The 57,671-nt window shown below is 40.1% G+C and carries 48 protein-coding genes, 1 tRNA gene and 1 pseudogene (1 of these 50 running past the window's edge); 25 read left to right on the plus strand and 25 right to left on the minus strand.

All coding sequences use genetic code 11. From position 1 onward, the window contains the following. Positions 1-49 precede the first annotated feature (49 nt). Positions 50-1,132, plus strand: a pseudogene (locus RMZ42_RS27990) (SagB/ThcOx family dehydrogenase); the annotation flags it as partial. Between the two features lie 18 nt (positions 1,133-1,150). Next, complete coding sequence (locus tag RMZ42_RS27995) at positions 1,151-1,525, plus strand: hypothetical protein (RefSeq protein ID WP_322674486.1); 375 nt, start codon at positions 1,151-1,153, stop codon at positions 1,523-1,525. A 33-nt stretch (positions 1,526-1,558) separates the two neighbouring features. Here RMZ42_RS27995 and RMZ42_RS28000 read toward each other — a convergent pair whose 3' ends face one another. From RMZ42_RS28000 to RMZ42_RS28010, 3 genes are all read right to left on the minus strand, one after another. Further along, positions 1,559-2,029, minus strand: coding sequence for a hydrogenase maturation protease (locus RMZ42_RS28000; protein WP_322674487.1), 471 nt, complete (start codon positions 2,027-2,029; stop codon positions 1,559-1,561). A gap of 10 nt (positions 2,030-2,039) precedes the next feature. Next, positions 2,040-2,225 carry a DUF433 domain-containing protein gene (locus RMZ42_RS28005; protein ID WP_322674488.1) on the minus strand — a complete coding sequence of 62 codons (186 nt, stop codon included), beginning with the start codon at positions 2,223-2,225 and terminating at the stop codon, positions 2,040-2,042. A gap of 241 nt (positions 2,226-2,466) precedes the next feature. After that, positions 2,467-2,889, minus strand: a complete 423-nt coding sequence (locus tag RMZ42_RS28010) for a hypothetical protein (RefSeq protein ID WP_322667916.1) — start codon at positions 2,887-2,889, stop codon at positions 2,467-2,469. A 224-nt stretch (positions 2,890-3,113) separates the two neighbouring features. Between RMZ42_RS28010 and RMZ42_RS28015 the strand changes: the two genes are divergently transcribed. Beyond that, on the plus strand, positions 3,114-3,782 hold the full coding sequence (locus tag RMZ42_RS28015; RefSeq protein WP_322674489.1) for an RNA ligase family protein: 669 nt from the start codon (positions 3,114-3,116) through the stop codon (positions 3,780-3,782). A gap of 89 nt (positions 3,783-3,871) precedes the next feature. Here RMZ42_RS28015 and RMZ42_RS28020 read toward each other — a convergent pair whose 3' ends face one another. The 3 genes from RMZ42_RS28020 to RMZ42_RS28030 form a co-directional block, all read right to left on the minus strand. Continuing rightward, a complete protein-coding gene (locus tag RMZ42_RS28020; RefSeq protein WP_322674490.1) occupies positions 3,872-5,467 on the minus strand; it encodes a nickel-dependent hydrogenase large subunit in 1,596 nt (531 codons plus the stop codon). 206 nt (positions 5,468-5,673) lie between these two features. Further along, positions 5,674-6,636, minus strand: coding sequence for a hydrogenase small subunit (locus RMZ42_RS28025; protein ID WP_322674491.1), 963 nt, complete (start codon positions 6,634-6,636; stop codon positions 5,674-5,676). 441 nt (positions 6,637-7,077) lie between these two features. Then, complete coding sequence (locus RMZ42_RS28030; RefSeq protein ID WP_322674492.1) at positions 7,078-7,881, minus strand: Rpn family recombination-promoting nuclease/putative transposase; 804 nt, start codon at positions 7,879-7,881, stop codon at positions 7,078-7,080. A gap of 441 nt (positions 7,882-8,322) precedes the next feature. Between RMZ42_RS28030 and RMZ42_RS28035 the strand changes: the two genes are divergently transcribed. The 11 genes from RMZ42_RS28035 to hypB all read left to right on the plus strand — a co-directional run bounded on the left by RMZ42_RS28035 (position 8,323) and on the right by hypB (position 18,912). Next, positions 8,323-9,291, plus strand: coding sequence for a hypothetical protein (locus tag RMZ42_RS28035; RefSeq protein ID WP_322674493.1), 969 nt, complete (start codon positions 8,323-8,325; stop codon positions 9,289-9,291). 54 nt (positions 9,292-9,345) lie between these two features. Beyond that, positions 9,346-9,612, plus strand: a complete 267-nt coding sequence (locus RMZ42_RS28040) for a hypothetical protein (RefSeq protein ID WP_322674494.1) — start codon at positions 9,346-9,348, stop codon at positions 9,610-9,612. An 8-nt stretch (positions 9,613-9,620) separates the two neighbouring features. Beyond that, a complete protein-coding gene (locus tag RMZ42_RS28045; RefSeq protein WP_100900555.1) occupies positions 9,621-9,845 on the plus strand; it encodes a hypothetical protein in 225 nt (74 codons plus the stop codon). Positions 9,846-9,901: 56 nt separating this feature from the next. After that, positions 9,902-10,747, plus strand: a complete 846-nt coding sequence (locus tag RMZ42_RS28050; protein WP_322674495.1) for a NifU family protein — start codon at positions 9,902-9,904, stop codon at positions 10,745-10,747. A 629-nt stretch (positions 10,748-11,376) separates the two neighbouring features. After that, on the plus strand, positions 11,377-12,591 hold the full coding sequence (locus RMZ42_RS28055) for a hypothetical protein (RefSeq protein ID WP_322674496.1): 1,215 nt from the start codon (positions 11,377-11,379) through the stop codon (positions 12,589-12,591). Then, positions 12,581-14,929 carry a carbamoyltransferase HypF gene (hypF, locus tag RMZ42_RS28060; protein WP_322674497.1) on the plus strand — a complete coding sequence of 783 codons (2,349 nt, stop codon included), beginning with the start codon at positions 12,581-12,583 and terminating at the stop codon, positions 14,927-14,929. The genes RMZ42_RS28055 and hypF overlap by 11 nt, the downstream gene beginning before the upstream one ends. Before the next feature lie 82 nt (positions 14,930-15,011). Beyond that, entirely contained in the window at positions 15,012-15,272 is a 261-nt protein-coding gene (locus tag RMZ42_RS28065; RefSeq protein WP_322674498.1) for a HypC/HybG/HupF family hydrogenase formation chaperone, read from the plus strand. Between the two features lie 124 nt (positions 15,273-15,396). Further along, the gene (gene hypD / locus RMZ42_RS28070; RefSeq protein WP_322674499.1) at positions 15,397-16,575 is read left to right on the plus strand and encodes a hydrogenase formation protein HypD; all 1,179 of its coding nucleotides are present in this window, start codon (positions 15,397-15,399) and stop codon (positions 16,573-16,575) included. A 59-nt stretch (positions 16,576-16,634) separates the two neighbouring features. Continuing rightward, a complete protein-coding gene (gene hypE / locus RMZ42_RS28075) occupies positions 16,635-17,720 on the plus strand; it encodes a hydrogenase expression/formation protein HypE (protein ID WP_322674500.1) in 1,086 nt (361 codons plus the stop codon). Positions 17,721-17,740: 20 nt separating this feature from the next. Further along, positions 17,741-18,082: a hydrogenase maturation nickel metallochaperone HypA gene (hypA, locus tag RMZ42_RS28080; RefSeq protein ID WP_322674501.1), complete on the plus strand. Its 342-nt coding sequence runs from the start codon at positions 17,741-17,743 to the stop codon at positions 18,080-18,082. After that, positions 18,073-18,912 (plus strand): hydrogenase nickel incorporation protein HypB, encoded by an 840-nt coding sequence (gene hypB, locus RMZ42_RS28085; RefSeq protein ID WP_322674502.1) that lies wholly within the window; start codon positions 18,073-18,075, stop codon positions 18,910-18,912. Before hypA ends, hypB begins: the two co-directional genes overlap by 10 nt. A gap of 59 nt (positions 18,913-18,971) precedes the next feature. Here the strand turns inward: hypB and RMZ42_RS28090 are convergent, their stop codons facing one another. The 7 genes from RMZ42_RS28090 to RMZ42_RS28120 all read right to left on the minus strand — a co-directional run bounded on the left by RMZ42_RS28090 (position 18,972) and on the right by RMZ42_RS28120 (position 23,881). Continuing rightward, on the minus strand, positions 18,972-20,438 hold the full coding sequence (locus RMZ42_RS28090) for a Fic family protein (protein WP_322674503.1): 1,467 nt from the start codon (positions 20,436-20,438) through the stop codon (positions 18,972-18,974). 147 nt (positions 20,439-20,585) lie between these two features. Further along, positions 20,586-20,960, minus strand: a complete 375-nt coding sequence (locus tag RMZ42_RS28095) for a hypothetical protein (protein ID WP_322674504.1) — start codon at positions 20,958-20,960, stop codon at positions 20,586-20,588. Then, a complete protein-coding gene (locus RMZ42_RS28100; RefSeq protein WP_322674531.1) occupies positions 20,950-21,957 on the minus strand; it encodes an LLM class flavin-dependent oxidoreductase in 1,008 nt (335 codons plus the stop codon). The genes RMZ42_RS28095 and RMZ42_RS28100 overlap by 11 nt, the downstream gene beginning before the upstream one ends. A gap of 149 nt (positions 21,958-22,106) precedes the next feature. Then, entirely contained in the window at positions 22,107-22,469 is a 363-nt protein-coding gene (locus RMZ42_RS28105) for a hypothetical protein (protein ID WP_069068421.1), read from the minus strand. A gap of 352 nt (positions 22,470-22,821) precedes the next feature. Then, the gene (locus RMZ42_RS28110) at positions 22,822-23,133 is read right to left on the minus strand and encodes a hypothetical protein (RefSeq protein ID WP_322674505.1); all 312 of its coding nucleotides are present in this window, start codon (positions 23,131-23,133) and stop codon (positions 22,822-22,824) included. A 2-nt stretch (positions 23,134-23,135) separates the two neighbouring features. Further along, the gene (locus RMZ42_RS28115) at positions 23,136-23,423 is read right to left on the minus strand and encodes a hypothetical protein (protein WP_322674506.1); all 288 of its coding nucleotides are present in this window, start codon (positions 23,421-23,423) and stop codon (positions 23,136-23,138) included. Positions 23,424-23,458: 35 nt separating this feature from the next. Continuing rightward, on the minus strand, positions 23,459-23,881 hold the full coding sequence (locus RMZ42_RS28120; protein WP_322674507.1) for a hypothetical protein: 423 nt from the start codon (positions 23,879-23,881) through the stop codon (positions 23,459-23,461). Between the two features lie 1,017 nt (positions 23,882-24,898). Here RMZ42_RS28120 and cysK point away from each other — a divergent pair. From cysK to RMZ42_RS28140, 4 genes are all read left to right on the plus strand, one after another. Further along, positions 24,899-25,858 (plus strand): cysteine synthase A, encoded by a 960-nt coding sequence (gene cysK, locus RMZ42_RS28125; RefSeq protein ID WP_322674508.1) that lies wholly within the window; start codon positions 24,899-24,901, stop codon positions 25,856-25,858. A 585-nt stretch (positions 25,859-26,443) separates the two neighbouring features. Next, the gene (locus tag RMZ42_RS28130; RefSeq protein WP_322674509.1) at positions 26,444-27,139 is read left to right on the plus strand and encodes an NYN domain-containing protein; all 696 of its coding nucleotides are present in this window, start codon (positions 26,444-26,446) and stop codon (positions 27,137-27,139) included. Positions 27,140-27,238: 99 nt separating this feature from the next. After that, entirely contained in the window at positions 27,239-27,949 is a 711-nt protein-coding gene (locus RMZ42_RS28135) for a response regulator transcription factor (protein ID WP_322674510.1), read from the plus strand. A gap of 5 nt (positions 27,950-27,954) precedes the next feature. Beyond that, positions 27,955-29,043, plus strand: a complete 1,089-nt coding sequence (locus RMZ42_RS28140) for a HAMP domain-containing sensor histidine kinase (protein WP_322674511.1) — start codon at positions 27,955-27,957, stop codon at positions 29,041-29,043. 316 nt (positions 29,044-29,359) lie between these two features. Here RMZ42_RS28140 and RMZ42_RS28145 read toward each other — a convergent pair whose 3' ends face one another. The 3 genes from RMZ42_RS28145 to RMZ42_RS28155 form a co-directional block, all read right to left on the minus strand. Continuing rightward, on the minus strand, positions 29,360-30,241 hold the full coding sequence (locus RMZ42_RS28145) for a CoA-binding protein (RefSeq protein WP_322674512.1): 882 nt from the start codon (positions 30,239-30,241) through the stop codon (positions 29,360-29,362). A gap of 297 nt (positions 30,242-30,538) precedes the next feature. Further along, positions 30,539-31,762 carry a succinate--CoA ligase subunit beta gene (locus RMZ42_RS28150; RefSeq protein WP_322674513.1) on the minus strand — a complete coding sequence of 408 codons (1,224 nt, stop codon included), beginning with the start codon at positions 31,760-31,762 and terminating at the stop codon, positions 30,539-30,541. Between the two features lie 443 nt (positions 31,763-32,205). Then, positions 32,206-32,358, minus strand: a complete 153-nt coding sequence (locus tag RMZ42_RS28155; RefSeq protein ID WP_322674514.1) for a hypothetical protein — start codon at positions 32,356-32,358, stop codon at positions 32,206-32,208. Between the two features lie 53 nt (positions 32,359-32,411). Here RMZ42_RS28155 and RMZ42_RS28160 point away from each other — a divergent pair, with 53 nt between their 5' ends. From RMZ42_RS28160 to RMZ42_RS28175, 4 genes are all read left to right on the plus strand, one after another. Then, entirely contained in the window at positions 32,412-34,169 is a 1,758-nt protein-coding gene (locus RMZ42_RS28160; RefSeq protein ID WP_322674515.1) for a hypothetical protein, read from the plus strand. Between the two features lie 450 nt (positions 34,170-34,619). Beyond that, a complete protein-coding gene (locus tag RMZ42_RS28165) occupies positions 34,620-36,479 on the plus strand; it encodes a Mu transposase C-terminal domain-containing protein (RefSeq protein ID WP_322674516.1) in 1,860 nt (619 codons plus the stop codon). A gap of 3 nt (positions 36,480-36,482) precedes the next feature. Then, positions 36,483-37,337, plus strand: coding sequence for an ATP-binding protein (locus RMZ42_RS28170; RefSeq protein WP_322674517.1), 855 nt, complete (start codon positions 36,483-36,485; stop codon positions 37,335-37,337). Beyond that, on the plus strand, positions 37,291-37,845 hold the full coding sequence (locus RMZ42_RS28175) for a TniQ family protein (protein ID WP_322674518.1): 555 nt from the start codon (positions 37,291-37,293) through the stop codon (positions 37,843-37,845). The genes RMZ42_RS28170 and RMZ42_RS28175 overlap by 47 nt, the downstream gene beginning before the upstream one ends. A 74-nt stretch (positions 37,846-37,919) precedes the next feature. Here the strand turns inward: RMZ42_RS28175 and RMZ42_RS28180 are convergent, their stop codons facing one another. Then, a complete protein-coding gene (locus RMZ42_RS28180; protein ID WP_099100424.1) occupies positions 37,920-38,222 on the minus strand; it encodes a hypothetical protein in 303 nt (100 codons plus the stop codon). Positions 38,223-38,443: 221 nt separating this feature from the next. On the opposite strand from RMZ42_RS28180, the gene RMZ42_RS28185 reads away from it, so the two are divergent. Next, positions 38,444-38,704, plus strand: coding sequence for a helix-turn-helix domain-containing protein (locus RMZ42_RS28185; protein ID WP_190895668.1), 261 nt, complete (start codon positions 38,444-38,446; stop codon positions 38,702-38,704). Positions 38,705-38,991: 287 nt separating this feature from the next. Here RMZ42_RS28185 and RMZ42_RS28190 read toward each other — a convergent pair whose 3' ends face one another. After that, on the minus strand, positions 38,992-39,165 hold the full coding sequence (locus RMZ42_RS28190; protein ID WP_322674519.1) for a hypothetical protein: 174 nt from the start codon (positions 39,163-39,165) through the stop codon (positions 38,992-38,994). Positions 39,166-39,291: 126 nt separating this feature from the next. Here RMZ42_RS28190 and RMZ42_RS28195 point away from each other — a divergent pair, with 126 nt between their 5' ends. Further along, complete coding sequence (locus tag RMZ42_RS28195; protein WP_322674520.1) at positions 39,292-39,807, plus strand: MerR family transcriptional regulator; 516 nt, start codon at positions 39,292-39,294, stop codon at positions 39,805-39,807. Positions 39,808-40,014: 207 nt separating this feature from the next. Here RMZ42_RS28195 and RMZ42_RS28200 read toward each other — a convergent pair whose 3' ends face one another. The 5 genes from RMZ42_RS28200 to RMZ42_RS28220 all read right to left on the minus strand — a co-directional run bounded on the left by RMZ42_RS28200 (position 40,015) and on the right by RMZ42_RS28220 (position 53,682). After that, positions 40,015-45,351, minus strand: coding sequence for a DEAD/DEAH box helicase (locus RMZ42_RS28200; RefSeq protein WP_322674521.1), 5,337 nt, complete (start codon positions 45,349-45,351; stop codon positions 40,015-40,017). Between the two features lie 99 nt (positions 45,352-45,450). Beyond that, on the minus strand, positions 45,451-46,224 hold the full coding sequence (locus RMZ42_RS28205) for an Rpn family recombination-promoting nuclease/putative transposase (protein WP_322674522.1): 774 nt from the start codon (positions 46,222-46,224) through the stop codon (positions 45,451-45,453). A gap of 16 nt (positions 46,225-46,240) precedes the next feature. Further along, complete coding sequence (locus RMZ42_RS28210; protein WP_322674523.1) at positions 46,241-50,164, minus strand: Eco57I restriction-modification methylase domain-containing protein; 3,924 nt, start codon at positions 50,162-50,164, stop codon at positions 46,241-46,243. Positions 50,165-50,221: 57 nt separating this feature from the next. Continuing rightward, positions 50,222-53,065: a helicase-related protein gene (locus tag RMZ42_RS28215; protein WP_322674524.1), complete on the minus strand. Its 2,844-nt coding sequence runs from the start codon at positions 53,063-53,065 to the stop codon at positions 50,222-50,224. Positions 53,066-53,520: 455 nt separating this feature from the next. After that, a complete protein-coding gene (locus tag RMZ42_RS28220; protein ID WP_322674525.1) occupies positions 53,521-53,682 on the minus strand; it encodes a hypothetical protein in 162 nt (53 codons plus the stop codon). A 162-nt stretch (positions 53,683-53,844) separates the two neighbouring features. Between RMZ42_RS28220 and cas12k the strand changes: the two genes are divergently transcribed. Then, positions 53,845-55,746 (plus strand): type V CRISPR-associated protein Cas12k, encoded by a 1,902-nt coding sequence (gene cas12k, locus RMZ42_RS28225; protein ID WP_322674526.1) that lies wholly within the window; start codon positions 53,845-53,847, stop codon positions 55,744-55,746. Positions 55,747-57,002: 1,256 nt separating this feature from the next. Here the strand turns inward: cas12k and RMZ42_RS28230 are convergent. After that, a tRNA-Gly gene (locus RMZ42_RS28230) sits at positions 57,003-57,074 on the minus strand. Positions 57,075-57,245: 171 nt separating this feature from the next. Next, positions 57,246-57,671, minus strand: partial view of a sporulation/spore germination protein gene (locus RMZ42_RS28235; RefSeq protein WP_322674527.1) — the 3' portion only. 210 nt of this gene lie beyond the right edge of the window; only the last 426 of its 636 coding nucleotides appear in the window; its start codon lies off the right edge, out of view; its stop codon occupies positions 57,246-57,248.

Genomic DNA, 57,671 nt, shown 5'->3' on the forward strand with positions numbered 1-57,671 from the left:
TAGAGAAATACCCGTGTTTCCATGATTCATCCCGCATTTATGCAACGCCGAAAAAGTATATAAAAATGGCCCATTAAAACTGCGAGTGAATCCATCAGCAGGCGCTCTGTATCCTACAGAAGTTTACGTACAGGTTCGCGGGATTGAGGGGATGGTAAATGGTATATACCATCTAGAAGTTGAGAATAATTGTCTAACTCTCATCTATGAATTAATTGATGATGGGTTAGAAAATTATATTATACCGGGTAAATGTATCAACGGATTCATCTTTTTAATTAGTTGTGTTTATTATAGGTCTAGCTGGAAATATCAAAACAGGAGCATAAGATATTGCTTCTTAGATAGCGGACACCATTTAGGTGCAGTTGCCGCTTCAGCTTTTCTCCACAACCGAGATATACAACTAGTTTTTGACTTTGATAAACTTGCCCTCAATTCAGATTTAGGATTTGAGAATAAAGAGTTTATCACTGCTTGTGCGGTGTCAGGAGAAGTACAAGAAAAGAAAATCAGAAGCTTAAGGCTGAAAGTTCCTTTTGTCTCTGGTACTGATTATTTTGAACCTAATCAATTTATTGAAGATGCCTATCAAGCAACTACTCTACAAAAGAGTCGCCAGCAGAAATTAGAGTATCCTCAATTTAACTTTGATAAGGATAAATTTTCTCAAACTGTTTGGAATAGACGTTCTATTAGACGTTTCCGGAAAGAGGCTATTTCTCAAGAAGATTATTTATATGTAGTGCAACAACTTCAGCAGTCAATACCGACAGAAAACTATGAGGAGATAGAAATTTACTCAGTGGTGCATCGAGTAGAGAGAATGACACCTGGGTTATATAAAGGTACGTATTTGATTAAAGCGGGTAACTTTAGTGAAAAGACAGGTTACTTATGTATTAATCAAGCTATTGCTAGAGATGGCGCTGTAACTTTATTTTTTGTGTCAGATTATTTAAATTATCAAACTGCTATGCAAATAGCTGGTTTTCTGGGACAGAGACTTTATTTAACTAGTAATTATTTGGGTATTCAATGTAGTGGGATTGGTGCTTATTATGATGACGAAACCCAAGAATTATTAGAAACAAATGAAGATGTACTTTATGGAATGGTGATTGGAATATAAGCAGGAAGCTAAAAAGATATGGCTAGAAAGATGTATTACTTTAATAGTGATGACTCGCATCCTATGCAACCGACATCTGCGGATATTATACTGCGGCAACAACTAGAGTATTCTATTAGCAGATACTTTTATGACGCTTGCGATCGCACAATTCAAAATCTTCTGTCTGATTGTCGGTGGTATGTCACAACTCATGCCAATGCTCTAACATTGGTTATTGAATGTCCCGATCGAGTCACTAATTGGCGTATTTTGCAAAAAATCGTACCAATGGGGACATTGCTACATGGAATTGTTAGTAGTGCTAAAATCCGTGTTTGTCCGCCAGAGAGTCAAGGCGTACCTTTTGAAATGAGGGTAGATGAACTTTCTGTTTATCGGGATTGGGCGTGATTCGATTTTGGATTTTAGATTTTGGATTTTGGATTAGTTAATATTCTGGCTGATAAGTGCAGCTACCTCTTCAAAAACTAAATCAGCAGAATGTTTGACAACAGGACTTAACTCTAGTCCCAAACCAAGATTTGCTGCCTCAATTAAATAAACTGTCACATCTTCAGGAAAATCATTTTGAAAGATTTTCCGTCCGGCGGCTAAAGCATTATCCCAACGAAAATCGTGCAAGTTATAACTAGGTTCGGGCATTGCTTCCAGTTCTTTTCCTGGAACTTTAAACACAGCACCTGGCTCAGAACCAGTTGAACTTGCATCAATAATTACTAATTGTTTACTACCTCTAGCTTGAAACATTACTTCCATCCCTGCGGTGCCACAGTCATATACTCGCACATGAGGGTGAGGGTTTTCAGCTAGATATTTTTGTAAGCGTTGGGCGATAATTACGCCTACTGCGTCGTCACTGCGATTGAGATTGCCGCAACCGATAATAGTAAGCATGGGATGAAATTTAATTGTTTAAGCCTAAGCAGGCACGAATATCTTCAATTTGTAGGTCTGGATAGTAGTCTCGGATAATTTCTTCAAATGAAAGTCCGTCATTGAGAAGTTCAAGAATGCTTTGTACAGTGATGCGTGTTCCTGCGATGCAAGGTTTACCGAAATGAATGTGAGAGTTAACTACGATTCTGTCCATTTAACTATAAACTAATAATATGTTTCCTAAATTATAAAATAAGAAGTTGCGCTGTATATATAAATGCAGTGAAGCATAGTTTAAAGCTTAAGGACATAGTAAAGGTATAAGACTAAGAACGACTCATCATCAAGCTTCTGCTGAAACTGATTATTTCGAGTTGTTGCCATAATCTGCAAAATATGAGGCTTTGACTGATGGGACAGACAAAGCCTCTGAAAAAGAATTTATCAGCCGGAAACTATAACTCTACACCATGTTTCTTGGCAACTTCAGTCAGTTTCTCATACTGATGTTGTGATGCTTGAGTTAATATCTCTTCAGCCTGTTCTTTAGTACTTCCCTCTTTAGGAATTAAATACTTGACGTAAAGAGATACAAAATCAGCAGCGATCGCTAAACCAGATAAAGCGTGTTTGTCAGCTTCCTTACCAGCGATCGCTGCTACCAAACCAGCTTTAATTGGGTCTGGTTTAACTTTCATGAACTGCTCGACAAGTTTAGGAACGTAGTCTTCTGGTGGCAAATTATCTAACTTACTTCTATCAGGAGTAAAGTTACATTCTGCGGCTTGAGCTTGCTCTAAAACACACCATTCTATGTATTCTTGCAATGCTGCATCGGGAACGCGAGGAAGATAATTATGTAGCGCTAAATCAGACACAAGCTTACCGTGTAAATTGCTGTTTTATGCAAATGCATTAATGCAAGCCTAACTCACTGTTTATGGAAGTTTTAGTATGTTACGCTACGACTGTTGAATCAGCTGATTGTGTAAATGATTAATCCTGAATCTGAGCCATGTTTGCGCGTTTATCAGCCATTGCCTATAATTACGCAACGGGAAGAGACAGTTAGCGTTTAGCCCAAGCTAGGCTGGGAAAATAGTTGTTTATTCTTAACATCATGCCTCGCATTCAGCTAGCATATCCTAAAATTCTCGGTAGCAAAAACTACCCCTCCAGTCGCTGTATTGCTTTTGATAAATACGACGGTACGAATCTGCATTGGGTTTGGGAAGTCGAACTAGGGTGGTATGGGTTTGGGACTCGGCGCGATCGCTTTGATTTGGATGAGAGGGGTATTGCTGAGTTCAACGCCGCCCATCCAGGGCTAGAAGAGGCTTCTAACCTGTTTCAAAAGCTTTTCGCCACCCCCCTAGACAAACTGTTTCGAGAAAACCCCGCTTACAATAGCCCAGAAATCACCGTCTTCACTGAATTTTTCGGGGCGAATTCCTTCGCGGGGATGCACAAACCCGAAGAATCGAAACAACTGATTCTCTTTGATGTAGAAACTAATCGCGGGATGATTCCCCCCGAACAGTTTGTACAAGATTTTAGTAATTTAGCGATCGCCCGCGTTGTCTATCGTGGCAAACTCACTGGACAATTTGTAGAAGATGTCCGCGCTGGGAAGTATGGCCTAGCCGAGGGTGTAGTCTGCAAAGGTGGTAGCAATCCTGCTGATTTGTGGATGGTAAAAATCAAAACTAACGCCTATATGAAAAAGCTACAGCAAGCCTTCCAAGATGACTGGGAAAACTATTGGGAGTGATAGAACAGTATGAGTCTGAACTTTCTAAACCAGGCTAACTACAGAAATTTTGGTGCGTTAGCCTACGACTAACGCACCTGACAACTAAATTAAGCAGTCCGAAAACGCGCCAACTCTTCACCAGTCTTAGCATCATGGGCGTGGACTGTACACACCAAACATGAATCAAACGATCGCGCCACATGACCAACTTCCACCGGATCGCTAGAATCGTAAATGGGTGTGCCAATTAACGCTTCTTCAATCGGGCCGCGAATACCTTCACCATCACGAGGGCCGATATTCCAAGTACCTGGGGCAATAACTTGGTAATTCTTAATTTTACCGCCCTCTATTTCTACCCAGTGAGATAAAGAACCGCGTGCTGCTTCCGTTGCACCCCAACCGCGTCCATCTTTTTCTTTGGGTTTAATATACCAAGGGTCGTTTAATTTGAATTCGCGCAAACAGTGTTCGGCTTGACGATATAACTTGACAAGTTCGTGAACTCGTGCTAGCTGACGCACATGAATACTAGCACCACCCATCCGTTTGAAGACATCAAGGATAAAGCCGTCGTAGTGTTGCCAAGATTCGCCATGTTTACCACCAGCTACTAATTGACGCGCTAAGGGGCCAGTTTCCAAGCGTCCGAAGTCTTTGTGAAGAACTGCACTCGACCAAGAGTAGGCGTTATCGAAGTCTTTTGTATTGATTGCAGTGGGTTTAGTGTTGCGATCGCTAGGGTGAATATCCTCTGTCCCTTCATCGTACCAAGAGTGAGTTGTATTCTCGCGGGTGAATGACTGATCCATTAAGGTGTGAGTGTGTGTGAAGCTGTCGTACACTCCACTTTTCATGATCGTTGCCGCGTTTCGTCCCTCTATAGTCGGCTTTTGGTATTTATCTTCATGGGCTAAATATCCCCAAGTGACATATTTACCAACACCAGCGCCATATCTATCTAAACCAATGTCTAAACCCATGCGCCAATAAAAACCTAAGTCGGAATCTCGATGATTGCGGTTTTCATCTAACCAATCTCTAAAATCATCATAACTTTGGATTTGTTCGTAGCGTTCTAAAGAACAACCCAACCAAACTGGTTCTAACCAATTGGTGCGGAAATATTCGAGAAGCGCCCAAGCGCGGGTAATATCTGTTAAAGTGGGGGCGCACATCACGCCACCGGGAACCATGTAGCTGGAATGGGGCCATTGTCCGCCCAACAGTGCATAAATTTCTACGGGTTTAGCGGAAATTGTTATACCTAGTTCGTAAGATTTGCCTGTGAAAGCGGCAAAACGTTTAACAGCTTCCTCATAAAAGCGACTATGGCGGTATTTTTTATTGGTTAAATCAATGGCAAACAAACCATAAAAATAGCGGGGAATGCTTTGAATAGTCTCGACAATTTGACCGAGATTTCTCGCCAAAATTGCATTGCGGGGAACTTCTGTTTCCCAAGCTGTATCTAATGCCCAAGATGCACTAGTCAGGTGAGAACCGCCGCAAATTCCGCAAATGCGAGGTGTAACAATTAATCCGGCTTGGGGATCTTTACCGCGAAGGATAACTTCAAATCCTCGGAAAAGTTCGGCGTGTGTCCAGGCGTTGACTACTCTTCCATGTTCAATATCAACTCGGACATCTAAATCGCCTTCAACTCTACCGACGGGCGAAATGTCTAATGATTGAATTGTCATTTGTCATTTGTCCTTTGTCATTTGTTATTTGTCATTTGTCATTTGTCATTTGCCCTTTGTCCTTTGTTATTTGTGATTGGTAATTATTCACTCGCCTCACTGCAAAATAGTCGAAACCCTTGATTTCTCGTTGAGAGGTATAGAGAAGTGTGAAAGGTTATAGTCATTAGTCAAATCACAAAGGACTAATGACAAATGACTAATGACTAAACTGTAAAAAAGTCTTCTTCTGCCCAAGGTGGTGCTGCATCTTTGGCGACCATTGTCAGTAAGGCGTATTCTTTTTTGTTCACCCCTGGCGGCAATTCTTTGGGAACTCCCATTACTGTTTGGGTTTTAAATACGGTTCCTGGTTTGAGGTCAAAGAAGGGAAATTCTGGTTCGGTGCAACCTAAACAAGGCATTCCAGCGCGGGTTTTGGATGAAACGCGGTTCCATAAGATGCGGTTACAGGAAGAATGAGTCATGGGGCCGCGACAACCCAAGTCATAAAATAGGCATCCTTTACGTTGACCAAATTCGGCGGTTGATGCTTTGTAGGCAAAGTGGACGTTGCGGGTACAACCTGTTTGGGTATAGGTGTTGAAGAAGGTTTGGGGACGATTTAGTTCGTCGAAAGCAATGTCTGCTATGCGTCCAGTAGCGATCGCAACTAATATCTGCGTAATCCAGTCGGGATGGGCGGGACATCCAGGTATATTAATTACAGGTAATCCTGCTTGTGATACGAAATCTTTCCCTAAAAAGCCACCTTCTTGACGTTTGAGAAATTGCAAACCTTCCGATTCGCTGGGGTTGGGTGACATAGCAGGAATTCCTCCCCAGGTTGCACAGTCTCCCACAGCGACAATAAATTGAGCAACTTTAGCGAGGTCTAATAACCAATCTTTCATGGCGCGATCGGCAAACCGATTCCATTCACCAGTACCGTTAGGGGCGTTAACAACACTGCCTTCAAATACCAAGATATCTAAAGGAATTTTGCCAGAAATACAATCCCGTAGTAGTGTTTGCAAATCATTGCCTAGTTCCAGCCCCAAGGAAGGATGCCAAAGTATATTGATACCAAAGTCGGCAATTAAATCGCAGACTGTCGGTTCTTCAGCGTTGAGAAATGACATGGTGTTGCCTGAACAAGCACCACCTTGTAGCCATAGTACGTTAGTCATCGGCTAGGTATTTTTGTATTGTTTCCCATGCATGATGTAGGTGATATTGCTTGCAAAGTCTCACCTGTTTATCAATATTTATTTTTTAATAGTAAGATATTTTTTATCTAATTTACTTTCATTAAAAAAGAATTAATCATTAACAATATATTAAATACTGTCAAGATTATTTTTAATAGCTATGTCTGTTATATATGTAACACATTTTATAAATGCAAACTACTACAAATAAACATTGCATCTTATTTTTAAGTCTTGACGTTAAACCAACTCAATCTGCTTAATTTATCGCAGTCACAACTCTGTAATTATTAATAATATCTGTCAACTGTTAATCTGCATTAGGTGATGAGTATTTTAAGTCATCAGATTTTTATGTAATAAATGAGCCAAAAATAGGGGCGCTAAACTTTGCGCCCCGTCAACTATATATCAGTTGTTTTAGGATTTTGGTTGTGCAGCTTGCCTAACAACTTGTTCGTCCAAACCTAACGCTTGAGCTATTTGCTCAATACTTAAACCAAACCCTAATAACTGGGGTATCGTTTCTAACTTACCTTCTTGTATACCTTCTTGTTTCCCTTCTTGTCTACCTTCTGCAAAAACATCTTGGTAAAATCTAGTTTGCTTTAACTCATTTGATCCAAACATTTTTCCTATCTCCTCCTGGCTCAATCGCGGTAACTTGTAGATTAATATTGTCTCTATCAATTGTATAATTTCCCTAATAGTAGTGACATCTGGAATTTGCTGTCGGGCACTGTTGACTATCTCTAGAGCTTTTATTGTCGCAGTTGATTCGGGTTCGATGATAAGTTTAACTGTCTCTATACCAATTGATGATGCCTCAATGGAGCTTAATTCGTCGAGATAGACGCGAGTTACTCGTTGGGAGTTGAGTAATTCTGTATATCTTTCGGTATCTCCAGTATCAACGCTGCGGTTGGGGAAGATGACAACACCACGCCAATTGTTAGTTAATTCGGTTTTATCGAGATAGTTAAAGATTTCAGTAAATAAACGCGAGTATAATTTTTTGTCTGGTTGAAATTGCACTTCGGCAAAATAAATCGGTAAGTCTGGCGTATTTGGAAGAAAGACACCATCGATTCTAAACGCCAGTTGTTTAACTTCTACTGAAGAAAATTGGTAAGCACTAGCTAGTTGGGGTGGTTGGTTAATCAGTTCAAAGAAAGTACTGGGGATACTCTGAAAGATCCGATAAAAGATACTGTCTGTTTTCAAAGGAGCTTGTTTTACAGTTGATGAACATATTTTACACAACGACTAACCCGTGGTAACTATTTTGATTACAATAAATATTATGTATGTCAACAATTCAATAAAAATATTGAAATTGTATAAGATGATGATACAAAAAGTATTTAAAAAATATTAGGTGTTTAAAGCTGACATTAATATTAGCAATTTCCCCCTAGAATTTTAGAAATAGGGTGTTTTATAGTATTGTATTGAGCATGGTATAGGACATTGGCTATAGGGAATTAAGTTTTTTCCCTAGTTTATAGTCTTTAATCCTAGCTCAAATCAAAAAGGGGAATTCCGCCTAAAGGACTCGAAGCCTGCGTAAATCAGTATGGCCCGTGATTAGATGCTTTTACGTATCTCAATCATTCGTGGGCGTTGACAGATTCAATTCCCAATTGGCTAGAGTACGGCAGAGTTATGACCCCCAGCATTACAGATTCAGCAGTGAAGGCTGCGGTAGCAGCTGTTGCTTCAGAGTCAGCCTCAGCAGAAGAAAAAATCCAGATGCTGATTGAGATAGCACAGGGTTTTCAAAAAAAGCCCAAAGCTGCCCAAGACTTGCGAAATGCAGTTGGGTTATATTACCGGGCCTATGAAATGTGTGGTGAGGAGTATCCCTTATTAAAAGCCAGGGCCCAAGTAGGGATGGCAGGGACATTACAGGCAATACCGGATGCTGATTACCAACTGTTGATGCAAGCGAAAGTCGGTTATGAAGAAGCACTGCCAATTTTACAGCAATTAGCAACGCCAGAGGAAGTGGCAGAGACGCAGATGAATTTTGGGCTGGTGTTGCAGTCGCTAGTGCCATTCAATTTAGCGCGGATAACTGACAGCATCCAAGCTTATCATGAGGCTTTGCGGGTGTTTACTTGGGAAGATTATCCTCAAGAATACGCGATTTTGTATAACAATATTGCGATCGCATACCTTTCTATGCCCCTAGCATCGGAACGAGAATACTTGCGTCAAGGTTTAGCTGTGCAATCATTTGAGGTAGCGCTAAAGCACATTAATTTGATTGACCATCCTAGAGAATATGCGATGTTGCAGAACAATTTAGGTAATGCTTTGCAATATCTAGTGAGTTCCCATCCTGTGGAGAATAATTTAAGAGCGATCGCAGCTTATGACGAAGCGTTAAAAGTGCGTAATCCCAAAGATACACCTTTAGAGTACGCTAACACAATTTCAAACAAAGCCAACGCCCTATTCAACTTACCAGACGACCCAGAAAAACCAGAAGCTGGTAATCCTCAAAATCTTTTACAGGCGCGTGTTTACTATCAAGCTGCTTTAGAAATATTTACGGAACACGAACAAATTCCACAAGCAGAGGTTGTAGTTCAAGCACTACAAGACCTAGAAACAGAAATGAAGGATTAGGAGTTATGAATCTGATTTAACTCTTATCACTTTAACAACGAGTAAAAAAACAGCATGAGAGATATTTTAACAACGCAAAATCTGATAAATTTTCTCACAAGTTTAGCAGATGGCGATTTGAACATAGCAACAGAAGTCGTGTGGTTAATCATAGCAGCAGCCTTGTCTATGGTCGGCGGTGCAATTGGTGGAATGCTTTTAGCTGGTAAAGATATAGGCTATCAGTTTTCAGCGATGCTTGGTGCATTATTTGCCCCTGCGGGTGTAATTCCCGCTATCTTATTAGGGCTTGCTGCCTTAAATTTCTTGACAAATTATTAGGAGAAAACATGTTAGAGATAGGTTGGTTTTCTGCTAAGTTATTTTTTAAAGGAAAGCTACTACGCGACCCTGTGTATTTTGTCAAGCAAACTACTATTGGTATTGCTGTAGGTTTCTTACTGCTAGTATTACTCGCACAAGCCCCGATTCCCTTCTACCTACCAATAATATTATCTAGCTTAGTAACGGGCATGATTATGCCATTTCTTCTCAAAGACTTCAAAATGAAGTGAATTGTCATTGATAAATAACCAATGCCCAATGACAAATGACCAATGACAAATGACAAATGACAAATCTTGAAGAATTAGTTCAGGAAATTAATCGTTTTGAGGCAATTATATCCGAGTGGGATGAAAGCCAACGGTGTGTAGCGGTGGGTTTAAAAAGGGCAATTGAAGCTTTGCATAAAGCTGCATTGACTAGCTTGATTAAAAGCCTGAAAGAAGAATCAATGCCAGCTTTGCGTCATGCGGTTGCAGATGAATTAGTCTATGCAGTGCTACTGTATCACGAACTAGTCAAACCACCAAAACCTCCGCTTTCACAACGCATTCAGACAGCCCTTGAAGAAGTTCGCCCAGGTTTAAAAAGCCATAACGGTGATGTAGAATTAGTGGCAATTAAACCACCAGATACAGTAAAAGTCAGATTAATTGGAACTTGCAGCAGTTGTCCGACTTCTACTTTAATTTTATCTCAGGGAGTAGAACAAGCAATCAAAAACCATTGCCCCGAAATTACTAAAGTAGTGGCAGTTAATAGCAGTTCTACTATTAACAACGCTAATTCTAGTTTAATCAGTCCATTCTCTGCAAAAATAACTTGTACTTGGATGAAAGTAGCGACCCTTGATGAAGTTCCTGAATTTAGTGTAGTGGCAGTACAACTTGCTGGTACTTCACTTATTTTACATCGTCAAGGTGCTACAGTAAAATGCTACCGTAATAGTTGCGCTCATCTTGGATCTCCCTTAGAAAAGGGTAAAGTTGAAAATGGTATCATTACCTGTCCTGCTCATGGATTCCAATACAAATTAGAGACAGGTGAATGCTTAACTGCACCTGATATTTCGCTTCAGTCATATCCAGTCAAGATTAAAGGCGATAAGGTTTTTGTGAAACTGCAAAAATGATGATGCAAAGGTAACATTTCAGCAAATATACTTGGCGATTAGTCAATCACAGCTACTTTGCTTTTTCATTTCAGTAGTTCGCGCATTGATTTTAGTCTTTTGTGCAAGCAAAATGCCTGAATGCTTTCTCAATATCTTTAAATTAATTCTCATTTGTGTAATTCAGATATTGATTTTAGTGTTTTGAGAAAGTAAAAAGGCATATTACTTACTCAAAAGCAGCTTTTACTTATTCAAACCCCAGTTTGCTTACTCATTTTGGTGTTTTCCGCAAGCAAAATAAGCTTTTACTTACTCAAAAGCAGCTTTTACTTATTCATTTTGGTGTTTTCCGCAAGCAAAATGAGCTTTTACTTACTCATTTTGGTGTTTTCCGCAAGCAAAAGCAGCTTTTACTTTCTCAAACCCCAGTTTGCTTTCTCATTTCAGTACATCGCGCACTCATGCAAAAGATTCGCTATGTAGCAAAAGTTACTAAATTTGACTAGATTTTTTAAAATTGATTAATACAGAAGTCGATTAAAGGTTTTAACTTAATTTGAAAAAAGCATAATGCAAAACCGTTACTGTTGTTACACGCTAATCAACATTAATGTTTTTAAATAATTATTAGCGTCTATCTGCGGTTCATGGATATCCCAATCATAAGTAATCCCATATCACAATTACCGCTAAAAGCAACAGAAATTTCTCAATATTTGCCTCTATCACCTCAAGGTGCAGAGGTAATTTTAGGTAACATTATAGAACCAGAACAATTAGTCATACCAGTAGCGCCCAATGCTACAAATATGTTTGGGCCTCGTGGTGCTTGTTTATTATCAAATGGCCCTTTATGGGTATCAGATACAGGACATCATCGATTATTAGGATGGCAAAATTTACCCACAAGAGATAGTCAACCTGCTGATTGGGTAATTGGACAACCTGATTTTTATCATGAAGGACAAAATGCTAAAAGTACACCGGGAAGGGCAACTTTAAGTGTACCAACAGGGATTTGTGCTTGCGGTGAAGGGTTAGCTGTAGCAGATGCTTGGAATCATCGGGTTTTGATTTGGAAAAGCTTACCAGAAGATAATAATGTTCCAGCAGATTTGGTATTAGGACAAGTTAATTTTACTGATAATGAACCAAATCGAGGAAATCAGCAAGCATCTGCTAGTACAATGCACTGGCCTTATGGTGTTTTCTATCATCAAGGACAGTTATTTATTGCTGACACTGGTAATCGAAGACTATTAATTTGGCATCAATTACCAACAGAAAATGGTCAACCTGCTGATTTAGTTTTGGGACAACCAGATATGATATCTCGCAATGAAAACGGCGGTGATTCTCCAACCGCAGCGAGTATGCGTTGGTGTCACGACATCGCCTTTTGGGGAGAAAATCTGGTTGTCAGCGATGCAGGTAATCACCGAATAATGATTTGGCAAGGAATACCTACAGAAAATAATACTCCTTGTGCAGTGGTTTTAGGACAAAAAAGCTTTGATTTTGTGGAAATGAATCAAGGAGTTTATTATCCTAGCGCTAGTAGTTTAAGTATGCCTTATGGTGTGGCGGTGGCTGGAGATTGGTTAGTAGTTGCAGATACTGCTAATTCTCGTTTATTAGGATGGAGAAAGCCAGAATCAATTTTATCACTGCAAGGTGTAATGGCAGATGGGTTAGCAGGACAAATAAATTTTCAAAGTAAAGGTGAAAATCGTAATTTCGGACTACCGAAACGAGATAGCTTAAATTGGTGTTACGGGATAAAAATTTGCGGTGATACAGCAGTGATAGCTGATTCTGGAAATAACCGAATTTTGTTGTGGCAGTTTAACTATGCCGACTGAAGAAATTAGAGTTAGCGGTACTGTTCAGGGAGTAGGCTTTCGTCCTACCGTATATCGTCTGGCTAAAGCTTGCGGTTTGCGTGGAGATGTTTGTAATGATGGTGAAGGTGTATTAATTCGGGTATCTGGTAGTGAGAAAGCATTAACAGAATTTGTTGCCAGATTGCAAACAGAATGTCCGCCACTAGCAAAAATTAACAAACTAACTAGAACTCCTTATGAAGATGAACTTAAATTTGATAATTTTGTGATTTCTACTAGTGTCAGTAATGCCATTAAAACAGAAATTACTCCTGATGCAGCCACTTGTCCCCAGTGTCAAAAAGAAATATTCGACCCTTTCAGCCGCTTTTATCGCTACCCCTTTACTAACTGTACTCATTGCGGCCCCCGGTTAAGTATTATTCGTGCCATTCCTTATGACAGATGCAATACCAGTATGTCTGCGTTTGCTATATGTCCCGAATGTGCAAAGGAATACCACGATGTCGAAAATCGGCGTTTTCACGCCCAACCTGTAGCTTGTCATGTTTGCGGCCCCGCAGCTTGGTTAGAACGCGCCGATGGCAAATCGGTTACTGCTTCTATGTTTTCGATGTTGGATGATGTTGATGCTGTTTGTACCTTGTTGCAAAAAGGTGAGATTGTGGCAATTAAAGGGTTAGGTGGTATTCATCTAGCTTGCGATGCGACACAGGAAACCGTTGTACAAAAACTGCGTCAGCGAAAAAAGCGTTATCATAAACCTTTTGCTTTAATGGCGCGAAATATTGAGGTAATTGAAGAATATTGCAGTATCAACGCCAAAGAAAAAGAATTATTAACAAGTTCTGCTGCACCAATTGTTTTATTACAAGCAACAGGTAAAAAAGTAGTAGCGCCATCGATAGCATCAAAGCAAAATACCTTGGGTTTCATGCTACCTTATACGCCGTTGCATCATTTAATTCTGCGGCGGATGAATCGCCCAATTGTTTTAACAAGTGGCAATCTTGCTGATGAACCACAATGTATTGATAATGAAGAAGCAAGAGAAAAATTAGGGACAATTGCTGATTATTTTCTCTTTCACAATCGAGAGATTATTAATCGGGTAGATGATTCAGTTGTGCGTGTTCTTGGTGATAAAGTTCAAACAATTCGCCGTGCCAGAGGATATGCACCCGCATCAATTAGTTTACCTGCGGGATTTCACAAAGTACCGCAAATTTTAGCAATGGGCAGTGAGTTAAAAAATACCTTTTGCTTATTGCGTGAAGGAGAAGCAATTCTCTCTCAACATTTAGGAGATTTAGAAAATGCTGCGGCTTTCAACGCTTACCAAGAAAATTTAAATTTATACTTAAATTTATTTGAGCATCAACCAGAAGTAATTGCCATTGATAAACATCCTGAATATTTATCAAGCAAACATGGTGAAGAACTTGCAGACACAAATAAAATAAAAATTTATCCCATTCAACATCATCACGCTCATATTGCTGCTTGTATGGCAGAAAACAGGATTTCTTTAGATTCGCCTCCAATATTAGGCATTGCTTTAGATGGTTTAGGTTACGGCGATGATAGTACACTCTGGGGTGGAGAATTTCTTTTAGCAGATTACCGAAATTTTAAACGACTCGCAACATTTAAACCAGTAGCAATGATTGGTGGCGAACAAGCTATTTATCAGCCTTGGCGTAATACTTATGCCCAATTAGTAGCTGCTAATCTTTGGAATGATTGCGAACAAAAGTATACTGATTTAGAAATCGTAAAATTTCTGAAAAGCAAGCCACTCCAACTACTAAATCAACTTATAGATAAGAAGATTAACTCTCCTCCAGCTTCATCAGTGGGGCGATTGTTCGATGCAGTAGCGGCAGCTATCGGTATTTATAGAGATGAATGTAGCTATGAAGGACAAGCTGCGATCGCACTTGAAGCTATAGTAGATGTTAGCAGCTTAAATAATGATAAAGAAACGCTAATCTACCCTTTTAGTTTTGGCTTTTTAGATAGTATTTACTGTATAGACCCGCGTCCAATGTGGCAAGCCTTACTCCATGACTTACAGCAGCAGATTCCACAAACAGTTATAGCTGCCAAATTTCACCAAGGTTTAGCTAACGCCATTGTGAAAATGGTTCAGCATCTTAGTCAAGAAAATCTGATTAATCAGGTAGCTTTAACCGGAGGAGTATTTCAAAATTGTATATTGTTAGAGCAAGTTAGCAAACGATTACAAATATTGGGAATAAAAGTACTCACTCACAGTTTAATTCCAACTAACGATGGCGGCTTATCTTTAGGACAAGCAGTGATTGCAGCCGCACAATTAATACATGAGAGTTGATATTTTACAACCTTTTTCTCACAAATAATTCTCTCTGTGCCCTCCGCGCCTCTGCGGTTAGTTTATCTTCACAAATAAAAAAATGTGCTTAGGAATCCCCGGACAAATTATAGAAATTACCAACGTTAACCATAAACTAGCCCTAGTTAACATTGGTGGTGTAAAGCGCGAAGTAAATATTGCTTGTATCGTAGATGAACAACATCCTCCCGAAGCTTGTATTGGAGATTGGGTACTAGTTCATGTTGGTTTTGCCATGAATCGAATTAACGAACAAGAAGCAGCAGAAACATTACAACTCCTCCAAGAATTAGCAGCAGCACAAGCACGGATTAGTACTTAACGAACCGCAGAGGCGCAGAGAAGCCAGTGCGTTGGGCGGGTTCCCCGACTTGAAGCAACTGGCGCGGCACAGAGAGAAGAAAGAAATACCGTATTGGCATAAAACTTACTATTCCCAAATCCTTATGAAATATGTTGACGAATTCCGCGAACCGGAAAAAGCAGAAGCCTTACGCCGCGAAATCGCCAAATTAAGCCATCAGCTAGAAAAACCCATCAAAATTATGGAAGTATGCGGCGGACATACCCACTCCATTTTTAAATATGGTATCGAAGAAATTTTACCCCAAGCCATCGAACTAATTCATGGGCCTGGTTGTCCAGTATGCGTAATGCCAAAAGGGAGATTAGATGATGCGATCGCAATCTCTCAAAATCATAACGTCATTTTTGCCACCTTTGGCGACGCAATGCGAGTTCCCGGCTCCAAAACTACTTTACTACAAGCCAGGGCACAAGGCGCAGACATCCGTATGGTGTACTCTCCCCTAGACAGCCTGCAAATTGCCAGAGATAACCCCGACAAAGAAATAGTCTTTTTCGCATTAGGCTTTGAAACCACAGCCCCCAGCACCGCCTTCACTATTCTGCAAGCAGCAGCCGAAAAAATTCCTAACTTTAGTATGTTTTCTAATCACGTCCTCGTGATTCCCGCCCTCAAAGCACTATTAGATAATCCTGACTTACAACTAGATGGATTTGTTGGGCCTGGACATGTCAGCATGGTAATTGGCAGTGACCCATACCAATTTATTTCCCAACAATATAATAAGCCGATAGTCGTCTCAGGATTTGAACCCTTAGATATTCTCCAATCAATTTGGATGCTATTACAGCAGCTAGTAGAAAATCGTTGTGAAGTCGAAAACCAATATAATCGAATTGTAGAAAAAACCGGGAACACAGTAGCACTACAGGCTATAAACAAAGTTTTCGCCGTGCGAGATAGTTTTGATTGGCGCGGCTTAGGTGACATTCCCTATTCAGGATTACAAATCAAACCTGAATATGCTCAATTTGATGCCGAACTTAAATTTACCATTCCTAACCTCAAAGTAGCCGACCATAAAGCTTGTAAATGTGGAGAAATTCTCAAAGGAGTCTTAAAACCTTGGGAGTGTAAAGTATTCGGTACAGCTTGCACGCCAGAAACGCCAATCGGTACTTGCATGGTATCTTCCGAAGGTGCTTGCGCAGCCTATTACAAATACGGGCGACTCTCCACAATTGCCAAAAAAACAATCGCCCAAAAACCAAAAATAACTCAAGAACCCCTCCCCGCCTGCGGCTTCTCCTCAGACTAAATACTCTGCGTACCTCTGCGCTTCCCTTTGCGTCCCTTTGCGTTTAAAAAAATTTTAATATGAATATTTCCCCCACAAACCCAATCCAAAAAATAGACAAAGTCCGTCGTCGCTATAAAGTGCAAGACACTCATATAACTCTCGCACATGGCAGTGGTGGTAAAGCCATGCGTGATTTAATCGACGATATCTTTATCAGCAATTTTGATAACCCAATTCTCTCACAACTAGAAGACCAAGCCAGCTTCAACCTAACCCCTCTCCTCCAACAAGGAGATAGACTCGCATTTACAACAGATTCATACGTTATAGACCCGTTATTTTTTCCCGGTAGTGATATAGGAGAATTAGCTATAAACGGTACAGTTAATGATTTAGCTGTTAGTGGTGCTAAACCTTTATATTTAACTTGTAGCGTAATTTTAGAAGAAGGATTACCCGTAGAAACCTTGCGGCGTGTTGCAGCCAGCATGAAAATAGCCGCAGAAAAAGCGAGTATTCAAATTGTCGCTGGTGACACAAAAGTTGTACATCGTGGTGCTGCCGATAAACTCTTTATTAATACTGCTGGTATTGGTATCATCCCGCGAATAGTTAACATTTCTGCTCATAATATTAAACCGGGAGATGCAATAATAATTAATGGTGAAATAGGCAATCATGGGACAGCCATTTTAATTGCCCGTGGGGAATTAGCCTTAGATACTAATATTGAAAGTGATTGTCAGCCGTTGTATAGTTTAGTAGAAACTATTCTCCATGTATGCCCACAAGTTCATGCTATGCGAGATGCCACACGTGGAGGTTTAGCCACAGTACTAAATGAATTCGCCCTCAGTTCCGATGTGGGAATTCGTCTCTTTGAAGAATCTATCCCAGTGCGTGAAGAAGTCAACGGAGTTTGCGAAATTCTCGGTTTAGACCCATTGTATTTAGCTAATGAAGGTAAGTTAGTTGTGGTGGTTCCAAAAAAGAATGCTGAAAATGTTTTATCAGCTATGAAATCCCACCCAGCAGGCAAAGATGCTTGTATTATTGGCGAAGTTATTACTTCACCTCCAGGTATCGTATTATTAAAAACAGCTTTTGGTGCTGAAAGGATTGTTGATATGTTAGTAGGCGACCAATTGCCACGAATTTGTTAATCTTTAATAGATTTTATAGTATGCACGAATTTGGAATTACCCAAAATATTGTGGCAATTGTGACTGAACACGCCAAAGGCGCAAAAGTGCAGCGAGTTTTATTAGAAATCGGCAAACTTTCAGCCATTATGCCCGATGCTATCCGATTTTGTTTTGATATTTGCACTCAAGGAACAGTTTTAGCAGGGGCAAAATTAGAAATTTTAGAAATCCCCGGTTTAGCAAAATGTCGTGAATGCGGTGCAGAAATTTATTTAGATAAACCGTTCGGAATCTGTAACTGTGGTAGCGTGCAATTAGATTTAATTACTGGTGAAGAACTTAAAATTAAAGAAATAGAAATAGAGGAATTATGTGTGTAACCTGCGGTTGTTCTGATGATAGCGAAACTAAAATTATCAATTTAGAAACAAGTGAAGCTGAACATCACCACCATCATCATACTCATACTTTACCAGATGGTACTACGATCGCTCACTCCCACAGTCATGACACTCATATAGAAGCACCTGAAATTCATGCCAAAATACACAACACAACCATATCTTTAGAACAGGATATATTAGCAAAAAATAACCTAATAGCTGCCCAAAATCGGGGATGGTTTAAAGGTCGTAATATTCTCGCTTTAAATTTAATGAGTTCTCCCGGTGCTGGAAAAACAACTCTTTTAACGCAAACCATCAATGATTTAAAACATCAATTATCTATTAGTGTCATTGAAGGCGACCAAGAAACTGCTAACGATGCCAAAAAAATTAAAGAAACAGGTTCTAAAGTCATCCAAATCAACACTGGAACAGGCTGTCATTTAGATGCCTCAATGATAGAAAGAGGTTTACAACAACTGAATCCACCACTTAATTCAGTTGTGATGATTGAAAATGTCGGAAATTTGGTTTGTCCAGCCTTATTTGATTTAGGAGAACAGGCAAAAGTCGTAATTCTCTCAGTCACGGAGGGAGAAGATAAGCCGCTAAAATACCCGCATATATTCCGTGCTAGTGATATCATGATTCTCACCAAAATTGATTTGCTACCTTATGTAGATTTTGATGTTCAAAAATGCATAGCTTATGCTAAAGAAGTAAATCCCAAAATTCAGATTTTTCAGGTTTCTGCAACTACTGGTACTGGACTAGAAAATTGGTATGCGTGGCTAATTGAAAAGTTAAAAACTTGTCAACATTAATCTCTTACCGCTTGACGAATATCTAATTTTTTTTAAGGAACAGCAAAGAGTAGAAGATATTAGAGGCTTCTATTCCAGTATTCTAGTCCTGTAATAATAGCTTCTTCTAGCCACTCATTGAAGCGCTTCACCAAGTTATCTTCTTCATCTGCATAAGAAAATTGGAATGGTGATTCTGTTAAAGGTTGAATATCACTAATATTGCGATCGCCTTCTTCTGTATCATCCCTGTGATAAGCACATACAGAACATACAAGTAAGCCTAAATACTCGTGTCCCAGAACATGAAATGAAAGCAAAATAACTGTAGGCGTCTCTACTCTAATAATCAATTGTACCCAACTGTGATAGCTTCGGAGATTAGCAAAGTAACCTTGCTGTTTTGCTGTCTCCACAATTTGATAGCGATGATAATATGAACGCTCATCCCCTGCTGAAGCTGATACTGTAAAAACTTGAGCATCTCGTACTAAATTTTGTACAGATAGCTTGATTTCTTCAGAAATATTTTGCAAACGATTGGATGCTATATTAAATAAATTTTCGGCAAATCTCTCAGCTTCTTTACATCGTTCTTGAATTGATGCTAACTGACGCTGTTTAAGTTTATCAGTAACAGATGCGAGAATAGTACGAGTCTGCCTTGTCTCTGACAGGATTTGTTCTGACAAACCAAGACTGCGAATAAATGACTGTTTCTGACTTTTAGCAAACAAATTAATCAAGCCAGACAATTCACCTTGATCCGCTTGTTCTAAAGATGTAATATAAGCTGAACGATCATCACGCGTAAGTACAAGAGGGAACCATCTAGCTTGAATAAAAACCAGGCTAGCAAGACAACGAGCAACTCGCCCATTTCCATCTTGCAACGGATGAATTTGAGTAAATCGATGGTGCAGCCATGCAGCTTCTACTTCTGGTGCAACTTGGTTTTCTTGATGCTGATGATGCCATTGAATGAGATTATCCATTTCAGATGCTACCTGTTCCGGTGGACAGTATTCATAAATGGAACCATCTGCTCTCAATGGATTATTAGGCTGCTTCTTCCAATCACCTCTGATTAGAGGAACACTAATAATTTGTCCTGTAGATGGAACTAAAGCTTCTGTATTAGTCTGATTTCTGGTAAGCAGCTGATGCAGTTCCTTTACATAAAACGGCGTAAGAGAACGTTGACCACCTACAAAATCAAATAATCCCTCAATAGCCATTTCTTGATCCTGAATCAAGGCTATAACTTGCTTAATAGGTCGGTCTGTAACTCCATGTGGAATTAGTGCCTCATTGATACCCTGCTCAATAAGTAATCGGGTAATACCTTGAGGAATTGTGTAAAGTCGCTCTATAATTCCGGTTTCAATTGCTATTTCCCGGCGCATCTTTTCCATAAAAACTTTGAATGCACCAGAGTTACGAAGACGGTCAGCTTGTTCATTCCAGACAGTAACTAATGGTGGTAGCTCTGAACTAGCCAAATTTTGCCAATGTTGCGGTAAATTATCTATAGGTTGCCAGCGCATACACTCTGAGTTATCTGAAATAAAAAGAAAAGACAGACAATATTGTAACTCTTCTAAAATTGCAACACCCTGCACTTTAGAAGTACAGGGTGTAGTAAGGATGAATCAGCTATATTTTGTAGGATTCCTAGTGTGTGCCTATTTACCTCAAAGCCAATCTCGATAAGCTGATATTTCATTTACGCTGATTTCAAACGGCGTTCCTTTGCCAAATGGCGGATAAACGCGGATTTTGCCATTGGCAGCAAATCGCTCTAACCTGTTACCCAACTGGGGAATATTGCTGACGATATGCCAGTAAGATACTAAGTCAGGGCAGTCAATAATTAATGTGAGGATGTTAGCATTTGTTGTGAGATACCATTGACAATTAGATAACAGTACTCGCGTAATGCGATCGCAAGCTAGATAAAAGCATCTGCCAGCAGACTGTTCTAACTCCATTTGCAGCATTCCATCCTGTTTCGTTACCTCAGCGGGAGGTAAATCATCGGGAGGAAGCTGGTATAGTTTAGAAGACATAATTTCGCACCTCTTGGTTGTAGCGCGTCAAACTCTCTAGGTTTTTTTGCAAATCCGCAGACGAGGGTTTGAGTGCTAGCGTACCTAAATTTAATTCGTCCTGAAATTTCTTGATTCTGTCTCGACAAGTCTCCACATCACCGATAATTGAATTCTCAATCAAATAATCTTCATCGAAACAAATATTTGTGCGGTCGAATGGTTTTTGGTTGGAATTCGCACTGTTTTGCAATACTTCAGCCGAATTAGCTTTCATTTTCTGGCTAAATTTGCGAACGAAAGGTAACGCCTCACTCACCGCCTCATCATATGTTTTGCCAACAAAAAAGAAGCGTGCCAGCACTAATTTTTCCGCACCACTAGAATTTAAAGCTCGATATTTGGTAACAGTATCCTTCAATCTCTCTAAGGAAAATGGCGGCCCACCCATCAAGCTGAAGGAATGTTTAGCAGCAAGCTCAATACCGTCATCACCACCAGTGGCAACATACACTGGTATTTGACTTTGCAATGGTTTCGGATAAATCGTTAAGCGATCGCATTGATAATATCGCCCATTAAATGATACATCAGTTTCATATAAGAGCTTTTGAATTAATGCGATCGCCTCTAGCATCTTGGGACGGGATTCACTTGGGAGGGTCGCAAAATGCTTGTTTTGTTGAGGAAAGGGGCCGCCTTTAGCAACTCCAAATAATAATCGTCCATTGCACAAGTTATCCAAAGTGGCAATATCTTCCGCCACCCGAATCGGGTTATGGAATGGCAGCAACACCGCCGCAGTGCCTAATTGGATAGTTGAAGTCAACCCCGCCAAGTGTGCCATTAACACCAACATGGACGGGCTGAGATTAGATTCACTAAAATGGTGTTCGCTCACCCACGCTTCCTCAAAACCTAAGCTTTCTGCCTGTTTTACCAGTGCAACTTGCTCAAAGATGGCACGACGAGCATCTTGGTGAAAATTATCGTAATTGCAGAAAATTCCAGTTTTCATTACTTGCGTTGATACTTTATATTCACCGTAGGTGCTGGTTATTCTAGTGGTCGATAGGTTTGTAGTAAGCACAAAGCGTGCTTAAATATTTGAGGAATAAAGTCCTCTCTACAAAAGAATTTACCCCTCTTAATTAATGCGATGAATCACTAAGTTGCAACCCACTGCAACTCCAACCATAGGCGTGGGTTGTTCTCTTTGACCTTCGACATCGGATCGCGCAACAATCGCTTGGCATTCATACAGACAACCTGGATTAAACCCATGTTGTCTGCTACTTCTCTGAGTATTTCTTTTTGAGCTTGCACACAGGAAATCATTTCGTCAGAGCAATAAATTCCTATATATTGCAAACGTCTAGCAGGTCGTCCCCAAAAACAGGTGATGACTTTCACATAACACCCATCCAGCAATTCTCCAACTTGCGGGTAGTAATGGTTGACGACTCTTGTGAATTCTTTGGCTAAGATATCTTCAGCAATCATTGGAACTGATATTTCTGTAGCGTCCATCACGCTATTTAATATAACATAATTTTGTCAATTAAAGATAATAAAATAACTGAGTAAGCTTAAATAAAACCTTAAATATTATATAAAAAAAGAGGTGTACCTCATTTGGTATCACCTCAGATTTGCGTAAAGCATCTTTAGATTAAAAACCCGCAATTTATAATTCGTAATTCATAATAATATTAGCAGATTCTCTAACGTAATTATATTATACATAGATTAGGATTTCAACCCTAACCATAATAATTATTACAACTGTCAGAGGTCACTGATTCTAAGTCTTTATTTCATTACGAATTACGAATTACGAATTACGAATTATTGTTTAATTCCAAGTTTTGAATTTTAATTATTAGCGAGCATTGCGTTCGCAAACTAAGACCTCTGCTATGATTTCCGGCACATTTATAAAGTCCGTAAATCCTTCAGAACTACGGATTGGTGAAATAAATGTATAGTTTGGATCGCACGCTCCAGTGTCATATACTTGAATAAACCACCGATCGGGAAATCCTTCTATACCTAGTTCCACAGTGTACCAACTCTCGCCAATCAGACGAGAGCTAAAAATTGTAAACCACTCTCGGTTCTCTTCTGAAATATTCCAATCTGCCATCAGCAGTTCTAAAGCTATTTGTCCCGCATCCGTTGAAGTCAACAGCATTTTTACTCCTTATTTGCAACTTCAGTATTTGCAACTTCAGTACTGGGAACTTCCGGGTATAAACCTAATTCTTTCGCTAGCTCTCGTGCTACAAAAAATAAAAATTGGGCACCATCTTGATTGCCTTCATGGGCAAACATAGTAGCTACTTGTAACATTGTTTCTACTAAACCGGAATCAATCAATTCGGGTTTAGATTCCAAAATTTCTGGTTCTTGACCATTAGGACATTTAAGTAACTCATCAATCAGATTAAAATACAAGCTTTGGCGTTGTTCTTGGTCTGTCATGGTGATTTTCTTGATTTTAGTAAATTGTGAATAAGTTACTGTTCGATACTTTGGCGCCACAGCCTTTCCAACATTTCAACTTGTTCTTTTAAAACAGCAGCGCGATGAACCAGATATCTGTCGTAAAAGAGAATCCCTAACCCAACACAAATCGGGGTTAACAAGAAGAACCATTGCAGGATAGTGGCAAATTTATATTGTTCAGCAACAGTTAGCATTTGATGAACCACATTGCGATCGAAGGATTGAATGCTAGTCTGAGGGGAATGTGTACCCTCTTTCTGGGGAGCCAAGGCGGGAGCATCTGTAGTTGTGTTGTTAACTTCGTAAGCCAAATTCTGAGATTTTACTAACTCCAGATGTCGCTCCCAAATTATGCCAAATACTACTAGTCCTGGTGAAAGCACTGCTAAGGTAACGACGCAAACTGTAAGAACATTAAAAAGTTTGGCTTTCATCTTGGCTCTCCCTTGCTAGGTAGTATGCACCCAGTAAGAAAATATCTTTTGCTGTTTATCTAAAGTAGTTATATATTTCTACCTCTCAAACAGTTTTGATATTAAAATATGTGTAATCGGTAATTTGTACAATCATTAGTTGCCAGTTATTTTTCTCGTCACTACTGACTACTGATTAATAAAAAGTTACCACCATTTTCACAAAACATAGGATTATTCAGTCAGAAAGAACGCACTTGATTCGGGAATCTGGTTTCATCCTCTTCTCAAAAAGAAGATTAAGAAGTCCCCCCTAGTTCACTAAGCTTTCGCTCAGGAATGTTGGGGGGTAGAGGGGAATCTCTGCGTAAATCCTATACGATTTATATCAGCCGCTCTCCACCAAACAGTTTACCCCAGCCCTGTTAAGATTATTAAATTCATTAGAATAGTACTCAAAGCCTGTAATCCACACATGATAGGTCTTATAAAAATTCATTGGGGTATGGGTGCTAGTGTTTTTTGGACGGGGTTCTAGTATTTTCGAGGTGGGGTTCTGGGGTTTTTGCACTCAATCTCAAAGCAATGTAGGCAATGGTTAAAGACTGTTTTAGATGCAATTTGGGATTGACAAAATCTGCACTCAAAATAAAATATCAATGTCTCTTGATAAAGATAGACTAATAAATTAGGAAAAGCAATTAAATATTTTAAAATTCAATTATATTTTCCGAATAAATAGAAAATAATGAAAAAATTATTCATCTATACAGAATCATAAAAATTGAATCTCAATCCAAGAGACAATAGTCAGCAATTACAAATGTTAAACTAGAAGAATGGTAAGCTAGCCTCTTCTGAAGTAAGAATCAATGAGAATATCTAATAAAAGTTCTTCCTAAACTTTCATATTTTGTGGTTTAGTTAGAATACATAGTATATGCACTCATTGACATTAAACGGCAAAATAAATACATCAAAGCTTATTGTTATCAGTAAATACTCTGTACTAAGATTTAGGATTTTAGGGGTTAAAGAATGCGGATTGCTCAAGACATCACAGAACTGATTGGACGAACTCCTTTAGTTCAACTGAACAAGATTCCTCAAGCTGAGGGAGTAGTAGCAAGGATAGTTGTTAAATTAGAAGGGATGAACCCAGCGGCTTCGGTGAAAGACCGCATTGGGTTAAGTATGGTACTCTCGGCGGAAGCTACTGGCTCAATTTTCCCAGGAAAGACCATTTTAGTTGAGCCTACTTCAGGTAATACAGGAATTGCTCTAGCAATGGTAGCAGCAGCGCGTGGCTACCGTTTGATTTTGACCATGCCTGAGACTATGAGCCAAGAACGACGCGCTATGCTTAGAGCTTATGGTGCATCTTTGGAGTTGACACCAGGAACTGAGGGTATGCGGGGAGCAATTCGCAAAGCCGAAGAAATTGTGGCTAATACTCCCAATGCTTTTATGCTGCAACAGTTCCGCAACCCTGCTAATCCCAAAGTTCACCAAGAAACCACTGCTGAAGAAATTTGGACAGATACAGACGGGGAAGTAGATATCGTCATTGCTGGGGTAGGTACTGGTGGAACGATTACTGGGATTGCAGAAGTACTCAAACAGCGCAAAGCGACTTTTAAAGCGATCGCAGTTGAACCCAGCAATAGCCCAGTTCTCTCTGGTGGTGAAGCAGGGCCACATAAAATTCAAGGTATTGGGGCTGGATTTATCCCAGATGTCCTCCGTTTAGAATTGGTTGATGAAGTAATTAGAGTCAGCGATGAACAAGCGATCGCCTATGGACGACGTTTGGCAAAAGAAGAAGGCTTATTATCTGGGATATCCTCTGGTGCAGCTTTGTGCGCTGCAATTCAAGTAGGTAAACGTCCAGAAAATGCCGGACGTTTAATTGTCATGATTCAGCCTTCCTTTGGCGAACGTTATCTCAGTACACCCATGTTTCAAGATTTATCTTTAGAAACTGCTGCGGTGCGTTAATAAGACAGGGGGACAAGAGAGTAATCAACCTCCCTGTCCTTCTCATTTGTCTCTTACATAAAATTAAGGCAACTTACCTTTTGAGGTGCGATCGCATCTCAATATTACGTTATTAGTGCTTCTAACTCTTTGACACTCCCACAGCTGCATAAATATTGCTACGCTCATTCTCCCTAAAAGCAGTGGGATTCTTGTGCGGAATTTGCTTATGTCGGGTTGCCTCTATTACAGGTCTTACAATTCATACTTACCGAATTATTATAGATATAGCGCTTCTAGGTTGAGTGCAATACAGACCTAACAAAAACAGTCCTTACCCTGACAACAAGATTTATTTTCTCGAAACTCTTGCTGTCTCGATGGGTAAAGATTAACATATCTGTGGGCAGAAGCAATATCTCGTTGAATCAACCGTAACAATAGTGAAAACCTTGCGCTGTCTATTTTGAATCTTGTCTAGCAGCAGTTAAACTTGTCTGTATATAGTGACTTAAGACCATTACCTGCTAGGTTATAAATCAGGCACAGACTATACTATAGAAAATTTAGTCAAAATTCTTTACAGCTTTAAAATCAGAGGTATCAATGATTATAACTAATTTTAGTAAACAAAGCAATGAATTTAAGGAACCTAAAGTACTCAAAGCTAAACCACATTGGCAAGGGCAAAATTTGAGCGATACTGCTGTCAAAGGTAAAGATACCAAGATGCGAGATCCTGCACCTGATAGTTCGATTTTGAATAACTTAAATCGCGGTCGAGTTGCTATTTTTATTGATGGCTTAAGCCTGTTCCATACAGCCTTACAACTCGGCATAGAAATTGACTACGTTAAATTGCTTTGTCATTTAACCAGTGGTTCCAGACTGTTGCGTGCTTTTTTCTATACTGGGGTTGATATCAGTAATGAAAAGCAACAGGGTTTTCTCTTGTGGATGCGTCGCAATGGCTATCGCGTAGTAGCAAAGGAACTCGTTGTACCAGCAGAGAATTTCAAAAAATCAAATCTGAACGTAGAAATTGCTGTAGATATGATAACTTTAGCTCCTTATTATGATACAGCGGTTTTAGTCAGTGGCGATGGAGATTTAGCTTATGCTGTAAACGCTGTTAGCAGAATGGGGGTTCGGGTGGAAGTAGTCAGTCTGCAAACTACCACTAGTGAAAGTTTGATTGATGTTGCTGACTGCTTCATTGACCTCGATAGTATTAAAACACACATTCAAAAAGATTCTAATCTTGGCTATAGTTATCGCACAGCGTCAAATTCAAACCTCTAATTAAAAAGAGGCAAAGAGTGGGAGACACAGGGACGCATAAAAGATATCTCTGTGTCTTTGTGTCTTTGCTCTGTCCATTTTGTTCGACCCTATATTCAGATGGATATTTTAATAGTTGAAGATGAACCAGAAATTGCTCGTTTAATCGAACTCTCTTTAGAAAAAGAAGGATTTTTTTGTCGCACTAGCCGCGATGGCATGAATGCTTTGCGGATGTTTCAAGAGCAACCACCGGATTTAATTATTCTAGATTTAATGATTCCTGGTTTGGATGGGTTGGAAGTTTGTGCCCGAATTCGCCAAAAACCAGGTGCGAAAGATCCTTACATTTTAATGCTTACTGCTAAGGGTGAAGAAATCGATCGCGTCATTGGCCTGTCTACTGGTGCTGATGATTATATGGTCAAACCCTTTAGCCCCAGAGAGTTGGTAGCTAGGGTGCGGGCACTATTACGGCGTAGCCTCCGCCAAGGAGGACAACATCAAGTCAATCGCACCCAACACTTTATTGTTGATGTAGACCAGCGCACTGCCAGTCGTCAGACGAATTCTCAAGAAGTTGAAATTTTGGACTTAACCACCCTAGAATTTAACTTGCTAACCACCTTTGTCAGTAATCCTGGTCGAGTTTGGAACCGTACCCAACTAATTGATAAACTTTGGGGAGATAATTTTTTTGGCGATGAACGAGTGGTAGATACTCATGTAGCTCGGTTGCGAAAAAAGATTGAACCCGATCCGGCAAATCCGACTTTTATTAAAACTGTTGTTGGGGTGGGCTATAAATTTGAAGATCCTTTGGTAGCGTAAATGTTATGAAGATGGGGCTGAGAGGGCGCCTGTTTTTCTCCCACTTAGTAGTAATGATCGTGGGGGTAGCTAGTCTGGTGAGCATTAGCAAAATCTCTTCCCCCCGCTTGTTTGTCTTGCATTTGGAAGGATTAGAAAATCAGGGGTTCGACTTAATCGATGTCCGTGCTGAATTGGTTACAGGATTTGAACTTGCTTGGCAGCGCAGCACTCTTTGGTCTGTCTTAGTCGGTACTACCGCCGCCGGAGGATTGAGTTACTGGGTGTCCAGACGAATTATGCAGCGATTGACCGAGATGGAACAAATCACCCAAAAATTTGCTGCTGGTCAAATGGATGCACGATTACCTGTGTCTGACATTCCAGAACTTAGTGGATTGAGCAGTAGTTTCAACCGCATGGCAGCCAGTTTAGAAGGTGTAGAAGCGCGGCGGCGAGAAGTGATTGGAGATATGACCCATGAATTACGCACACCATTAACTGTGGTGCGCGGTTATTTGGAAGAACTGGCTGATGGGGAAATTGAAGCGTCTCCTGAAATCTATCGGCGTTTAGCGAAAGAAACTCGACGCTTAGAGCGGTTGGTGAACGATTTGCAAGAACTATCCAAAGCAGAAGCCGGTTATCTCCCAATTAATATCCAACGGGTAAATTTATATCCGTTGTTAGAGTCATTAGTGGAGAAATTTTCCGACCAATTATTAGAAGATGGGCCAGTTATGCTCTTGCAATGTCCATCTGTACTACCTCCTGTATTGGCAGATATTGACCGCACGGAACAGGTATTAGTTAATCTGCTAGGTAATGCAGTACGTTACACTAACGAAGGTTCAATTACCATTACTGTTGGGACTGAAGCATCTCAACTCTGGATTGCGGTTAGTGATACAGGCATTGGTATCGCTCCAGAAAATTTGCCTCATGTGTTTGAGCGCTTCTGGCGAGCCGATCAATCGCGCGATCGCCATTCGGGAGGTACTGGTATTGGTTTAACTATTTCCCGTCGTTTGATTGAATTACAAGGCGGTCAAATTCAGGTAGAAAGCGAATTGGGAGTTGGCAGTACGTTTCGCTTTTTTCTGCCTTTGGCTTGAGACAAAACCTTCAATTCCGAGGGATTGACACAAGCTAGTCATGGCTGTGTCATACCCAATTGCTAATTTGAAAGTATCCAAAATTCTAGCTTGTTGATGAATGCCAGGATTTTAGAAATGCATAGAGTGTAACATTATGTCTACTTTTATTTTGGCTGCTTTTTTGGTTAGTTTACTCAGTGCTTCAGGTTATGCTGCGATCGCCTACCTGTTTCCTCAAAATCGCTCATTAAAATAATTCGTAATTTGTAATTCGTAATTCGTAGTTAAAAATTGAATTACGAACTTGTACTGAGCGTAGCCGAAGTATTAGTAATTAGTTAATCTCCTTTCTCAATAATTCTGGAATTTGAGAAGGACGTTCAGCTACTGTTACTTCCGCTTCTTTTAAAGCAGCTAATTTACTTTGGGCTGTGCCAAAGTCAGGATCGCGTCCGATAACTGTTGCTAAAGTCCCAGTTTGACGCCAAGTTTTCCCTGGTGGTGCAAGTCTTCCTGCAATGTAGGCAATTACTGGTTTATCAATTGCTTCAGCAATATACCGCGCTGCTGCTTCTTCACTACCACCACCAGGTTGACCGACTAAAACGATCGCTTCTGTGGTTTCATCCTCATCGAGAATTTGCAGCCATTGCAAAAATGAGGAACCGACGATCGCATCACTACCAATACTGACACTAATTGACTGCCCTAAACCTGCTTTTGTTAATTCGTAGGCAATTTCGTAGGTGAGGGTGCTGCTACGACTAACGATCCCCACTGTTCCAGGGGTATAAAATTCGCTGGGTTGAGTTCCTAAAAGAATTTTTCCCGGTACAATGATCCCCGGACTATTTGGCCCGATTACCAAAGTTTCACAAGCTTCGGCTTTGCGGAGTAATTGCACCATATCCAAAGGCGGCACACCAGCAGTAATAATAATAATCTGGCGAATATTAGATGCGATCGCTTCTAATGCTGCATCTAAAACATCATAAGGATCTACACAAATAATTGTGGTGTCAATTGCCCCAAATTGTTCTATTACTTCCTCTACTAAATCAAATACTGGCAGTCCATGCAATTCCTGTCCGCCGCATCCAGGATTGACACCAGCTACTAAATTCGTGCCATAAGCTTTCATTTGATCGACATGAGTGCTTGATATAAATTCACAAAAGCCTTGAATTAAAACTTTACTTTCTGGCGTTAGGTTCATAAAAAATTACCGTAAGTTTGATAACCCAGCGCTTTGAACTACTGGGCATAGAAACAACACATTTACAGTGTCGTATTGATTCAATTTTTACTGAAATTCCAAAAATGAGTCTGGAAGCTAAGTGTTCCAAAAGTGAGAAAACGCGCCCCTAGCTAGAAATATTCAGTTTGAATGTACTATATAATTTAGTCCCAGAAAGCAAAGCTGTATTTAATTTGAGCATCAAGTTCAACAATTTATACCCGACGGTAAAAACTAATAATTTTTGATTTTTGAATTGTCACAAAATGACATTCACTATCTTTTATTAGCCGTTGGTTTAGCAAGGAGAACTGCTGCTGCCACTGCCTCATCTAAATTTTCTACCACAACAAGCGCATCGGTGTGGGTTTTTAGTGTTGTCAAATATTTTCTCGCAGTGTTAAATTCAGAACCCGCAAGCCGGACAACTAAGGATGGAAAATTAAGCTGTCGCCGTTTACTACCATTAGAACGTACAACCTGTGATTGAAGTTCGCTGTCATCTTGCTGCACAACTCTAGCTATAACTTCAGCCACTTCCTCGGTTTGCGGAATGCTACCCAGAAAGTTAATTAGTATTACTTGAATGCTTTTATCAGCCTCCAGCATTTTCAAACCTGTTTCTAGGCGATCGCGGAAGGTAGTTGGTGTAGTATCTGTAAGAAAAGCATGACGTAGATTCAAACAAACACCTGGATTGCCACCAGCATTTGCAACTAAATCTAAAGTTGCCATTACTGAACCAGTACCGTTACCTAAAATACCGATTTTTCCATGCATTTGTACACCATCCCAGTCGCCCAAAATACCGTTAATTTCAGTAGTGGTATGACGACTGATAATTTTTGCTGCCATCTCGGCCAGATCGGGATGACGCTTGATCGACCGTTCGTTGACCCTGACTTTACCATTAAGAGCCATAACTTGACTAGTAGTACTGACTGCTAAGGGATTAATTTCGACTAAATCCAGGTCTTTTTGGACAAATAAGTGGTACATCTTTTCCACAACGCTGCTTACCGACTGCATCAGCGTTCCTTGCAAACCCATTTTCAAAGCCAATCGTCGGGCATAAAATGGTGAGAATTCCTGTTCCACGACAACGTAGTGCATTCTTTCCCCAGCCGATTCCCAATCGATATCTGCTTCTTTGCAACCTAAAAGTACCGGTCGGCAGGCAGCAGTATCTAAAACTACTGCTAAATAAAATTCTTGGTTGGCGTCGTATCTAGATTCTGCCAGTACAACTTCCGGCAATTCGCCCCAAATTGGTAAACTAAAGATATTTTGAGCAGCTGCGATCGCATCGATAGTCGTTTGGGCAAATCTGACTCCACCAGCTTTTGCCCGTTCCGCTCCGTGGACTTGAGATTTCAGTACAATTGGATAGCGAATTTTTAACCGTTTCAAATCTGTAGGATGGTCAATTCGTTGGGAAGGCAATACCGGGATGCCTATCTTCGCAAACCATTCTTTAACTTGGTACTCTAATAAATCCATTGATACACCTTGTATTGACACTTTCCAAGATTTTGGTTATTCCTGTCTTGATATTTTGCAGCACCTTTATTGCAGAATTAACCTTTTTGCAGCTATAAAAACTTATTTTTCACGGATCAATTTTATCGAATTCAGCAAATTCAGCATATTAATTTTGATAGTCAACTTGTTTGTGACAGGGCCACAACACATAATTAATCTCCTCAGTAAGTTTCCCAGCATAGAAGATAACTAGCTTTTTTGTCAAAACCCTCTGACATAGCATCGTTTTCTTAACCTTTAGATAATTTGGTAAAAATTGTTCTGCAACTAGCATTTTGCAAAGCAGTAGCTTTTGTGAGTTTAATTATCGCAAAGTAATGCAGTGAAAATACCCAAATCTTCTATTATTCCCATTTTTTATTTTTAATTTATATCTGAAGACAGATTATTTAATTTTGTATCTAGCGCTGTAAAAATGTATCGGTACGAACAATAATTACTTTTTTAATTTTTGGTGAAAAGTCAGAATTTGTGTTAGAAAGTTGGTCGTTCAGATTCTCAGGCTGTGGTTGGTTAAACTGTGCATTTGCATTCAACAAACCTAAAAAGTTCATTTCATCCCCTTAAAGATAATCAAAACAATATAGAAGTTCAGCGGGAAAGCTGTATGAAAGTAGCAGTCCAGCAGGAAGATTTACAGCTTTTAGCCAAAACTTTGCAAGAACAATTACTTGTAGAAGTCTCAACCGCTGAAGTCTTCGAGGTTAAATGCGTCGTCAATAAAGGCGAGCTAATGATTTTAACGCAACACGCGTCAGATGTAATCGTTGACGCTCAACTAATTTTTGCAGTTATTGAGGAGGTACTTCAGTCTCTAGCACCCCACAAAGAGCAACGGGTGCAATGTTTTTTGAGAGTTTTTGGCGAACAACTCCCTTATGCTAAATGTTTCTTGGCGTTGAAGCCGACGGGGGGATGGGTAGCAGAGGGAGATGAGGAAGTACAAAAAGATGAGGAAGTAATATTCCCCTCATCATCTCTGACATATTCTCCATTAATCAATGAGAGCGAAGAAGAAAAAGAAGAAGAACTGTTTGACCCGTTTGCAGATGTGCCGAATTTCTCGGCTTCAAAGCCAGGATTCCAGGTCAAACCTATCCTCCTGGGTGCAGCGTTGGTGGGAATTATAGTTTTAGGCGGTGGTGCTTACTTATTGACTCGCCCTTGCGTGATGTCTGAGTGTAAGGAAATACAAAACGCCGAGCAATTAAAAATAAAATCTCCGCAACTGATGCGCCGCGCCAAGTCTGAAAAAGAATTAGTTGCTGTACAACAGCAACTTGCAGCAGCCAGCACAGACCTGAATGTAATTCCTAGTTGGTCGCCTCGTTACCAGCTGTCACAGGAACTAAAAGCAAGTTTATCTGGGCGATCGCAAAAAATCGATCGGGTGGTCAAAGCTTTGCAAACGGCATCTTTGGCGACACAAAAAGTTCAAACTCCAGCATCTAGCTTAGAGGAATTACAAACTAGGCAACACTTATGGCGACAGGCTATAGCGCCACTAGAAAGTATAAGTTCTAGTAGTGAACTCTATGGGCTGGTGCAGGGTAAATTACTGAATTATCGTGTTCGTTTGCACGCTGTAAATCAACAGATATTTATTGAGGAAAAATGGCTGAAAAAACTAACAATGGCAAAAGGTGTAGCTGTTGCAGCCGAGAAGCAGGAGGCTACTGCTAAATCCTTGAATGACTGGCAAAAGGCGCAATCTACTTGGCTGGTGGTAATTAATGCCTTGAATACGATTCCCCGAAATAGCGTTGGATACCAAGAAGCCCAAAAGCTGTTGGTAGATTATAAACCTAAATTAGTATTAGTACGCGATCGCGCTACTAAAGAACAATTAGGTGTTAAAACTTACCAACAGGCCCTTACCACTGCCAAGCAAGCCAAAGTTTATGAACAACAAAAACAATGGCAAGCAGCGGCGATATATTGGGAGCAGGCTTTGCAAACTGCTAAAAAAGTTCCCCAAGATAGCTTGTACTACACTCAGGCTCAGTCTCTCCTCGAACCCTATTCGTCTGCGCTCAAACAAACACAAGAAAAAGTACAAGTTGTTAGTAGTTTGCAACAAACCCGCACTGATTTAGATAAGACTTGTATTAATGGAATTCGGATTTGCACCTTTAGCATAGACAATGCAGAAATTATTGTCCGACTAACCCCTGAGTATGACCAAATAAGGCAAAATAACTTCGCTAATCCTTATTCTCAGAATTCGGATACTGCTGTTGACGTTACCAATCACTTGCAAATCTTACGCGAAGCCCTAGCCGTAATTGGTGAAAATGCCAATCTATCCCTTTTTCTTTATGATTCCCAAGGTCAGGTAATTTATACGCGGACTTTAGGCGGGTAAGTAAAATACCGATTGAAGTATAAAGGATGAATTGTACATTAACTAATTATTTGTCAATTTAACAAAATACTGCCACAGCATTTCAAATACCTAAAACCCTGACATAGTAAGTATTATGTCAGGGTTTTTCTTATTTAAGGAAAATAGCGATCGCACTACTGGCTAAAAGTTACAGATTCTAGATGTACATTCGCAAATTAAGCGTCGCAATTCGCAGATATGTCGCAACCGCATCTAAATAGCTGAAATCTTTATACTGTAAGGATTATAGACTATTTAATGATACAAAAAATAAATTTACTTAATTCGCATTTTCTATGTCGTAAATTCTAGATTATCAAATTAAATGTCGTTTGTTAAGATTTAAGCATTTATCAAATTGTATGTCGCATTCTTAATCAATTAATGGTACATTAGTACCTTAATTATTCATGAGTGTTTTTCACTCCAATGGCAGACAAACAATTTGAATTCACGGAAGAATTAAGGCAAGCTCCAGATGCTATTTTTCTTGACAAGAGTAATTTTGTTGTAGATCCATCCCAAATTATTCTGGAAACATCAGATAGGCATAAACTGACATTTAATCTGATCGAGTGGCTTGCTGAATCACCGAATCGCACAATTAAGTCTCAGAGAAAGCAGGCTGTTGCAAATACGCTTGGTGTTTCTACTCGCCAGGTGGAACGTCTCCTCAAGCAATACCATGATGACAAGTTATCAGAATCAGCAGGGGTGCAACGCTCAGATAAAGGAAAACATCGAGTCAGCGAAGACTGGCAAGAATTTATCAAAGCAATTTATGAAGAAAGTCTTAAAAATAAACATCCAATTTCACCAGCATCTATAGTTCGTGAAGTAAAGCGACACGCGATCGTTGACCTGAAGCTCAAACCAGGAGATTATCCTCATCAAGCTACTGTTTATAGGATTTTAGATCCTTTAATCGCACAACATAAACAGAAGACAAAAGTCAGAAATCCGGGTTCGGGATCTTGGATGACAGTTGTAACAAAAGATGGACAGCTACTGAGGGCTGACTTTAGTAACCAAATTATTCAATGCGACCATACTGAACTGGATATTCGCATAGTTGATAGTGATGGTAATTTATGGTCTGACCGTCCTTGGCTAACTACTGTTGTGGATACTTTTTCAAGCTGTATTGTTGGTTTCCACTTATGGATCAAACAACCAGGTTCTACAGAGGTGGCTTTATCCTTAAGACATGCTATTTTGCCCAAGAAGTATCCTGAAGATTATCAGCTAAATAAAGTTTGGGAAATATGCGGGCCTCCTTTGCAATATTTTTTTACTGATGGTGGAAAAGATTTGGGATCAAAACATCTAAAAGCCATTGGGAAGAAACTAGGATTTAAGTGTGAACTACGCGATCGCCCTCCCGAAGGCGGTATTGTAGAACGGCTTTTTGGAACTATTAATACTCAAGTTCTCAAAGATTTACCTGGTTATACAGGATCAAATGTTCAGGAACGCCCCAAAAATGCAGAGAAGGAAGCGTGTTTGACAATACAAGATATAGACAAGATCCTAGCTAGTTTCTTTTGTGATATTTATAACCATGAACCATATCCCAAAGATCCCCGCGAAACAAGATTTGAGCGCTGGTTTACAGGAATGGGAAGAAAACTACCTGAACCTTTGGATGAGCGAGAATTAGATATCTGTTTGATGAAAGAAGCGCAACGAGTTGTTCAAGCGCATGGATCTATACAGTTTGAGAACCTGATTTATCGAGGAGAATCGCTCAAGGCATATAGAGGTGAATTTGTAACGCTGAGATATGATCCAGACCATATCCTGACTTTATATATCTACAGCTGCGAAACTAATGATAATGGAGAAGAATTTTTGGGTTACGCTCATGCCGTCAACATGGATACCCATGATTTGAGTATAGAAGAATTGAAAGCTTTGAATAAAGAGCGAAGTCAAGCTCGTAAGGAGCATTTTAACTATGATGCCTTATTAGCATTAGGTAAACGGAAGGAACTTGTAAAGGAACGTAAAGAAGACAAAAAGGAAAAAAGACGCTCAGAACAAAAGCGTCTACGTTCAGCTTCCAAGAAAGTCTCAAATGTTGTTGAACTGAGGACAAGTAGAGCTAACGTTTCTTCAAACAAAGATGACAAACTGGAACTCTTGCCAGAGAGAGTTTCAAGGGAAGAAATACAGCTTCCGAAAACAGAACTGCAACCAGAAGTATCTGGTCAAGCTGACACTCAAGAGCAGGAGAGACACAAGCTGCTTATCCCTAACCGTAAACAAGATTTGAAGAAGATTTGGTAATTTATGGCGCGAGCGCAACTTGCTATTCAGTCCTCCGTTGAAGCCCTAGCTCCTCAGTTAGATTTAAATGCCCAACTTGCTAAAGTCGTTGAAATTGAAGAGATATTCAATAATTGCTTCATACCAACTGATCGTGCTTCCGAATATTTCAGATGGTTAGATGAGTTGCGGATACTGAAACAATGCGGTCGAGTAATTGGCCCCAGAGATGTGGGGAAAAGTCGAGCGTCTCGTCACTATCGCCAAGAGGATAGGAAAAAACTTTCCTATGTCAGAGCTTGGTCAGCATCGAGTTCCAAGCGTCTATTTTCGCAAATTCTTAAGGATATTAACCACGCAGCACCAACAGGTAAGCGGGTAGATTTACGTCCAAGATTGGCTGGTAGTCTTGAATTATTTGGGATAGAACAGGTCATTATTGACAATGCTGAAAATCTCCAAAGAGAAGCATTGCTAGACCTCAAGCAACTTTTTGACGAATGTCATGTTCCTGTCGTTTTAGTTGGAGGACAGGAGCTAGATAAAATCTTGGCAGATTTTGATTTGTTGACTAGCTTTCCAACACTGTATGAGTTTGACCGCCTAGAATACGATGATTTTAAGAAAACACTAAGTACAATTGAATTCGATATTCTGGCTCTGCCTGAAGCTTCTAATTTATCTGAGGGAATTATCTTCGAGCTTCTGGCAGAAAGTACAGGTGCGCGAATAGGATTGCTAGTCAAAATACTAACGAAGGCAGTATTACATTCACTCAAGAATGGTTTTGGCAAAGTTGATCAAAGCATTTTAGAAAAAATCGCTAGTCGCTATGGCAGAAAATACATTCCCCCTGAAAACAGAAATAGCAATAAATGAAGATTATGAGATTCTGCCAAGGTTGGGCTATGTTGAGCCATATCCAAATGAAAGCATCAGTCATTATCTGGGACGCTTGCGCCGATTTAAGGCTAACAGTCTTCCTTCAGGATATTCTTTAGGAAAAATTACTGGTCTTGGTGCTATCACAACGCGATGGGAGAAGTTTTATTTCAATCCCTTTCCGAGTCTTAAGGAATTAAAAGCTTTGAGTAAGCTGATTGGTGTGGAGGTCGAGAGGTTATATGAGATGCTGCCACCAAAGGGTATGACTATGAAACCCAGACCAATTCGGTTATGTGGTGCTTGCTATGCAGAAGCTCCTTGTCACCGCATTGAGTGGCAGTTTAAGGAGAAAATGAAGTGCGATCGCCACCAGTTGGGTTTATTAACAAAATGTACTAACTGTGAGACACCATTTCCAATCCCTGCTGATTGGGAGCTAGGGGAATGCACCCATTGTTCCCTGCCTTTTGCAAAAATGGTGAAGCGTCAGAAGCGCTATTGAAAAAACTCTAAATAAGAAAAAGACGTGATTAAGTTCACGTCTCCAGGTAATGGAAAATTAATGCATGAAACTTATTAGGCTACATCTGCTACTAGCAAACCATTGACAGCGACGATGAAAATCTGTGCTAACTCAGGAGTGTTACAACAAGGTCTTTCATCTCTATTACAGGGTTGTGCTACCCATTTGCCCTCAAAATTTTGATAAAAAGTTCCGAGAAGCTGAGAACCATACCAAACTCGGTACATTTCTCCAAGATCATCTGGCACTGAGTCGATTTCAATTTCTGGTGCTACTGCATCAGCTAACTCCTCAACGTATTCCTCAAACTCGGATTGTGCCAAACTTTGGTTATCAAATACTTCTTGTGTAATCATGTGAATGACCTCATCAATGGGGTTGCACAAAAGGCGATCGCAGTCTCTTCCCGGAGTGGCGATCGCTTTTGTTTTTTCTATAACCTAATCTACGTGACACGTAGATTTACGTCAAGTGTAGATTAATAAAATTTAGAATGTTATAAATCTACTTTTAAGCATAGATACTGATAAGTAGAGAAATCTACGTCTAGCAGCTACTAAACTGAGGATGTAGTGATATGCCTTTGGATAAAGTGATTCGTTGGAAATTAAATGAAGTGATGGCGCGAAAGCGGGTTAGAAACAAGGACTTGGCAGAGGTGCTAGGGATAACAGAAAATTCGGTTTATAGACTTCGCAAGGTTGACGAGATGCCGCGATTAACACCAGAACGCTTAAACGGGATTTGCAGGGCGTTGAATTGTCAGCCTGGTGAGCTTTTGGAATATGCCCCGGATGGTGGTGATGATAAAGTTGTTTCTATTGTTGATGTGGCGTAAGTGCGATCGCCACCAGTTGGGTGTGACAAAATGCACTAACTATGAGGCACTCTTCTTAGTTCTCGCAGATTGAGAGCAAGGAGAATGTCCACATTGCTTTTTACTTTTTCAAAAGATGGCAAAGCGTCATAAATCTTCTTAAAATCAACTGCTTTAGCCTTTCATTTAAATTTGTCTCTGTATTCATATTGCTTCTAACAAAAATAGGAACGGAATACTTAATATTCCGTCCCTGTTTGAAGATGTATTTTACTTTTACTTAAAAAACCAGCAAAGGTAAGATAGAGTTATCTTCTATGTTTCGTCGCGTCAACCAGTACAAAAGTGTAACCAGGAGCAGAAGTTGGTGGAAAGGGTTCTCCCCTAACAACCGTAACTTCATATCCTGTGTTTCTTCCCAGTGTGTCAATAACTGCATATTGACCACTAACCTGAGCTAGTTGACCTGGATGATATTGCATAGGAAAACCTCCTTGTAAAAAAGGAAAAAACAACCAGCATGGGCTAAGTGGCGCTTGGCTCATGCACTAAAAACTATACTAGCAGATGTATTTATTTTTGCGTTTTTGAATACGTTTTATTTAAATATGAGTGTAATTGGACAGTTTACTAGACGAGAGACAATGGAACTGACTGGGGCAACTTCCAATCAGTTGCAGTATCTTGAGCGTTCAGAGCTGATCAAACCTACACGGGAATGGAACGGTAAGAAAAAGCCTGAAGTTTACTACAGCTGGCAACAGGTTTTAGACATTAGAGCAATACGAAATCTCAGAGAAACTACTTCGCTTCAAGTTATTCGGAAGATTTTAGATTTCTTTGAAGAGTATCAAATCAATAAAAGCTTGAGAGATAAGCGGATAGTAGCGATTAACGAAGAGGTTTTTTGGATAGATCATGATTGGTCAGATTTTGCCGAAAGAATTTCAGTGCTTAAGGTAGGAGATCGACGTGGTAAAGGAATTGGTCAGTATACACTGCTAGTTGTCCCAGCTTTACGAGATATTGTTGATGAGATTTGGGACATAGCTAAACAATCCAAAGTAATTGACATTGAAGATTTTAAGCGCAGGGCTAAAACAGAGCCTAGCAAGGCGGCATAATCCTCTTACATCACTCTCTCCAGAGAAAAAACAATAATTATTGGTATACAAGACTTTCAGGTAAAACAGATGATTCTAAGCATAATGTTAGAAAATAAAGCTCCAAACCCAGTTTCTGCGTGTTGTTTAAAAGCTGGCTGAGATTTTTCTTTGACTAAAGTGATGGAAGAGTTTGAATTTCAGTTTACTTTAGCCACTTAAATTCGATTACAAACTCTCCAAGATGGCTAGATATGTTTGCCAATCTTCATCATGTCGTAAGACAAGGATATGGTAATTGGTGTTGTATTTGAGATTATCCCGTTCAATTTGGTCTTGCTTGCGTTTTTCAGGGCTGTCATGAACTGAACCGTCGCAGAAAACAGCAATGCAATCTTCTTTATAAAGAAAATCTGGCTTACAGTTTGACTCTGGAATCAATTTTTGTGCAGTATCGGGTAATTTATATCCCCGGTGATAAATTTCATCTAGAACTATGCGTTCAAATTCGGAATTGGGGTCTGTTTGTTGCAGGAGTTGTTGATACTGTTCATCACGGCATATTCCTTCTACCTGCACTGTACTGTTTTGCAGTTCGTCAAGTAAGGGTTTGATAAGATGACGATTTATCAAAGCATGGTCGAACTGGTTGCGGTAAGAAAGTAAGCATTCATAGCAAGCTTGGATACAGGTATCTTTAGGTTCTTTGAAATGGCAGATATCTAAAGCTGCATCGGCTATTTTTTGAAAAGCATTAGGTTTTTCTAATAGTTGAGAAAGAACACCTGCACCGCCTTCCGTAGCCTCCCAGAACAGCAAATATTTTCCGTCTCCCAGGCGTTCGGAGTCGAGTTCGTCGGCTTCTAACTTGTACACTGCTTGGATGGCAGTTTCCAAGACATATTGGAGGGTGGCAATAAAAGCTTCTCTTTCGTCTGTGGGTACACCTAATGGTTCAACAACCAGAATATTGCAGGTGTTGTTCACCATTAAGTTAACGTCGCCGTGAATGCTATCTTTTGCTGAGTCGTTTTTGGCATCGCCCCAAATACCAGTTTTGATATCGAGTTTAAATCCTCGTTCCTCGCTTTTTTTCTTATTCAATCCGCGATTAATATGCCAGATGTCTGCCGTAGCGCCATAGGTTAAACGTAATAATTCTGTACCATCGGCAGTCTGTACTGTTGCTGATTGGCGTTTTTGCTGGTCGTAACGGAAATGGGTGGTGATGTTGTAACCGTATTTCAGGCGTTCTTCTTCATCACAGGTAATGCGTTCTCGTCTCCAAGCGATCGCAGTTTCCATTGATAATAAGCGTGTAAGCAAAGCCTTATTATTGTTACTATCGACAAGTTTTGCCCCGCAGTTCTCACAGGTATCGCGGTGACTGGTTGCCCCTTCATGGAAATAACCGCATTTAAAGCAGACATTTACCCGTTGATAGTCAGCACCACCAACAGGAATTTTGGTTTTAGCTACCATGAATTTACTACCTTCGTAGTAAATAACATTACCAGGAGCAAATTCTCTCAAAGCCACGCTGCGGAGGCGGGAAATAAATTCGCCACTTTCTTCTGTGGGAATAAATGCCCGGACTGGTAAGCGGGGGAAGTTAAACCCAGGTAAAAATCCCTCGGCAGCAAAGTAACGATAGGGGTAAAATTCAAATTGATTATTGCTTTTGCCTTGGACTTGTCCTACTAGCAGGTCAATTTGTCGCAGTGCTTCTTTTTCTTGGGCTTTAGCGATATCTCGTTCTTCTTGGGTTGCATAGCCTCTGGTATAACGACTTGTGCTGTCGCGGGCTTTTTCTAATTGTTCAACTGCATCTTTGTATAGTCTACGCCAGCGATCGCAAGCTTGATCAAAGGCATTATCTGCATTTTCTAGGGTAAAATGTAACCAATTTTCAGAATACCAAGAGGTTTTGTTCAGATCGTTTTGGCAGAAGGTATCAGATAAAATCAGCTTTGTGGCTGTCAGACATTTGGCTAATTTTTCCTGACTCATCTTGATTTTCTGAGTCACATCTTCTTTTAGCGGACACTCCGGCGAATCTAACTCCAGAATTTGGTTCATGGAATTTTCCAGGTATAAGCCAGTGTGTGCCAGCCAAATTGAATACACATGAGATTTAATTAAATCCTGGTTTGCTAGTTCTAATTTGGGTGGGGCGACGACACCAGCAACCATTTGACTTTGACGTTTAAAGAAATATTGGTCGTGACCGCTACCAATAGAGGCATAAGTAATTACTAAAGCTTCCTGTCCACTTCTGCCGGCGCGACCACTGCGTTGGGCATAATTGGCTGGACTGGGGGGAACATTCCGCAGATGGACAACGCTGAGGTCGGAAATGTCTATCCCCAATTCCATTGTCGGGGAGCAAAATAAAGTTGCTAATTTGCCATGACGGAATGCGTCTTCTCGTTTCTGGCGGTTTTCGTTTTTTACCTGTCCGGTATGTTCTCGCCCTTCTAGTGCTTTAATTTGATGGGCATTAGTTTGGTAGAAGTCTTGAAAAAATTGGTTGACAGAAGTATTTCTGTCGCTACCCTGCAAACGACGGGAGGTTAAAGGGTCGGGGGGAATTTCACTTAATTTTGAGGCGACCCAGACCATTGAATTAATTTTTAGTTGGACTTCTTCTTCCTTTTTGTATAAGTAACCTGCATCTGCTAAAGCATTTACCAGAGCATTAATTAATTGGTTATAATCTGACTCTGGTAAAGGTTTTTGTAACCAATTCCATGCCCGATTAGAACGCAGAAAGCGCCCGATTTCACCACGAAATGTCAGTCTAATTGTATTTCGCCGTGATTTACCTTTTTTTTCTGTGGGACTGAGGCTTGCCCAACTAGCTTCGTGTAAATATTCAAAATTATCAATAGTCCAAGGGTCTTTTAGTGCTTGGGATACTTCCTTTTTCAGTTGTTCTGTACCCTCTCGTTGTAAAATTTTCGCATCAATTACTAATTTTTTTCTGAGGTGGTCGAGGAAGGTTTTAACGACAAAATATCTTTGTGCAGGTGAGGCTTGCAGTAAAATTGGATGGCGGTATTTTTGCCAGAGTTGAGTATTTTCACAAGTCGCTAATAGTTCGGCATATTCTATGGTTAATAAACCGCATTGTTCTAGATTTGGCTGGACAATTCGCCAACCGCGACGCAAATCTTCGTATAGCCGATATTCAATTAAATTGCTAAAAGCCTCTTCATTCTTGCGTTTACCAAAGCCAAATTCTGCGGCTTCAATTGCATAATCTGCTTGAGATAAACCCATCTGTTTGACAACTTCCGCCGCAAGTGCTTTGTGAGTTAACTTTTCATTTTCTTGAATAGCACTATTCAAAGCTGCCCGTAAGAAACTGGTTTGGACAAAATCATTAAAATGTCCTGCCTGTAATGAAGCATCTTGACGGTTATCAGTAAAGCTGAGGATTTTTGCGGCTTTGGCTTTCTCGCCAGTGAAAACTTGCTTGAGGCGACTGACGGTAGAAAGACAAAGTAGAGTTGTTGCGGTACTGCGTCCTTCACTACTTAGGCGAGAGAGTTTGGTAAATTCGTTTTTCTTTTGGTCGTACAATACACCGCAGTGGAGACAGGTAAGAAAGGGTTTAGGAATAAACCAACAGGTAGTTCCCTGTAATACAGAATTTATGACTTTACCGTTGGGTAAAACTTGCAGTTTGTGGGGAATAAAAGGTGCATATTTCTTTTCGGGAATACGCCCTTGCCTTTTAGTTTCTTTAAACCATGAGTCAGGAAGTCTCTCTTCGTCTTCTTTATCCCAAAGTCCGGGTTCATCAAGGGTTAGATAGCCTTCCTTGATATCTTCATTGTCAAGACTATCTAAGGCTGTGGGTAATTGGGGCAGTACAATATCTTTTTCAGAATCGTAGCGTACTACATAATAATCCTGTCCGCATTCCCGACAAAAGACGAGGGGATAAAGCAGGCGGTTTTCGGTGGTTGTGTACTGGCCTTCCAGGGTGAGAAGTCGTTTGTCTCGATTTTCAATGGTGGCGTAAACGCTACCCCCTTGGGAAATAAACTGATGCAGGCGGAATGCCAACCCCTTAGTTTTGCTTCCCCAAAGAAATATCTGTTTGAGGATATTTAAGCAAGTTTCCTCGTTGAGTTGGGTTTCATTTGCGAGTTGATTTGCACCTGTTTCTAGGGTAATGGGTGTGCGGCGGACGAGATGTCCTTGTTTGTCTTCTAAACCAAAGTTCATCTCTACCCAGTGGCTAAGGGAATGCTGTTTAAAAGCGTCTAAGGTTTGTTCGGACTTTGGAGGTAAACCTTGGGTAATGCTTTCCCGCAATTTTTCGGTGGTGGGTGCAGCACTTTTGATAGAACGTTCTAAAGTTTCATCGATGACGTTGCTGGGTTGAATTTCTACGCCGAATAATTTACTAGCAACATCTGCGACTACCTGACGGCGTTGCTGGCGGGAACCTTCGGAAGACATGGTGGCGCTAGTGCCAATACACAGAAGTTTCTGGCCGCAGCGTTGCCGAAGTTTGCGAATTAAGATGGCGACATCTGCACCTTGCCGTCCTCTGTAAGTATGCAGTTCATCTAGTATGAGAAATTTTAAATCGGGGGATGCTACTAATTTATCTTCGTGAGTGCGAGACAGCATTAACTCTAGCATCACGTAATTTGTGAGCAAAATTTGGGGCGGGTTATTTTGAATTTCGGTTTTCTTCTCTAGTTTTTCTTGCCCAGTGTACTTTTCAACGCGAATATGGGTGTTAGGTACTTGTTTGAGAAATTTTCTTAATTCTTCTTCTTGAGAATTAATTAGGGCATTCATGGGATAAACCAAAATAGCCCTAACTCCTTTGATTTCAGGATGGTGTAGCAAATCATCAATGATGGGTACAACATAAGTTAGGCTTTTACCGGAACCGGTTCCTGTAGTGACAACGTAGGGTTCTTGACGTTGTGCTGTTTCAAAGGCTTCTTTTTGGTGGTAGTGGAAGGTAAAAGGTTTACCATCTTGTGAAAAGTAGCGTGTACAGTCGGGATGGAGAACACGTTGCTGTACTAATGTAGTGACTGATGCGCCTGGACGATATTTAGGGTTAAGTTGCACTAAAGGGTCAGTCCAGAGTTGACCTTTTTCTAACTCGTTATCGACAAATGCTTTTACTTTTTCGTCGCGGATTTTAAGGAAGCTTTCAATATAGCGGCGGTAGTCGCCAATTACTTCGTTGCGAAAATTAAATATATCAAGGAATTGAGAATTGGTAGAAGAAGATGAATTAGTCTTTGCTGGTACTTGAGGATTTGTTCGACCGAAGCGTTGGTCAATCCATTCTCGAAGTTGGTGATTAAAGGTTTGAGTAATAGTAGAAAATTCAAAGATTTCTGCAATTTCTTGTATATCCCAATTTTGAGGAATACTTGTAAATAGCAAAGTTAATTGTTCTGGTGTAACAGCTATTACTCCTGTACAATCTAGGAATGCTAATTTTTGACTTAATAAATTGCTAATAGGTAAAATTGCATTTTCAGGCTGCTGTAATAATTCCTGTAGTTTTATAATAATTTTCATAAAGTTTGATTCTAGATTTTAGTAGAGAGGGTGCGTTAGTTCGTTAACGCACCCTCTCTACTATATTTCCCGTTATAGAGACGGAAAATAACAAAATACTTATTGTTCTTCTGCAATTTTTCTTACTTCTTCTACATCTATCTCTAATGATTCAGCAATTTCCTGAATGCTTAGTCCTCTCTTCAGTAATGCTGGTACAACTTGTAACTTAGTTTTTTTCAGGATACTTTGATAAAAAGCAGTTTTTTCTATATCTTCACCTAAGTTAAGCATGGTTTCTATTTCCTCCAGGGTCATATCTGGAAATTTGTAAACAACAACGGTTTGGATAAATGCTAACACTTTCAGACGTAAGTTTTCATCAGTTAACTCTTCTCTTGCTTGGTTTATAAGTTTTTTGGCAATAGCCGGAGTTTTTCTTGGAGTTTCTACAAATAATTTTGTAATTCCTATCCCTATAGAGTCATCTGTTTCGCTGTTAAGCTCGTTAAGGTAAATACGACGCACATGATGTTCTATCAAAAACTGATAACGTGGGTGGGGTAGAGTTTCATTAATACGTCTGTCGTAAATAACAATTGCATACCATTCGTAGTTTGCTGGTTTATATTGACGGAAGTAAAGGAAAATTTCACCAAAAAGTCGTTCGTAGAATTCTTCATCTTTGTATGTTTGGAGTTCTACAAAATATAATGGCTCATTCTCAAAACCTGCAATCGTGGAAAATAAACCATCTAATCGGAAGCTTTTTTGTTTAATTTCTAGTGCAGTAAATTCATAAACATTAGGATTGGTGTCAGGCTTGCCAATTAATTCAAAAAATATTTGTGGTAGTTCTCTAATTAGTTCGTAAAAAATTGCATCTGTTTTCATAATTACTAATTACTAATTACTTAAACATTCTATCCCATGCCTCTAGGACTAATCTTTGGGTGCGATATTCGCCAAATTGCTTGATTTCATTATTCTTCAACACGCGAAATGTTTCGCTGGGGAAGTCTACGCCGTAGACATCAGCAGGATCTAGAATATATCGCAGTTCATCACGGGTGAGTCCGTAGAGTTTGGCGTAATATGCGTCTAATTCTGCTCTTAATAATGCGCGTCTGTTGGGGTTCCAAATGAAGGGTTCGCCGTCGTATCCCATATCTTTAGCGAAGGGTTGCATATCCCAGGCGGTGTAGACTAATTCAAGTACGCGATCGCTAATAAATTTGATATCTTCTGCGGTGTATAATTCTGGGGGAAGAACGGGCAGTTGTTTTAAAATTGTATAAGTTAAATGATTTCCACCTATTTTTTGACGTGTTATATAGTCAATAAGTAAACTGTTTAAGTTAGCAATTAATAAACATGGATTGGAGCGAGAAGTAAATCCTAATGCAGGTAAACTGCGTGAGGCTAAAAATTTAGGAATAATTGTAGTAACACAAGTTCTTTCATTTGTAGCGCCAGTTATATCTCGCCAAACTAATAACCATTTATGTGTATATTCGGAATATTTATCAAATAAGCTTTCTGCGAAACTGCGTTGCAAATGGTATCTGTGAACTAGTTTAAAATCTTGATTTGATTTATCTTTATCATTTACTGCTTTTGCTTTACCATCGATTAAATCTAATTGTGGAAGTCCTTCAAAAGTTGCAAATCTATGGTCATATAACCATATCAGTTTGGCTTCATAGAGGGGAATATCACAATTTTCTTCCTTTTCTTGCCAGGGGAATCTTATATTTTCTGAATGATCTCCTAAATCAACTAGTCTCATATAAAAAGTATTCCATGTATTTTTAGACTGGGTTTCATTCTCCAAAACAGGAAAACGCTGATAAATTTTCTTGGTAAGTTCAGCATCTTGACTAGTTCTAAAAATCGGACAAGTTAGTGTATTAGGATTAATTAAAGCAATATCTTGAGGTGAAAGCTGAAATAGACGAGATTGATTATCTAATTGTTTTGGTTGAGTTATAAAAAAGGCAAACTTACTCTGTTTGATTGGTTTACCACTCATAGCCAGTAGTGAAAATTTATAACTACGATGTACCGCAGTAAATAAAGCTTCTCGATTTTCAAAATCATACAGACTTGCTAAAGCTTGTTTCTGCGTCAAATCTCCAAAAAACATTTTACAAGTGTCATCAGTTGCAATTCCGGTAGGAACAATTACCCCAACTCTTCCATCAGAAGAAATCAACTTTCTCGTAGTCTCAGCAAAAATAGCATAAGTATTGATATCTCCCACCGCAGTTAAAGGAAATCTACCCGACTCCCGAATAAATTTACCTTGTGCCTCAGCATCATGTTTCGCATCTTCAAATGCTTGTGCTAACTCAGGATTTTTATTGGGTAATTCCTTAATTAACTTCTCCCGCGCTGCTTTATTTACAGCGTTAGCAATTTCCGCACTTTTAGAAGTAAAAAATTCTTTCTCTTGTAACTTAATCCGTTCCCAAGGCGGATTACCCAATACACAATTAAATCCACCTTGTTCAAACACTTCAGGAAACTCTAAGCACCAGTGAAAAAAGTGTTTTTCTTCAGATAATTTATTCGCCGCATCTACAACCTTATTTAATTCGTAGTTCGTAATTCGTAATTCGTAATTATCCTCTGATTTACGATTTTTTTCTACTTTTTCACGCTTTAAACGGTTTAATGCTTCAGTTGTCGGTAGTAACTGTAAATGATGTTCAGTTAATGACATAAAAAATGCTGCTGTCCATAAGTTGCAAGCAGAATATTTCAACCACCAACTAGGTTCTTGCAGATTCTCTTTATATTGCTTTTGCTTATCTTTAACTTGTTGTGGTGTGGTTTCAGGAATTACCCCCAACTGTCGCCACATTTCCGCATAATCTACGCTATCAGTTTCTAACTTCTCACCAATTGATAGTTGTCCTGCTTTATCTCGTTCGTTTTTGTTCCGTTTCTTAAGCTGTGTAGATAGTTTTTTATCATCACCTGTTACTGGCTTAAACGCTTCATCAGGGATTCCTTCATTCAAACAACTCAAATCCATCACACCCACAAGGGAATTACCACACTTAATTCTGTGGTCTAAAAAGTTAAGAGGGAAGCCGCGAGAAAAGCCTTCAATCCATAAGGCTACTTTGCACAAATCAACAGCTAAGGGGTTTAAATCCACCCCATAAATGCAATTTTGAATAACATCTCGAATCGCTAACTTTAAAGGTTCACTACCTGGTTCAGCTTCCCCAGTGCGAATTTTAGCTAATTCCTTTCCTACCCGACGTGCTGCGGCTAAGAGAAAATGACCGGAACCACAGGCGGGGTCTACAATTTTGAGGTCGAGAAGTGCTTTTTCTAATTCGTAATTGCTTTCTGCATTCCGAAGCTTTTCTTTTGTACTACGAAGTTTTTCTTCGATTACAGGTTCTAAAGCTGTTTTTATCAGTTGTCCTACTAGCTGCGGTGGCGTATAGTAAGAGCCAGTAGTTTTCCTTTCACTACCAAATACTAATTTGAATTCGTAATTTTTAGGAGAAATTTCTGGGTGAAAATCAAGGAGACTTTCATATACACTACCCAATTCTTCCACATCCAAGGCAGCATAATTTACCCGTCGTAATTGCCCCTTATTTTGATATAATGATAACTCCCGAATCGCTACTAGCAAATCGTGATTATCAATAGCACAATCATCTAAAGCTGGTAGAGTATACGAACCAAATAAATCGCCATTTAATGGTGATAATCCTAAATATTTTCCCCGCCAATTTTCATCAAACAGCAAGAATGTAACCCGCAAACCCTGCCATAAATCTTGAAAGCCTTCCCGCCGCCAATGGGGACGCTCGGCTAACTCTCGCAGTCGCTCAATGCTGTAATATTCTCGGTAGATTCGTGCTTTCTCGACATCTTCACCAATTAATAAATTGCGAGACTCTGCCACCATCAAAAACAGCAGACGATAAATCAGCCGCAACAGTTGGCGATAATATCCGATATCTGTTAATTCTGTACCAGCAGCAAGCTTCTGCCGCAAGTTTTCATTACTGGGATGTTGTAGAAAACCAGTGCCTAGCTGTATTAGTGCTTTTTCTACCCCATCTCGGAGTCTGTCGCGTACCCGTCCACCCTGTTGCAGTGCTTCTTGGTGGTAATATTCCAGCAAGCACTTATCGGCATCGTCCATACCTTCAGGCAAGCGTGAACGGTGAAACAACCGATAAAATAGCCCAAATTCGGCAAAGTTCTCACCGTTGAGAATCTGTTCTAAGTCAAATTCAACGTAGGTAAGACGAGTCATCAAGGAAGAGTCGCGCAGTAACCGCCAGCGAAAACCGTTAGTTGCGATCGCCCACAAATGTTCCGTCTTGTTAAGATACTCCTGCACCAGTGCGTGTGCTGATAACCTGGGTGTGCCACTGGGAGGACGATGATCTACCTTGATGCGACAACCAATAATGTGGATTGGTGGCTTGTTTTCGCCTAATTCCGCACGATGAGAAATCGCATAGGTTTGTCCCTCCACGACTTCGGCTTTTGCAGTGTAAACAGGGTTATATCCGAGACTTCGTAGCAAGGGAACTACCCACAGTTCGCGGGTAACGCTGGTAGCGGTATCATCTGCATCTAACCTGTCTAATTGCCGTTGAAATGCAACCCAATAAGCTTTAGCATCACCCCAAGCGATCGCAATTTCATCTGCTAGCTTGTCAGTTTTCGTAAAACCAAAATCCTCTGGTGCTTGCCCTTTGATATTACCTGCCAGCAATTCGGCAGTAATATCGGCTGCTAGCAAATTCCCTTCAATCTGAACGCCTGCTAAAGTAATCCTTGCTACACTCATCTGTCACGCACCTAATATTAAAAATTGTCTAAAAAATTACGAATTACGAATTACGAATTACGAATTACGAATTTTTCCAGGCTGGAGAATATAAACCCCTAGAATATCCATTGGTAGCTGGGGTTTAACCTGAATCTGTCCTTCTTGGGTGATGGATCTGACTCGCCGATGGGATTGGGAAAGAGAATGCGATCGCTCTCTAGCAAATAGTTCTAAATCAGACTCAATCTCTGTAATTTTGCTGAGTAACTCTTCAATTTCCGCTTGTTTGATGCCTAGAGGCGCATCACCCACAGGGTTAGCTTGTTCCAGCAGAGATTTTGCATCCTCTGGTATCAGCCAGATGGGATTTGATGGAGGGCCTGTAAATCCAACTACTGCACACTCTTCCGCCAGCAAACTTTGGTGTTTGGGACTGTTTAACAAATGCCGTAGCCGCAATAACAGCAAAGTCGTGCGCTTGGTGACAGTATCCGTCGTAGTAAAACCGCACCGTGCTGCTACAGGTTCTTGATTATTTGAGAGTGCATCTTCAATAATGTGACGCGCTAAACCTTCTACCAAAGGGTGATTCCGTCCTACATATTCCACCCCTTCTGGTGCAGGGGTTGTAAAGGTGAGCAAGCGCGGCTTATCTCCCAGTGCAGGCTGGAGAAAATTAGGAATTGTGGATAGTAACCAACCCTGTTTTTTCTTGCTTAACGAACAAGATAGGCGATTTGCTGCTGACAACACGAACCGTTCTACATCCTTTTCACTACCCAGAATTTGCTCAGATTCAATCAGTTCTTGCTCTACTTCCGCAGGTTTGATTGAACGTTGAGCAAAGCGAGTACGGCTAGTTTTTTCTCGCTCTACAGCTTTGTCCCAATTTTTATGAACTTGGTCAACAGCAGATTCTTTTTCATCCAATAAATCCAGCAGAGACAATTGCACCGCATCTTGAGCGCGGTCAAATAAAGATTTAAAAACAGCTTCCGACACTGTGGTGCTGTCCATTGGTACGGGAACAGTAATTCCCAATGTCTTATGAATCTGTACAGCTTTACGAATTAGCACGTCCAAAACCGCGCCATCTACCGGATTATCTGAACCGTAAAGCAAGAAAGTTTTAACTTGACTTGCAGTTTGACCATAGCGGTCAATACGTCCTTCCCGTTGTTCCAAACGATTCGGATTCCAGGGTAAATCGTAGTGAATCACCGCACTGAAATGTGATTGCAGGTTTACCCCTTCACTCAAACAATCGGTAGCTACCAAAACTCTTTGAGGATATGACTTTAATTCTTGCAGGCGAATTTCTCGTTCGTCTTCTGAAAGTTCCCCAGTAATAGCAATAACTCGAATTTGACTCCCCTTTTTTTCTAGTTTTTGCTTGAGAGTATCAGCAACATAATTTGCTGTAGCAATATAGCGACACCAGATAATCGGGTTAAAACCTTCTGAAAGCAGGGTTTGTATGGAACCGATACATGATTGTAATTTTTGGTCTTTCTCACCCTGTAACTTTTGGGCTGCTTGCACAAAAGCTCTGAGTTTGCGTTTATCTGTATCGCCATAGCTTTGCTGTCCCTGTTCTACAACCACAGTCGGAGTTGCATCAACAGCTTGCTCTTGGTCTGTGGAGTCGTAAACGTAAGAACTCATTAAATCTTCGTCTAAATCAGTAAGCAAACTATCGTCACCGGATTTACTCACCTGACGGTTTAACGTTGCTACTGCGGCGGCGGGAGAAGACATCACACAACGAATCAACGCCAAGGCTGACCAGTAACGTCCCCGACGCTGGGCATAGCTCATGTCTTGCGTTGTAGTTTTTACTAGCCCACGAGCAAAGTTGTAGACATCATCAAATAATTGCTTATATTCCTTCGATAGCTTGTAAGGCTTTTCTTCTGAATCTCTTTCAGGAAAAGGCGTTTCATTCCCCAACCACTGCTTAACATCTGCCCGCCGACGCTGGATAAAATGACTTGCCAGTTTATCTCGCTGTTTCTCTGTTAGGCGGTCTAGGGTTAATTGCTCAAACTCCGGTTGCAGCAATCCTAGCAGGGATAAAAACGACTCTTCAATGCCACTGTGAGGAGTAGCCGAAAGTAATAATAAATGGCGATCGCTTTTCTCGGCAATCTGCTGAATTAATTGGTGACGTTGCTGCTGAAATGTACTCTTGCTGCTGGGACGGGTACAAGTATGCGCCTCATCCACAATTACAAAATCAGGACAGTATGTAATAAAACTTGCACGACGGCGTTCTGCCTTGGCATAGTCCAAGCTAACAATCAGGTGTTGATAGTAACTAAATATATGAGAACCATTTGGGATTGCTCTCTCCAATTTAGAAGCTGTTCCAGAACGGACTACCACAGCATCAATATGAAACTTTTCGCGTAATTCTTGCTGCCACTGGTCGCATAAATGAGGAGGGCAAAGGACAGCTATCCGCTTTACTTCACCTCTATCTAAAAGTTCACGAGCAATTAATCCACCTTCAATGGTTTTCCCAATTCCCACGTCGTCTGCAATGAGTAGACGCACTGTCTCTAATCGCAACGCCATCAATAAAGGCACTAACTGATAAGGACGAGGACGCAATGATAAACGTCCCAAACACCGAAATGGCCCTGCTCCACTTCGCAGCAAATGACGTGCTGCATCCATCAGTAATATTGCTGCTGTATGGTCTTTAATACTGATAGCGTTTGGTAAGGGAAAGGTTGCTGGTTGCAGAGTTTCTATCCCTAACTCTTGAAGCTTCTGATAAATTCCTGCGATTTCCTCTTCGTTCCCTGAGAGAGGACGCAAGCGAATTATATCTTCAGTTTCGGTAGGTAATACAACCCAATGCCGATTGCGACAATTGACTATAGAGCCTGGTGCAGGGTTTAACGTTTCCGTCATCGTTTCTCTGTATTTAAGAGTAGGCAGCAAAGGATAGGCAGTAAGGATTGATTTCTTACTACCTGCCCTCTCTAAAGTGCCAATAGATATTATTTGTAATGTTTAATCGGTAACTAAGTTACTTCGTAAAATTACGATTAATATATAAAGTTCAGTACATATCTTTGATAATGCAATTTGAGACAAACTACCTCAGCAGCATTACGGTAAAGCAAGAGGTGTTGTATCCAAGGTAATTTTCCAAAAACCAAATTTTAATTGCTGGGTTTCTTGTGAGCAAATTCAATTTACGCTTGTGCTGAAACAACACGTCGCATTTTAAAAAGCGATCGCTCTAAGAAAAAAGAATACGTAGGCGTAGCCGTCGTAAACATCGCCTCTGCTGTTCAACAATTACAGCTAAGTTCTTAGTTAGAGTTTACACGAGTAAAAGGCGATCGCTTTCCACAATCCTGCTACTTTTCATAAGTAGCGGACTCTTTCTTTTTTAACCAATCTCTAATCGCCTCCTCCAAAGCCGCAGTCTGGGTCAATTCCAGACGCGCACAGGCAATTTCAAAAGCGATTTTTAAGTCTTTAGGGAGTCTACCCCGAACTTCTCTAGTTTCTTCTGCCATCCTAATTTGAAGCCAAAGCTTGCGGCTTTCATTTTTGCACAGCCTCTCAGTAAAAAAACATTTGCGGAATTGCGCTATTGCGGCATTGCGCTATAATATTAGAAGTAAAAAAACAATTAACAATCCTGTCAGTGTTACCCAATCCACAAAGCTGAGGACACCATGAGCGTTATTACAATTCAATGTCGCTTGGTTGCGGAAGAAGACACTCTCCGTCAACTGTGGGAACTTATGGCTGAAAAAAATACACCACTTATCAATGAATTGTTGCTACAGGTAGGAAAGCACCCAGGATTTGAAACCTGGCTAGAAGAAGGCAAAATACCTACTAAATTACTTAAAACACTTGTTAACTCCCTCGAAACTCAAGAGCGTTTTGCTGATCAACCTGGACGCTTTTACACCTCAGCGATCGCTTTAGTGGATTATGTATATAAATCCTGGTTCGCCTTACAAAAACGCAGAAAGTACCAAATAGAAGGGAAAGAGCGTTGGCTGAAAATGCTCAAAAGCGATCTAGAACTCGAACAAGAAAGTCAATGTAGCTTAAACGTAATTCGTACTAAAGCCACCGAAATTCTTACCAAATTTACCCCTCAGTCCGAGCAGAATAGCAACCAGAAAAAGGGCAAAAACACTAAAAAATCTACAAAGTCCAAAAAATCTTCACTTTTCCAAATTCTCTTAAACACTTACGGAGCAACACAAGACCCTCTTACTCGTTGCGCTCTCGCATATCTGCTCAAAAATAAGTGTAAAATCAATGAACTCGACGAAGACCCAGAAGAATTTACTAGAAATAGACGCAAAAAGGAAATAGAAATTGAGCGATTAAAAGACCAACTTCAAAGCCGCATACCGAAAGGTAGAGATTTGACAGGAGAAGAGTGGTTAGAAACTTTAGAAATTGCTACAGCTAATGTAGCTCAAAATGAAAAAGAAGCAAAAGCTTGGCAAGCAGCACTTTTAAGAAAAACTGCTGATGTCCCCTTTCCCGTGGCTTACGAATCTAACGAAGATATGACATGGTTAAAAAATGACAAAGGTCGTCTCTTTGTTCGGTTCAATGGCTTGGGAAAACTGACCTTTCAGATTTACTGTGATAAGCGTCATTTGCATTACTTTCAACGCTTTTTAGAGGATCAAGAAATTAAACGCAATAGTAAAAACCAACATTCAAGCAGTTTGTTCACTCTGCGTTCAGGGAGGCTTGCTTGGTTGCCAGGTGAAGAAAAAGGTGAAGTATGGAAAGTAAATCAGCTGCATCTTTACTGCTCTTTAGATACTCGGATGTGGACTACTGAAGGAACTCAACAGGTGGTTGAAGAGAAAGTCACCAGAATTACCAACACTTTAACGAAAGTAAAACAGAAAGCTGACCTCAAAGATAAACAGCAAGCTTTTATCACTCGTCAGCAATCAACGCTAGATCGAATTAATAACCCTTTCCCTCGTCCCAGCAAGCCTAATTATCAAGGTCAACCTTCAATCCTAGTTGGCGTTAGTTTTGGTCTAAAAAAGCCAGTCACAGTAGCGGTGGTAGATGTTGTTAAAAATGAAGTTCTAGCTTATCGCAGTGTAAAACAACTACTTGGTGAAAACTACAATCTTCTCAATCGTCAGCGACAACAACAGCAACGCCTATCTCACGAACGGCACAAAGCTCAGAAACAGAATGCGCCAAACTCCTTTGGTGAATCAGAGTTAGGGCAATATGTAGATAGATTATTGGCTGATGCAATTATTGCGATCGCCAAAACCTATCAAGCAGACAGCATAGTTATCCCAAAACTCCGCGATATGCGTGAGCAAATCAGTAGCGAAATCCAATCCAGAGCAGAGAAGAAATGTCCTGGTTACAAGGAAGCTCAACAAAAATATGCCAAAGAATATCGTATGAGCATTCATCGCTGGAGTTACGGTCGATTAATTGAAAGTATTAAATCCCAAGCTGCACAAGTCGGAATTTCTACTGAAATTGGTACACAGCCAATCAAAGGTAGTCCACAAGAAAAAGCGGGAAATTTAGCCGTCTTTGCTTACCAAGAACGTCAAGCCGCTTAAATTTAATTCACGAATCCGAACCTAGAAAATATAATATTTTTATAACAGCGCCGCAGTTCATGCTCTTTTGAGCCAATGTACTGTGAAAAATCTGGGTTAGTTTGGCGGTTGGAAGATCGTCATGCTTTCTGACCCTGGTAGCTGCCCGCTTCTGATGCTGCTGTCGCAAGACAGGATAGGTGCGCTCCCAGCAATAAGCAGTAAGGCTTTTAGCCATAGTCGTTATTCATAACGGTGTGGATTACCACAGTGGTGGCTACTGAATCACCCCCTTCGTCGGGGGAACCCTCCAAATATTTTTTTGGCGTGTCAAAGCGGGGGCAAAATCCCTGGAGTCCCGCCAAAACTTTAAAACCCTTATCCAGTCTTGGCTTAAGAAACTAGTATGTCAATGCATTTAGTTTTTTAATTTTCAGTTCGAGACTTTTTAAGCAGACCTGCCAAATTATGTGTATGGAAAGCTTTTATAGCAAGGGTTCTAGACGGGTAGAGTTTCAACAACCATCCCGGCTAGGGGTGGGTTGAAAGCTCTTGAAGAACTAACCAGTGTTCTGGCGATATTTGGTTTCAACAACCATCCCGGCTAGGGGTGGGTTGAAAGTATTCAGTTAAATTCAACTTTGAATACTGGACTAAGTTTCAACAACCATCCCGGCTAGGGGTGGTTTAAAGTATTTGCGTCTGTTCCAATTAGTACTAGCTATTGATGCTCAAGAACCATCTCGTCTAAAAGTTGCTTAAGAGGGTTGAAAGGAATGTCATCTTCCCAATACTAAGGTGATTTACAAGAAAGAATTTACCGATTAAAAGAGCCAACAGCCGTTCTCCTCTACGATGGAATGATGTTGAGTGGTAATTTTTATTCTGGAAATCATATAAAGTGTCAAAATCCATACTGGCTAATGGAAGGTTGAAATAAATGAGTATTTTCTTGTAAAGACAATATGCTACCAGTTACTTTCACTGATTAGTTGCTTCATCATAATTATGTTTAATGGGTAAGGGTAGTCCTGAGAACGGAGTAGGAAAATTTACCCATTGAAACTTGGTTTAGCAGAATATTGGTGAGTAAGTTTAATTAAGTTTAATATAGAAGCTAGTGTGCTAATTAAACCATAATCTAATACGACATTAATTTGCAAAAAACTAGCATAATTAAATTGACTCTAAAAAATAGCCCGATCAACATTAACTTGCGGAAAACGACACTAATTTGCGAATCGCGACATATAATTAGCGAATGTACAAGATTCTAGAGCGGGCGATGGGACTCGAACCCACGACGTTCACCATGGGAAGATGACATTCTACCACTGAATTACACCCGCAAATTGCTAACATAAACTTATGCTTAAAATTAAGCATACCACTATTTACAGCTGTTTTCAATTGGCTAGAAAATCCACTATTTTGACAACTACTGATGCATGAGTCCTGTAGCTGTTCAGATTAGAAAATTTTTTTAGCTAGCTGATGACGGCACTTATTACAATATTTAACTAAAGAACAATGTCCTCGCCTCGCTCCGTGAAGCGAACTTCTTTTATATTCCATTGAGTATTACTCGTTAAGGTTTTGCGGAGACTGCCAAACAGAGCAAACTGTTCACAACTAGAAAGAGAAGTTATTTGCCGCTTTGACTCAGGAGATATTCGTAAATCAACTGTAGCAATGCCATTTTTGATGTTGACACGATACCCAGACAAGCTAAAGTCGCTTGTATCTCGTTTTTCTAAGATTTTACTTACGACATTTGTCACTGGTTCCTCGGCTGGTACTGAAATCTTTTCTGGAATTAGCTTTTGACATTGGGTATCACTTGTGTATAGTGTTACGTTAGTAGTTTTGCTAGTGGCAACCTTAGAAGTTGGTGAGGAAGGCGTATTTTCCTTTGGTGAAGAAGGCGTATTTTCCTTAGAAGATTC

The sequence above is a fragment of the Nostoc sp. DedQUE05 genome, assembly GCF_034530955.1.
Lineage (GTDB): Bacteria > Cyanobacteriota > Cyanobacteriia > Cyanobacteriales > Nostocaceae > Nostoc.

Coding starts and splice junctions, on each gene's coding strand:
- RMZ42_RS27995 (WP_322674486.1), top strand. CDS start 1,151: ATGGCTAGAAAGATGTATTACTTTAATAGTGATGACTCGCATCCTATG.
- RMZ42_RS28000 (WP_322674487.1), bottom strand. CDS start 2,029: ATGCTTACTATTATCGGTTGCGGCAATCTCAATCGCAGTGACGACGCA.
- RMZ42_RS28005 (WP_322674488.1), bottom strand. CDS start 2,225: ATGGACAGAATCGTAGTTAACTCTCACATTCATTTCGGTAAACCTTGC.
- RMZ42_RS28020 (WP_322674490.1), bottom strand. CDS start 5,467: ATGACAATTCAATCATTAGACATTTCGCCCGTCGGTAGAGTTGAAGGC.
- RMZ42_RS28025 (WP_322674491.1), bottom strand. CDS start 6,636: ATGACTAACGTACTATGGCTACAAGGTGGTGCTTGTTCAGGCAACACC.
- RMZ42_RS28035 (WP_322674493.1), top strand. CDS start 8,323: ATGACCCCCAGCATTACAGATTCAGCAGTGAAGGCTGCGGTAGCAGCT.
- RMZ42_RS28040 (WP_322674494.1), top strand. CDS start 9,346: ATGAGAGATATTTTAACAACGCAAAATCTGATAAATTTTCTCACAAGT.
- RMZ42_RS28045 (WP_100900555.1), top strand. CDS start 9,621: ATGTTAGAGATAGGTTGGTTTTCTGCTAAGTTATTTTTTAAAGGAAAG.
- RMZ42_RS28050 (WP_322674495.1), top strand. CDS start 9,902: ATGACAAATCTTGAAGAATTAGTTCAGGAAATTAATCGTTTTGAGGCA.
- RMZ42_RS28055 (WP_322674496.1), top strand. CDS start 11,377: ATGGATATCCCAATCATAAGTAATCCCATATCACAATTACCGCTAAAA.
- hypF (WP_322674497.1), top strand. CDS start 12,581: ATGCCGACTGAAGAAATTAGAGTTAGCGGTACTGTTCAGGGAGTAGGC.
- RMZ42_RS28065 (WP_322674498.1), top strand. CDS start 15,012: ATGTGCTTAGGAATCCCCGGACAAATTATAGAAATTACCAACGTTAAC.
- hypD (WP_322674499.1), top strand. CDS start 15,397: ATGAAATATGTTGACGAATTCCGCGAACCGGAAAAAGCAGAAGCCTTA.
- hypE (WP_322674500.1), top strand. CDS start 16,635: ATGAATATTTCCCCCACAAACCCAATCCAAAAAATAGACAAAGTCCGT.
- hypA (WP_322674501.1), top strand. CDS start 17,741: ATGCACGAATTTGGAATTACCCAAAATATTGTGGCAATTGTGACTGAA.
- hypB (WP_322674502.1), top strand. CDS start 18,073: ATGTGTGTAACCTGCGGTTGTTCTGATGATAGCGAAACTAAAATTATC.
- RMZ42_RS28090 (WP_322674503.1), bottom strand. CDS start 20,438: ATGCGCTGGCAACCTATAGATAATTTACCGCAACATTGGCAAAATTTG.
- RMZ42_RS28095 (WP_322674504.1), bottom strand. CDS start 20,960: ATGTCTTCTAAACTATACCAGCTTCCTCCCGATGATTTACCTCCCGCT.
- RMZ42_RS28100 (WP_322674531.1), bottom strand. CDS start 21,957: ATGAAAACTGGAATTTTCTGCAATTACGATAATTTTCACCAAGATGCT.
- RMZ42_RS28105 (WP_069068421.1), bottom strand. CDS start 22,469: ATGGACGCTACAGAAATATCAGTTCCAATGATTGCTGAAGATATCTTA.
- RMZ42_RS28110 (WP_322674505.1), bottom strand. CDS start 23,133: ATGCTGTTGACTTCAACGGATGCGGGACAAATAGCTTTAGAACTGCTG.
- RMZ42_RS28115 (WP_322674506.1), bottom strand. CDS start 23,423: ATGACAGACCAAGAACAACGCCAAAGCTTGTATTTTAATCTGATTGAT.
- RMZ42_RS28120 (WP_322674507.1), bottom strand. CDS start 23,881: ATGAAAGCCAAACTTTTTAATGTTCTTACAGTTTGCGTCGTTACCTTA.
- cysK (WP_322674508.1), top strand. CDS start 24,899: ATGCGGATTGCTCAAGACATCACAGAACTGATTGGACGAACTCCTTTA.
- RMZ42_RS28130 (WP_322674509.1), top strand. CDS start 26,444: ATGATTATAACTAATTTTAGTAAACAAAGCAATGAATTTAAGGAACCT.
- RMZ42_RS28135 (WP_322674510.1), top strand. CDS start 27,239: ATGGATATTTTAATAGTTGAAGATGAACCAGAAATTGCTCGTTTAATC.
- RMZ42_RS28140 (WP_322674511.1), top strand. CDS start 27,955: ATGAAGATGGGGCTGAGAGGGCGCCTGTTTTTCTCCCACTTAGTAGTA.
- RMZ42_RS28145 (WP_322674512.1), bottom strand. CDS start 30,241: ATGAACCTAACGCCAGAAAGTAAAGTTTTAATTCAAGGCTTTTGTGAA.
- RMZ42_RS28150 (WP_322674513.1), bottom strand. CDS start 31,762: ATGGATTTATTAGAGTACCAAGTTAAAGAATGGTTTGCGAAGATAGGC.
- RMZ42_RS28155 (WP_322674514.1), bottom strand. CDS start 32,358: ATGAACTTTTTAGGTTTGTTGAATGCAAATGCACAGTTTAACCAACCA.
- RMZ42_RS28160 (WP_322674515.1), top strand. CDS start 32,412: ATGAAAGTAGCAGTCCAGCAGGAAGATTTACAGCTTTTAGCCAAAACT.
- RMZ42_RS28165 (WP_322674516.1), top strand. CDS start 34,620: ATGGCAGACAAACAATTTGAATTCACGGAAGAATTAAGGCAAGCTCCA.
- RMZ42_RS28170 (WP_322674517.1), top strand. CDS start 36,483: ATGGCGCGAGCGCAACTTGCTATTCAGTCCTCCGTTGAAGCCCTAGCT.
- RMZ42_RS28175 (WP_322674518.1), top strand. CDS start 37,291: ATGGCAGAAAATACATTCCCCCTGAAAACAGAAATAGCAATAAATGAA.
- RMZ42_RS28180 (WP_099100424.1), bottom strand. CDS start 38,222: ATGATTACACAAGAAGTATTTGATAACCAAAGTTTGGCACAATCCGAG.
- RMZ42_RS28185 (WP_190895668.1), top strand. CDS start 38,444: ATGCCTTTGGATAAAGTGATTCGTTGGAAATTAAATGAAGTGATGGCG.
- RMZ42_RS28190 (WP_322674519.1), bottom strand. CDS start 39,165: ATGCAATATCATCCAGGTCAACTAGCTCAGGTTAGTGGTCAATATGCA.
- RMZ42_RS28195 (WP_322674520.1), top strand. CDS start 39,292: ATGAGTGTAATTGGACAGTTTACTAGACGAGAGACAATGGAACTGACT.
- RMZ42_RS28200 (WP_322674521.1), bottom strand. CDS start 45,351: ATGAAAATTATTATAAAACTACAGGAATTATTACAGCAGCCTGAAAAT.
- RMZ42_RS28205 (WP_322674522.1), bottom strand. CDS start 46,224: ATGAAAACAGATGCAATTTTTTACGAACTAATTAGAGAACTACCACAA.
- RMZ42_RS28210 (WP_322674523.1), bottom strand. CDS start 50,164: ATGAGTGTAGCAAGGATTACTTTAGCAGGCGTTCAGATTGAAGGGAAT.
- RMZ42_RS28215 (WP_322674524.1), bottom strand. CDS start 53,065: ATGACGGAAACGTTAAACCCTGCACCAGGCTCTATAGTCAATTGTCGC.
- RMZ42_RS28220 (WP_322674525.1), bottom strand. CDS start 53,682: ATGGCAGAAGAAACTAGAGAAGTTCGGGGTAGACTCCCTAAAGACTTA.
- cas12k (WP_322674526.1), top strand. CDS start 53,845: ATGAGCGTTATTACAATTCAATGTCGCTTGGTTGCGGAAGAAGACACT.